42 protein-coding genes and 3 pseudogenes are annotated in these 49,258 nt (G+C 61.5%); 20 read left to right on the top strand and 25 right to left on the bottom strand.

Features of this window, described 5'->3' with window-relative positions:
- Positions 1-72: 72 nt before the first annotated feature.
- From PG896_RS10550 to pspA, 10 genes and pseudogenes are all read right to left on the bottom strand, one after another.
- Positions 73-956: pseudogene (locus PG896_RS10550) on the bottom strand (CHASE sensor domain-containing protein); the annotation flags it as partial.
- Positions 953-1,494 (bottom strand): annotated as a pseudogene (locus PG896_RS10545) (YfiR family protein). The pseudogenes PG896_RS10550 and PG896_RS10545, both read right to left, overlap by 4 nt.
- Before the next feature lie 198 nt (positions 1,495-1,692).
- Positions 1,693-3,240, bottom strand: a complete 1,548-nt coding sequence (gene tyrR / locus PG896_RS10540) for a transcriptional regulator TyrR (protein ID WP_010674540.1) — start codon at positions 3,238-3,240, stop codon at positions 1,693-1,695.
- Between the two features lie 142 nt (positions 3,241-3,382).
- The gene (locus PG896_RS10535; protein ID WP_010674539.1) at positions 3,383-3,721 is read right to left on the bottom strand and encodes a 4a-hydroxytetrahydrobiopterin dehydratase; all 339 of its coding nucleotides are present in this window, start codon (positions 3,719-3,721) and stop codon (positions 3,383-3,385) included.
- Positions 3,722-3,762: 41 nt separating this feature from the next.
- Positions 3,763-4,557 carry a phenylalanine 4-monooxygenase gene (gene phhA / locus PG896_RS10530; RefSeq protein WP_201872073.1) on the bottom strand — a complete coding sequence of 265 codons (795 nt, stop codon included), beginning with the start codon at positions 4,555-4,557 and terminating at the stop codon, positions 3,763-3,765.
- 166 nt (positions 4,558-4,723) lie between these two features.
- Complete coding sequence (locus tag PG896_RS10525) at positions 4,724-5,767, bottom strand: YcjF family protein (protein WP_201872075.1); 1,044 nt, start codon at positions 5,765-5,767, stop codon at positions 4,724-4,726.
- Between the two features lie 49 nt (positions 5,768-5,816).
- Positions 5,817-7,223 carry a YcjX family protein gene (locus tag PG896_RS10520; protein ID WP_103858955.1) on the bottom strand — a complete coding sequence of 469 codons (1,407 nt, stop codon included), beginning with the start codon at positions 7,221-7,223 and terminating at the stop codon, positions 5,817-5,819.
- A gap of 72 nt (positions 7,224-7,295) precedes the next feature.
- Positions 7,296-7,700: an envelope stress response membrane protein PspC gene (gene pspC, locus PG896_RS10515; protein WP_010674535.1), complete on the bottom strand. Its 405-nt coding sequence runs from the start codon at positions 7,698-7,700 to the stop codon at positions 7,296-7,298.
- Positions 7,701-7,806: 106 nt separating this feature from the next.
- Positions 7,807-8,043 (bottom strand): envelope stress response membrane protein PspB, encoded by a 237-nt coding sequence (gene pspB, locus PG896_RS10510; protein WP_210538510.1) that lies wholly within the window; start codon positions 8,041-8,043, stop codon positions 7,807-7,809.
- Positions 8,044-8,046: 3 nt separating this feature from the next.
- Positions 8,047-8,727, bottom strand: a complete 681-nt coding sequence (pspA, locus tag PG896_RS10505) for a phage shock protein PspA (protein ID WP_010674534.1) — start codon at positions 8,725-8,727, stop codon at positions 8,047-8,049.
- A gap of 196 nt (positions 8,728-8,923) precedes the next feature.
- On the opposite strand from pspA, the gene pspF reads away from it, so the two are divergent.
- The 6 genes from pspF to PG896_RS10475 all read left to right on the top strand — a co-directional run bounded on the left by pspF (position 8,924) and on the right by PG896_RS10475 (position 15,652).
- Positions 8,924-9,970, top strand: coding sequence for a phage shock protein operon transcriptional activator (pspF, locus tag PG896_RS10500; protein WP_161469905.1), 1,047 nt, complete (start codon positions 8,924-8,926; stop codon positions 9,968-9,970).
- Between the two features lie 136 nt (positions 9,971-10,106).
- A complete protein-coding gene (sapA, locus tag PG896_RS10495; RefSeq protein ID WP_200164922.1) occupies positions 10,107-11,702 on the top strand; it encodes an ABC transporter substrate-binding protein SapA in 1,596 nt (531 codons plus the stop codon).
- Between the two features lie 61 nt (positions 11,703-11,763).
- Positions 11,764-12,723: an ABC transporter permease gene (locus PG896_RS10490; RefSeq protein WP_201872077.1), complete on the top strand. Its 960-nt coding sequence runs from the start codon at positions 11,764-11,766 to the stop codon at positions 12,721-12,723.
- 89 nt (positions 12,724-12,812) lie between these two features.
- Complete coding sequence (locus tag PG896_RS10485; RefSeq protein ID WP_010674530.1) at positions 12,813-13,706, top strand: ABC transporter permease subunit; 894 nt, start codon at positions 12,813-12,815, stop codon at positions 13,704-13,706.
- Between the two features lie 79 nt (positions 13,707-13,785).
- A complete protein-coding gene (locus PG896_RS10480) occupies positions 13,786-14,784 on the top strand; it encodes a peptide ABC transporter ATP-binding protein (RefSeq protein WP_010674529.1) in 999 nt (332 codons plus the stop codon).
- Between the two features lie 82 nt (positions 14,785-14,866).
- A complete protein-coding gene (locus PG896_RS10475) occupies positions 14,867-15,652 on the top strand; it encodes a peptide ABC transporter ATP-binding protein (protein ID WP_039039015.1) in 786 nt (261 codons plus the stop codon).
- 138 nt (positions 15,653-15,790) lie between these two features.
- Here PG896_RS10475 and miaE read toward each other — a convergent pair whose 3' ends face one another.
- Positions 15,791-16,549, bottom strand: a complete 759-nt coding sequence (gene miaE / locus PG896_RS10470) for a tRNA isopentenyl-2-thiomethyl-A-37 hydroxylase MiaE (RefSeq protein WP_270835684.1) — start codon at positions 16,547-16,549, stop codon at positions 15,791-15,793.
- A 93-nt stretch (positions 16,550-16,642) separates the two neighbouring features.
- Positions 16,643-17,653: a LacI family DNA-binding transcriptional regulator gene (locus tag PG896_RS10465; RefSeq protein WP_042863778.1), complete on the bottom strand. Its 1,011-nt coding sequence runs from the start codon at positions 17,651-17,653 to the stop codon at positions 16,643-16,645.
- Between the two features lie 253 nt (positions 17,654-17,906).
- Between PG896_RS10465 and ascF the strand changes: the two genes are divergently transcribed.
- Positions 17,907-19,361 (top strand): PTS cellobiose/arbutin/salicin transporter subunit IIBC, encoded by a 1,455-nt coding sequence (ascF, locus tag PG896_RS10460; protein ID WP_201872079.1) that lies wholly within the window; start codon positions 17,907-17,909, stop codon positions 19,359-19,361.
- Positions 19,362-19,392: 31 nt separating this feature from the next.
- Entirely contained in the window at positions 19,393-20,823 is a 1,431-nt protein-coding gene (locus PG896_RS10455; protein WP_201872081.1) for a 6-phospho-beta-glucosidase, read from the top strand.
- An 89-nt stretch (positions 20,824-20,912) separates the two neighbouring features.
- Here PG896_RS10455 and purF read toward each other — a convergent pair whose 3' ends face one another.
- The 7 genes from purF to lrp all read right to left on the bottom strand — a co-directional run bounded on the left by purF (position 20,913) and on the right by lrp (position 29,965).
- Positions 20,913-22,433: an amidophosphoribosyltransferase gene (purF, locus tag PG896_RS10450; RefSeq protein ID WP_041215287.1), complete on the bottom strand. Its 1,521-nt coding sequence runs from the start codon at positions 22,431-22,433 to the stop codon at positions 20,913-20,915.
- A gap of 18 nt (positions 22,434-22,451) precedes the next feature.
- Positions 22,452-22,943 (bottom strand): CvpA family protein, encoded by a 492-nt coding sequence (locus PG896_RS10445; RefSeq protein WP_048207538.1) that lies wholly within the window; start codon positions 22,941-22,943, stop codon positions 22,452-22,454.
- 175 nt (positions 22,944-23,118) lie between these two features.
- Entirely contained in the window at positions 23,119-24,414 is a 1,296-nt protein-coding gene (gene serS, locus PG896_RS10440; protein ID WP_010674521.1) for a serine--tRNA ligase, read from the bottom strand.
- A 280-nt stretch (positions 24,415-24,694) separates the two neighbouring features.
- Positions 24,695-26,032 (bottom strand): replication-associated recombination protein A, encoded by a 1,338-nt coding sequence (locus PG896_RS10435; RefSeq protein WP_124813929.1) that lies wholly within the window; start codon positions 26,030-26,032, stop codon positions 24,695-24,697.
- Positions 26,033-26,099: 67 nt separating this feature from the next.
- A complete protein-coding gene (gene lolA / locus PG896_RS10430; protein ID WP_039039163.1) occupies positions 26,100-26,708 on the bottom strand; it encodes an outer membrane lipoprotein chaperone LolA in 609 nt (202 codons plus the stop codon).
- Between the two features lie 71 nt (positions 26,709-26,779).
- Positions 26,780-29,284 (bottom strand): DNA translocase FtsK, encoded by a 2,505-nt coding sequence (locus PG896_RS10425; RefSeq protein ID WP_201872084.1) that lies wholly within the window; start codon positions 29,282-29,284, stop codon positions 26,780-26,782.
- 189 nt (positions 29,285-29,473) lie between these two features.
- Positions 29,474-29,965 (bottom strand): leucine-responsive transcriptional regulator Lrp, encoded by a 492-nt coding sequence (gene lrp / locus PG896_RS10420; RefSeq protein WP_005300047.1) that lies wholly within the window; start codon positions 29,963-29,965, stop codon positions 29,474-29,476.
- A 150-nt stretch (positions 29,966-30,115) separates the two neighbouring features.
- On the opposite strand from lrp, the gene ald reads away from it, so the two are divergent.
- The 3 genes from ald (at position 30,116) to PG896_RS10405 (ending at position 33,665) form a co-directional block, all read left to right on the top strand.
- Entirely contained in the window at positions 30,116-31,231 is a 1,116-nt protein-coding gene (gene ald, locus PG896_RS10415; protein WP_010674517.1) for an alanine dehydrogenase, read from the top strand.
- A gap of 183 nt (positions 31,232-31,414) precedes the next feature.
- Positions 31,415-32,365 carry a thioredoxin-disulfide reductase gene (trxB, locus tag PG896_RS10410; RefSeq protein WP_270835683.1) on the top strand — a complete coding sequence of 317 codons (951 nt, stop codon included), beginning with the start codon at positions 31,415-31,417 and terminating at the stop codon, positions 32,363-32,365.
- A gap of 58 nt (positions 32,366-32,423) precedes the next feature.
- On the top strand, positions 32,424-33,665 hold the full coding sequence (locus PG896_RS10405; protein WP_029314438.1) for a diguanylate cyclase: 1,242 nt from the start codon (positions 32,424-32,426) through the stop codon (positions 33,663-33,665).
- A gap of 82 nt (positions 33,666-33,747) precedes the next feature.
- Here the strand turns inward: PG896_RS10405 and PG896_RS10400 are convergent, their stop codons facing one another.
- Entirely contained in the window at positions 33,748-34,218 is a 471-nt protein-coding gene (locus PG896_RS10400; RefSeq protein WP_010674514.1) for a glycine zipper 2TM domain-containing protein, read from the bottom strand.
- Positions 34,219-34,235: 17 nt separating this feature from the next.
- On the opposite strand from PG896_RS10400, the gene aat reads away from it, so the two are divergent.
- From aat to infA, 3 genes are all read left to right on the top strand, one after another.
- Positions 34,236-34,943, top strand: coding sequence for a leucyl/phenylalanyl-tRNA--protein transferase (gene aat / locus PG896_RS10395; RefSeq protein ID WP_210539046.1), 708 nt, complete (start codon positions 34,236-34,238; stop codon positions 34,941-34,943).
- Positions 34,940-35,656 carry an arginyltransferase gene (locus tag PG896_RS10390; RefSeq protein ID WP_010674512.1) on the top strand — a complete coding sequence of 239 codons (717 nt, stop codon included), beginning with the start codon at positions 34,940-34,942 and terminating at the stop codon, positions 35,654-35,656. Before aat ends, PG896_RS10390 begins: the two co-directional genes overlap by 4 nt.
- Positions 35,657-35,724: 68 nt before the next feature.
- On the top strand, positions 35,725-35,943 hold the full coding sequence (infA, locus tag PG896_RS10385) for a translation initiation factor IF-1 (protein WP_005300033.1): 219 nt from the start codon (positions 35,725-35,727) through the stop codon (positions 35,941-35,943).
- 69 nt (positions 35,944-36,012) lie between these two features.
- Here the strand turns inward: infA and clpA are convergent, their stop codons facing one another.
- Entirely contained in the window at positions 36,013-38,265 is a 2,253-nt protein-coding gene (gene clpA, locus PG896_RS10380; protein ID WP_128273140.1) for an ATP-dependent Clp protease ATP-binding subunit ClpA, read from the bottom strand.
- A gap of 60 nt (positions 38,266-38,325) precedes the next feature.
- Positions 38,326-38,643: an ATP-dependent Clp protease adapter ClpS gene (gene clpS, locus PG896_RS10375; RefSeq protein WP_124245184.1), complete on the bottom strand. Its 318-nt coding sequence runs from the start codon at positions 38,641-38,643 to the stop codon at positions 38,326-38,328.
- A gap of 228 nt (positions 38,644-38,871) precedes the next feature.
- On the opposite strand from clpS, the gene cspD reads away from it, so the two are divergent.
- Entirely contained in the window at positions 38,872-39,090 is a 219-nt protein-coding gene (cspD, locus tag PG896_RS10370; protein WP_010674510.1) for a cold shock-like protein CspD, read from the top strand.
- A gap of 116 nt (positions 39,091-39,206) precedes the next feature.
- Here cspD and asd read toward each other — a convergent pair whose 3' ends face one another.
- The gene (gene asd, locus PG896_RS10365; RefSeq protein ID WP_103243235.1) at positions 39,207-40,319 is read right to left on the bottom strand and encodes an aspartate-semialdehyde dehydrogenase; all 1,113 of its coding nucleotides are present in this window, start codon (positions 40,317-40,319) and stop codon (positions 39,207-39,209) included.
- Between the two features lie 339 nt (positions 40,320-40,658).
- Here asd and sugE point away from each other — a divergent pair, with 339 nt between their 5' ends.
- Positions 40,659-40,973 carry a quaternary ammonium compound efflux SMR transporter SugE gene (sugE, locus tag PG896_RS10360; protein ID WP_041211362.1) on the top strand — a complete coding sequence of 105 codons (315 nt, stop codon included), beginning with the start codon at positions 40,659-40,661 and terminating at the stop codon, positions 40,971-40,973.
- 216 nt (positions 40,974-41,189) lie between these two features.
- Here sugE and PG896_RS10355 read toward each other — a convergent pair whose 3' ends face one another.
- Positions 41,190-41,873 (bottom strand): B3/B4 domain-containing protein, encoded by a 684-nt coding sequence (locus tag PG896_RS10355; RefSeq protein WP_039039002.1) that lies wholly within the window; start codon positions 41,871-41,873, stop codon positions 41,190-41,192.
- Positions 41,874-42,208: 335 nt separating this feature from the next.
- Between PG896_RS10355 and ycaO the strand changes: the two genes are divergently transcribed.
- The 3 genes from ycaO (at position 42,209) to pflB (ending at position 47,524) form a co-directional block, all read left to right on the top strand.
- Complete coding sequence (gene ycaO, locus PG896_RS10350) at positions 42,209-43,969, top strand: 30S ribosomal protein S12 methylthiotransferase accessory factor YcaO (protein WP_010674506.1); 1,761 nt, start codon at positions 42,209-42,211, stop codon at positions 43,967-43,969.
- Between the two features lie 382 nt (positions 43,970-44,351).
- Positions 44,352-45,200 carry a formate transporter FocA gene (focA, locus tag PG896_RS10345; protein ID WP_010674505.1) on the top strand — a complete coding sequence of 283 codons (849 nt, stop codon included), beginning with the start codon at positions 44,352-44,354 and terminating at the stop codon, positions 45,198-45,200.
- Between the two features lie 41 nt (positions 45,201-45,241).
- Positions 45,242-47,524 carry a formate C-acetyltransferase gene (gene pflB, locus PG896_RS10340; protein WP_010674504.1) on the top strand — a complete coding sequence of 761 codons (2,283 nt, stop codon included), beginning with the start codon at positions 45,242-45,244 and terminating at the stop codon, positions 47,522-47,524.
- A 665-nt stretch (positions 47,525-48,189) separates the two neighbouring features.
- On the opposite strand, the gene PG896_RS10335 is transcribed toward pflB, so the two are convergent.
- The gene (locus PG896_RS10335) at positions 48,190-48,645 is read right to left on the bottom strand and encodes a YcgN family cysteine cluster protein (protein WP_203762095.1); all 456 of its coding nucleotides are present in this window, start codon (positions 48,643-48,645) and stop codon (positions 48,190-48,192) included.
- Positions 48,646-48,870: 225 nt separating this feature from the next.
- Here PG896_RS10335 and PG896_RS10330 point away from each other — a divergent pair.
- Positions 48,871-49,258 (top strand): annotated as a pseudogene (locus tag PG896_RS10330) (IS1595-like element ISKpn3 family transposase); the annotation flags it as partial.

The following is a 49,258-nucleotide window of genomic DNA, read 5'->3' as shown; positions in this document are numbered from 1 at the left end:
TGCCGATGTGGAGCGGGTGATGTCACTTTGTAGCCGAGATTGGATAAAACTGACCTAATGTTTAATCCGATTGGTATCATTGATCTGCTTGAAACGATCGCAATCCAGATAGAGCAGGGCAAAACCTTCATGCCCCTTGTTGCCTGCCAGGATGGCCTGCTCCATGCGAGCCTCGAACAGAGCGCGGTTGGGCAGACCGGTCAGGGGATCATGGGTTGCCTGATGCAGCAGGCTGGCGTTCTCCCGCTTCTAGTGGGCCTGCCAGGCTTCCAGCTCGTCGAGCAGCGAATTGAAATCCTCACCCAGCTCGTGCAGCTCGGCGATATTGGCCGCCGGCACCCGCTCCTTGAGGGCCCGCTGGCGGCTGACGTTGTAAGCCACCTCGGTCAGGGCCTTGAGGGGGGCCGTGATGGAGCGCTGCATCCGGCGCGCCACATGGAGTGCCCCGAGAATACTGATGAGCAGGCACACCAGGGTAGCCAGCAAGGTCTGCAACAGGAATCGCAGCAGGTACTGGCCGTGACCGACCAGATGCACCCTGGCTATCTCCTTGTGCTCGCGCACCATGGGGAGCGCCACGGGCCCCGGCAGGATCAGGCGGGCCAGGTGCTGCTCCAGGGTGGTCCAGGGGGTGGTGATGTCCCGGCGCCAGCTCGCCAGTACCTGGCCGTCCGGCAGCACTATGCTGGCGCTGGCTATGTCTTCCCGGGAGGTGATGGTCTCCAGGGCATCCAGTGCCGCCTCCTTGTCATGGAAGACCACGGCCGCCTCAGTGGTGTAGCTGATGGCCCGCGCCACCAGCTTGAGGTTGTGATCCGCATAAAGGCGCAGCGCCAGCAGCGCCGTGACGGTCAGAAACAGCCCGGCCATGCAGACGGCAGTCAGGGAGACATCATGTGGGTGCGCCCCAGACTCTGTCGCAGGGTAAGCCTGGGAGTGGCGTGATGGACCGTCATCGCACCTCCTCATCGGCTCGCGCCAGCTTGAGCACGGCCGGGTGCACTCGCACACCGCTGCGGGCCAGCGCATCCAGATTGACCCGAAAACGCACCCTCTCCTCCCCGGCCTGCAGACAGAAGACCGCATCGGCGATGCATTCGCGGCTCTGCTCACTGATGCTGAGGATGGCGTGACCGCGCAGGCGTTCGAACAGGGAGAGGCGCTGCGCCGGTGCCAGCACCCCCAGATAGATGACATCGCAGCGCTGGATCAGCGCCTCATCGTCCATGTCGTAGCGATGGACCTCCACCGGTCGGCCATTGGCCTGCCGTTCGATGGTCAGAAGGGATGACGCATATTCCGTCGGCGCCGTGATGCAGAGCCGAAGTCTGGCGGGCTCGCTGGGCCAGCGGGTGTAACTGAGGATATCGAGCACGGTCTGGCGACCATGTCGCTGCGCGCCTCGGCGGAGGTTGCCGCCATGGCCTGGTTTGCCAGCATCAGCATGCAGCACAGTGGCGCCAGCCACATCAGTAACCGGAGGTAACAAAACATCTACATGGTGCCCGCGAGAGTGTCAAGGTCGGCGCCGGGATCACCCGACGCCCATGATGAGAGTGCCTGCATGGCACCGCACCGAGCTTACCAGCCGGGTGGCCAGCCCCCAGAGGCAAGTGGCACGGTTGCGTCACCGGGTGTCGCAGCCGCGCCTGCAAGGCACTCAATGCCCCAGGCAGACACCGTCCATCGACACTACTTCTTGCCAATCCCATATTCGCGCAGCTTGTTGGCGATGGCGGTATGGGAGACACCGAGCCGCTTGGCCAGTTGGCGGGTGGAGGGGAACGCCGGGTAGAGCCGCTCCAGCAGGCGGCTCTCGAAACGCTTCACCGCCTCGTCGAGCCCCCCTTCGAACCACTCGTCGATGAGCGGCATGGCATCGGCCGCCACCGGCAAGTCCACGTGCTCGGGTCCAATCTCGTCCCCTTCCAGCAGGGTCATGGCCCGATAGAGGCAGTTGCGCAACTGGCGCACGTTGCCGGGCCAGCGGTAGGCGGTGAGGTACTCGGCCATGTTGCGGGTAAAGCGCGGACGCGGGCGCTGCAGTTCGCTCGCAAAGCGCGACACGAACTGCTGGGCCAGGGCCATGATGTCCGCCTTGCGCTCGCGCAGCGGCGGCAGATTGAGGCTAAGCACATTGAGGCGGTAGTAGAGATCTTCGCGAAACTTCCCTTCATGGACCAGATCCAGCAACTGCTTCTGGGTGGTGCAGATGAAGCGCACGTTGACCCTCACTTCCTGCTCGTCACCGACCCGGCGAAACACGCCATCTTGCAGCACCCGCAGGAACTTGGTCTGCAGATGGGGGGACATGTCGCCGATCTCGTCCAGCATCAGGGTGCCGCCGCTGGCCAGCTCCAGCACCCCGCGCTTGCCCTCGGTGTTGTTGCCAAAGGCGCCGGGGGCATAGCCGAACAGCTCGCTCTCGGCCACGTTGTCCGGCATGGCCGCGCAGTTGAGCGCCATGAAGGGGTGGCTGGAGCGCAGGCTGGCGCCGTGGCAGGCCCGGGCCAGCAATTCTTTGCCGGTGCCGGTCTCCCCCACGATGAGCAAGGGGGCGTCCTGCATCGCGAGCTTGGCAGCCTGGGCCAGCACCTCTTTCATCTTCTGGCTCTCGGCCTGGAGGTGCTCAAAGCCCCCCACTTCCACCGCGTGCAGGGCACTGAAGTGCATGCCGACCCGGCGGGCGGATTTGAGCACCACCACGGCGCCGGCCAGAGCCTGCTTGCCCTTCTCTTCGGCCACGAACAGCGGCATCAGATCGCCCAGGTACTCTTCGCCACCGAGGCTCAGCTTGCAGGTCTGGGGCTTGATCTCCCCCGACTCCAGCCAGCGGCCAAACGAGAAGCCCTTGACCAGGGAGGCGATCGCCACGCCGCGCACCTCGTCCGGTGGCAACGCCAGGGTGGTGAGGGCGGCCTGGTTGGCCTGGGTCACCCGCCCCTTGCTGTCGAGGGAGAAGACCAGGTCCGGCAGCGCCTTGAGCAGGGCCTCTATCTCGTGGTGCTCCCGCTCGGAGGGCATGTAGGGGATGGTCTTGACGTCATAGACGCCGGGAATGCGGCGAATTTCCGGCATCAGATGCTGAAAGTCACGGAACTCCAGCTCGGGAAAATTGAGATAGATGATGCCTGAGGTATCGATTTCGATGCCGCGCAGATCGATGTTGTGCTCCACCAGTCGGTCGAGCAATTCCCGGGTCAGGCCCAGACGGTCTTCACAGCTGACTTCAAGACGCATTCGGCACACACTTCCTAGCTAACATTCTGAATAACGGGATAATACAGACTCGATCCCGCCAGTGCGAGCGCTCCCCCACAAAAATGCGGGCCTGCCCCGCTTTCACGGGGCAGGCCCTGTCTGCGTTGGCGCCAGACGGCGGTTACTTCATCAGACCGTCGGTGCGGGCTGCCATGATGAAGTCGTTGCGATGCAAGCCGCCTATCTTGTGGGTCCACCAGCTCACGGTCACCTTGCCCCATTCGAGCAAGATCGCCGGATGATGGAACTCCGCCTCCGCCAGTTCTCCGAGGCGGTTGGTGAACGCCAGCCCCTCCTTGAAGTTGCGAAACACAAATTCACGACGCAGTTGCAGCTCGCCGTTGACCACCAGGGGCTGCCAGTCGGGGATAAGGTGCATCAGCTCCCCCAGCTCCTGATCGCTCACCCTGGGGGCATCGGCGCGGCACGCCTCGCATCGTTGACTCGCCAGTTCAGTCATTCGGGACTCCTTTCATGAAACATCGTGGGAATGAATACGGGTCAGCTCGCCTGCTGGCCGGCAACAGGGGCAAAGCGGGGTGGACGCAGGCCAAGACGACGGGCCTCGGCCACGGCCGCCATGATCCCCTGCCCCTCCAGACCATAGAGGGTATCGAGACGAGGCAGCACGAAGTAGGTCGGCTGCATGATGTCGATGCGATAGGGGGTACGCAGGATCTCCAGCAGATCGAAGGGTTGCAGCTCGGGCTTGCCCGAGAGGGCATAGGCGGTCTCGCCGATGGAGGAGAGAATGCCGCCGCCGTAGATGCGCAGCCCCTCCTCCCCCTGCAGGAGACCGAACTCCACCGTGAACCAGTAGAGCCGCGCCAGATAGACCCGCTCCTCCTTGCTGGCATGGCGTCCGAGCCGACCATACAGGTGGGTGAAGTGGGCAAAGGCCGGGTTGGTCAGCATGGCGCAGTGGCCGAAGATCTCGTGGAAGATGTCGGGCTCTTGCAGGTAGTCGAGCTCATCCCGGCGGCGAATGAAGGTGGCGACGGGAAAACGGCGATCAGCGAGCAGCGCGAAGAAGTGATCAAAGGAGATGAGGGCCGGCACCGCCGCCACCGACCAGCCGGTGGCGGGCATCAGGGCAGCGTTGATCTCGCCCAGCTGGGGGATGCGGTCCAGAGGCAGGTCGAGGCGTGCCAACCCGGCCTGGTATTCGTCGCAGGCCTTGCCATCGAGCGCCGCAAGCTGGCGTGCAATCAGGATCCGCCAAGTGCCGTGCTCCTCGTCCGTGTAGTGGATCCGGCCCTGCCCATCCGGTTGGCGGGCCGTGTAGAGACTTGCCATGAGTGCTCCCATCCTTCGGGTGCCAGCCGCCATCCGGGCGGTCACTGGCCGTTGAGTCATGGGATCACTGTAACGGTTTGCCCCTCAAAAAAGCAGCCGACCCCGGGGTCGGCTGCTTTTGACAATTGTAAATTATTTGTGACATCCCTATCGAATCCCAGCCACCTCACGACTTGTTGAGATAACCCGCCAACTGGCCGATCAGCCGCTTGCGCAACTCGCCCAGTTTCGGCTTCTCGTCGGCACACCAGGGGAGCGGACGACAGGCTTCCATGGTACGCATCCCGAGGCGCGCGGTGAGCAACCCGGCCCCGACCCCTTGGGCAGCGCGGGCGGAGAGCTTGGCGGTCAGCTCGGCGCCCAGCAGATCCATCCCTACCTCGGTCACCAGCTCGGTGGCCCCCGCATAGAGCATGTTGCGAAACACCTGGCGAATGAGGCGGATGCGGCTCCAGTAGCCGAGCTCGATGGCATAGACATCGGCGATGTCCTCGATCATCCGCAGGTTGCGCCAGAGCATCAGCATCATGTCGACCGTGGCGAGCGGGCTCAGGGCCACCAGCACGGCGGCCTCCCCCGACCATTTGGCGACGCGGGCCTGGGCCAGCTTGTCCCGCTCGGTGAGCACCAGCTGGCTGTAGAGGGTCAGCACTTCCCGATCGCTGTGGCTCTCGTCAAGCTGGGATAGCCAGGTGCGATACCCTTCCCGCCCCTTGTCACCGCTCTTCTCGGCCAGGGCCTCGCAGAAGGCCTGCCCCTGACCCACCCCCTGGTGGGCCAGCAGATCTTCGGCTCTTGAGCGCACATCCTGGCGCCGCTTCAAAGTGCGCAGCCGCAGCCATTCGCGCCCCGCCACCCCGGCGGTACCCACCGCCACCAGGCCGGAGGCGAGCAGCCAGGCGCCGCCCCAGAAGGGGGAGGCGGCAAACTGATCCACCAGAAAAGCGCCAAACTGGCCAAGGGACAGCAGCCCCACCCCGCCCAGCCCCCAGGCCAGCAGACGATGACGGCGCCGAGGCCTGACGTGAAGCGCGGGTTCCACCTCGGTGAGCTCGTCCAGCGCGTCCAGAGGCTCGAAGCTCTCCTCTTCCAACCGCCGGGCCGGGGCGGGTGGCTTCGCTTCGCTTGCCATCGAAGGCGCGGGCTCCAGCGTCACCTTGCCTTGCAGAGGAGCGGCGTCATCGGTGCGCCATCTTGTCTGATCGTTCATCGCATTCTCTCCTGTGGGCGCCCCTCGAGCACAGCGGGCCACCCACCCGTTATTCGAGGTGATCCCCGAGCAGGAATTCCAGCGCCGCATCGAGCCGGATATGGGGGAGCGCCTGATGAGCGCTCATGGGCAGCGGGCGAAAGGCCTGAAAATCAAACCCTTGAGTTTTCCACCACTGCGCAGGCGGGATCTGGGCAGGCACCTCCCCCGGGAAGAGCAGCAAGGGCTCGCCCGAGAGGGTAGTGCCACGAATGGCGGGAAATTCCCGTCCGTCTGCCACCCCCTTGCCCACCTCGGTGGCCTTGATGGCGGCCAGCGCCAGGCATTCGGTCTCTATCCCCTCGAAGCGGGCCTGACCCCGGCCACGGCTCACCAGATGCTGCAGGAGCGACACCAGAGGCCCGTGCTGCTCCGGCGTGACGTGATCGGCCTTGCTCGCCACAAACAGCAGCTTGTCGATGCGCGGGGCGAACAGACGGCGCCACCAGTTGCTCTTGCCGTAGGCGAAGCTTTCCATGATGCGGGCGATGGCCTGCTGCATGTCACCAAAGCTCGCGGCACCGGCATTGAGGGGCGCCAGGCAGTCCACCAGCACGATCTGGCGATCAAAGCCTGCAAAGTGCTGCTCATAGAAGCCCTGTACCAGATGCTGCTTGTACTGCTCGAAGCGCTGCTTGAAGGTGGCGTAGAGAGTGCCGTCTTCGGGGGAGTGCGTGGGCATCTCCCACACCCAGGGCACGAATTGCAACAGCGGCGCACCGGCATACTCGCCGGGCAACACGAAACGCCCGGGCTGGATGAGGTGAAGCCCGAGATCCTGCTTGCAGGCGTGCAGATAATCGGTGTAGCGGGCGGCCAGTTCGCTGGCGGCCCGCTCCTCGAAGGCTTGATCTGCCTGCCAGAGCGGCGTCAACCAGCCTGCCGCCAGGGCTTGCAGCTCGGGGCGGCACAGTTGCTCCCGCACCTGCTCGCTCCACTGCTTGTAGTTCAGATCCAGCAGCGGCAAATCCAGCAGCCACTCCCCGGGATAATCCACCAGATCCACATAGAGGGTGGAGATCTCCCCCAGGTGCCGACGCAGCGGATGGCGGGTGCGATAACGGATCTCGAGGCGTACCTCGGCCACCCCCCGGGTCGGCGCGGGCCAGGCGGGCGGATCGCCAAACAGGGCATCGAGGCCCCGTTCATAGGGAAAGGTGGGAATGTGGGCGTTTTGCTGGGGCACCCGGCGAGCACCGAGGATGCGTCCCTGACGCTGGGCGTCCCAGAGTGGCAGACGACCGTCGATGGCCGCGTGCTCCAGTTGATTGACCAGCGCCGTGATAAACGCGGTCTTGCCACTGCGAGAGAGGCCGGTGACCGCCAGCCGGATGTGGCGATCCCGGGCCCGGTTCACCGCGTCAACGGCCTTGTGCTGGAGCACAGACCAGGAGTGTTCAAGTTTGTTGCGTATCAAGGCGGGTCTTCTTCTCCTTGTGATCACATCAGAGAGACGGCCGCGAGGCAGTATCCTCGCGGCCCGGCACGATTAGAGCTTGCTGAACTCCCGTTGCAGGGTGAACTCCTTGGAGGTCACCAGCTTCTCGATGCGCTGCACCCTGGGCTCCAGTGCATCCAGCTCCTGGCCGATGCGGGCAAGGGCCTGATGAGGTGTGACGCCAGCCTGCCAGCTGCGCGCCTTCATCCGCACCTCGGCGAATTCGGCATCCTCCTGGGAGTAGAGGGTGACCGGCTTCTTGTCGAGCAGGAACCAGGCGGCAATATAGGCGGTGAAGGTGATGAAACCGGCGAAGATGAGACCACTGATGGCCAGCAGCCGCACGATCCAGGTCTCCACCCCGAAGTACTCTGCCAGACCGGCACAGACCCCGGCAATCTTGCCTCGCTGGGGATCCCGGTACAGGTTGCGCCCTTCACGACTGACACTGTTCATACCTTGTTCCTCCAACCGGGGACTTCCGCATCCAGAATCGACGCCAATACGGTTCCGGCACGCTCCGGCTTTTTGCCACGGTCATGACATCTCTCATTGAAAACCGTCATACCTTGTTTCTCCAACCAGGAACCTCGGCATCCAGAATCGACTCCAGGGCGCCGACCCGTTCCTGCATCTTCTCGGCACGCACCAGCAAGCCCTGCAGCTGTTCACGCTCACCATCGGCAAGACCGGCGCCAATGCGTCCCTTGGCGCGGTAGTGCAGCACCAGCCAGATGGGGGCCACCACCACCATGAAGACCACCATGGGAACCATCAATACACCCAGCAGATCTGCCATCTGTTACTCTCCCTGTTTCGGTGCCGGATTGTGCTGGCCCAGCTTCTGGCGCATGGCTTCCAGCTCGCGGCTGATCTGGTCGTCCGCTTCCAGCTCGGCAAACTGCTGGGCGAGCGCCTTGTCGGACTGCCCCAGATCGGCGCGGGCTTCCATCTCATCGATGCGGCGCTCCATGCGCTCGAACTTGCTCACCACGGCCTGACTGTCGCCACGGGCCACCTGGCTTTGCACATTGAGACGGCTGCTGGCGGCTTCGCTGCGAATGGCCATCGCCTTCTGGCGGGCACGGGCGTCTTCCAGCTTGGCTTCCAACTGGCGGATCTCCTCCCCCAGCTTCTCGATGCCGCTGTCCACCGCCTGCTGTTCACGAGACAGGGCGTCGGCAAGCTCCGCCTGCTTGCTCTTCTCGATGAGGGCGGCACGGGCCAGATCTTCGCGCCCCTTGGTCAGGGCCAGCTCGGCCTTGCCCTGCCACTCGGCGACCCGCTCCTGATGGCGGCTCACCTGACGGCCGATCTCTTTTTGATTCGCGAGGAAGCGGGCCAGGTTGGAGCGCTCCTTCACCAGTTCATCTTCCATCTCCTGGATGATCAGACGCACCATCTTCTGGGGATCTTCCGCCTTGTCGAGCAGGGCCGTCAGATTGGAATTGATGATGTCGGCCAGGCGAGAAAAAATGCTCATGATTGTACTCCTGTGATAGGCATCGGGTTGTGTCTCCATTGACAATGGCAACTTGTGTGCCAATCTGGAACAATATTTAACTTGTTGATTTATATGGGCACTCAGAATGCAGTTCAAGTCCCGGGGAAACAAGTGATGATTAAAATAACCAACTTTTGGTAAGATTAACCAGATTTTTCAACTCACAGGGGCAGGGATGACCACGGCCACGGAAAGTCTGTTGGGTGAATCCAACGCATTTCTAGAAATCATCGAGCAGGCATCGCGCCTCGCGCCGCTGCGCAAGCCCGTGCTCATCATCGGCGAGCGTGGGACCGGCAAGGAGCTCATCGCCCACCGCCTACATTATCTCTCGGATCGCTGGGATCAAAGCTTTGTCACCATCAACTGCGCCACCTTGAGCGAGAGCCTGCTGGAGACCGAGCTGTTTGGCCACGAGGCGGGCTCCTTCACTGGCGCCGCCAAGCGCCATCAGGGGCGCTTCGAGCGGGCCGACGGCGGCACCCTGTTCCTCGACGAACTGGCCACCACCAGCGCCCGGGTGCAGGAAAAACTGCTGCGGGTCATCGAGTACGGGGAGTTCGAGCGGGTGGGCGGCGCCAAGCCCCTCAAGGTGGATGTGCGGCTGGTGTGCGCCACCAACGAGGATCTGCCAGCACTGGCGGAAAAAGGACGGTTTCGTCACGACCTGCTGGACCGGCTCGCCTTCGACGTCATCACCCTGCCCCCCCTGCGGGAGCGGCGCGAGGACATCCTGATGCTGGCGGAGCACTTCGCCCACGGCATGACCCGGGAGCTGGGGTATCCGCTCTTTGCCGGCTTCTCGCGCAAGGCGACCCAGCTGCTGCAAGATTACCCCTGGCCGGGCAACGTTCGGGAGCTCAAGAACGTGGTGGAGCGCAGCCTCTATCGCCAGGGCAACCCCCAGCTGCCGCTGGCGGATCTGGTGCTCAATCCCTTTGACTCCCCCTGGCGCCCCCGTGCCCGAGGTGACGCCGCCCCTTCCACGGACGCGCCGACCTCGGCAGAGACGGCCCCGATCCCGACCCTGCCGCTGGATCTCAAAGGGGCGGTAGCGGAGTACGAGATTAATTTACTCAAGCAAGCGATGCAGCAATCCCAGTATAATCAGCGCAAAGCAGCCCAGTTGCTGGCCCTGAGCTATCACCAGTTCCGGGGGATGCTGCGCAAATATCAATTGCTGGACGGGGATGACAACAGTGGCAACCAGGAGGCGGGCTGATGCCTTGCACCGGGTCTGTGCGCGCGGATAACGCGGCGCACGTCACCCCCGACGGGAGCGCCTGCCCGGCCGCCCCCCGCAACGCGCCCGCCCCCTGGCGGGCAACTTTGTCTGAAAACATGGTTCCAACATGAGAATGCTCACCCCCCTGCTGCTTGGTCTCCTGGTCCTGGTCAGCGGCTGTCAGAAACGCGATGAAGCCTCCAAAACCGGGCTCATCTATTGTGCCGAAGGGGCACCCCGAACCTTCAACCCGCAGCTTGCCAATTCGGATGCGACCCTGGATGCCAGTGCCCGTCCCATCTACGATCGCCTGCTCGAGGTCAATGCCAACACCCTCGGCATCGAAGGGGGGCTCGCCACCCGCTGGCAAAGCAGCGAGGACGGCCTCTCCTATACCCTGACCCTGCGCAAGGGAGTGACCTTCCACCGTACCCCCTGGTTCAGCCCGACCCGTCACTTCAATGCCGACGACGTCCTGTTCACCTGGCAGCGTCTGCTGGACGAACACCACCCCTTCCACGCCGTCTCCGGCGGCGAGTACCCCTATTTTTACAGCCTGGGGCTCGGCAACCTCATCAAGCGGGTCTACAAGAAGGGGTCCTATGAGGTGGTGTTCGAGCTGAACCGCCCCGATGCCTCCTTCCTCGCCACCCTGGCCAGCGACTACGCCATCGTGCTCTCCGCCGAGTACGGGGAGCAGATGCTAAAGGCCGGCACCCCGGCGCTGCTGGACAGCCGCCCCATCGGCACCGGCCCCTTCAGCTTCAAGGAGTATCGCCACAACGAGTTCGTGCGATACCTGCGTCACCCCGGCTACTGGGGCGGCGAGGCCAGAATGGAGCAGCTCATCTACGACATCACCCCCAAATCCTCCAAGCGCCTTGCCAAGCTGCTGACCGGCGAGTGCGACGTGATGAGCACCCCCTCTGCCAGCCAGTTGTCGGTGATAGACAAGGACTCCCACCTGGATCTGTCGGTGCAGTCGGGGATGAACGTCGCCTTCCTCGCCCTCAATACCCGCAAGGCCCCGTTCAACAAGGTGCAGGTGCGCCAGGCTCTCGCCAGCGCCATCAATGTGCAGAATCTGCTGCAGGCAGTCTATTTCGAGACCGGCCAGAGCGCCGCCAGCCTGCTGCCGCCCCTCTCATGGGGCTACAACCCCTCCCTGCCCCAGCGCAAGCCGGATCTCAAGCTCGCTCGCCAGTTGCTCAAGGACGCGGGCTACCCCAACGGCTTCGAGATGCAGGTGCTGGTGCAACCCGGCGCCCGTCCCTACAACCCGGACGGCCTCAAAACGGCGCAACTGATGCGCAGCGATTTCGCCAAGATTGGGGTGAGCCTCAAGATAGTGCAGCAGGCCTGGCCGGTCATTGAGACCCGGCTCGCCCATGGACAATATGACAGCCTGCTCTCGGGCTGGATCGCCGACAACGCGGATCCGGACAACTTCTTCCGCCAGTTGCTGAGCTGCGCCGCCGTCGAGCGGGGCAACAACTACAGCCGCTGGTGCAGCCCGGCGTTTGATCAGCTGCTGGACGATGCGGTGACCACCCCGCAGCTCGCCTTCCGCCTGCGCAACTATTACTATGCCCAGTCCCTGCTCAACGAGCAGTTGCCGCTCATCCCCCTGGCCCATGCCCTGAGAACCCAGGTGAGTCGCAGCGACATTCAGGGGCTGACCCTGATGCCCTTTGGCGGCACCACCTTCAACCAGGCCCATCGGGAGTGACCATGACAGATAACCACTCCATCGTCGGGCCATCGGCGCACCGCCCTCAGGAGGCATAAGCATGTTTTTCTATATCCTGCGCCGCATCACCCTGCTGGTGATCACCCTTCTGGTGCTGACTCTGGGGGCCTACCTCCTGGAGTTTCGCCTCATCACCCAGGTGCTGGATTTCTGGCACGGCTATCCTGACTTCCTCCAGCGCATCGCCGCCGGGGATTTCGGGCTCTCCAGCGTCTCCGGCCAGCCGGTCCTCGACGAGATCCGTCACTACTTCCCGGCGACCCTGACCCTCTGCCTCGCCGCCTTCGCCATCTCGCTGCTGGTGGGCATCCCCCTGGGCACCCTGGCGGCCCTCTATCAGGGGCGCAGCCTGGACCTCTCCATCATGGCCGCCGGCCTCGTCGGCTATGCCATCCCGGTCTTCTGGCTGGGGCTGCTGATGGTGATGTTCTTCTCCCTGGATCTTGGCTGGCTCCCCTCTTCTGGCCAGCTCAGCCTGCTCTACGACGTGCCCTCCATCACCGGGATCGCCATCGTCGATGTGCTGATGAGCCAGGAGCCCTGGCGGGAGGCGGCCCTGCACGACGCCCTGCGCCATCTGGTACTGCCTTCCCTGGTGCTGGCCGTGGTGCCCACCACCGAGGTGATCCGCCACGTGCGCAGCGCCCTCATCGACGTGATGAAACAGAACTACATCAAGGCCGCCGCCAGCCGCGGACTCTCCCGCCGCCAGATCGTCTGGCGTCACGGGCTCAAGAACGCCCTGCCCCCGGTGTTGCCGCTGCTGGGGCTGCAACTTGGCAGCGTGCTCACCTCCGCCATGATCACCGAGGTGGTGTTCGACTGGCCCGGCATCGGCCGCTGGCTGGTGAGCAGCATAGCGCTGCAGGACTACGCCGCCATCCGCGGCGCCTTCCTGGTGGTGGCGAGCTTCGTCATCTTCATCAGCGTCAGCACCGATCTGCTGACCACCATCATGTATCCGGCACGGCGTAAAGAACTCTATGCAAGACAAGATTGATTGCGGTCTGTGGATAAACCACGGCGGCCCATGGGCCACCGGTGCACAGACGTGCCCATCCCCTTGCGACCAGCACGGGAGCCTGCACCATGCACGATAAATCGAACATCTATCCGGAGCTCAAGATCCTCTCCCCCCTGGAGCAGACCTGGGCCTCCTACCGGCGCAACCCGCTGGCCATGGCGGGGCTCTGGTGCTTCGGGCTGCTGCTGCTGGTGACCCTCATCGGTCCCCTGGTGATCCCCTACGGCATCGACGATCAGCACAGCAACCACCTGTTGCTCGCCCCCTCCTGGGCCAACAGCGGCAACATCGATTACTTCCTGGGGACCGACGATCTGGGGCGCGACATCCTCTCCCGTCTGGTGGCCGGGGCCAGGCTCACCTTCGGCAACGCCCTGCTGGTGGTGCTCATCGCGCTGGTCATCGGCTCGGCCATCGGCATCCTCGGCGGCATGAGCAAGGGGGTGAAGTCGAGCGTGCTCCATCACCTGCTCGATACCCTGCTCTCCATCCCGTCCCTGCTGCTGGCCATCATCGTCGTGGCCATCCTGGGGCCGGGTCTGTTCAACACCCTGATCGCCATCACGCTCGCGTTGATACCGCCCTTCATCCGGGCCACCTACAACGCGGTTCACGCCGAGATGCAGAAGGAGTACATCATCGCCAGCCGCCTCGACGGCTCTCCGCCCCAGCGGATCATGCGTCTGGCCATCTTGCCGAACATCGTCGAGACCCTGGTGACCCAGACCACCCGCACCCTCTCCGCCGCCATCCTGGACATCTCGGCGGTGGGCTTCCTCGGTCTCGGGGCCCAGTCTCCCCAGCCGGAGTGGGGTGCCATGCTGGCCGACTCGAGCGATCTTATCTATCTGGCCCCCTGGACGGTGACCCTGCCCGGGATGGCCATCCTGTTCAGCGTGCTGGTGACCAACCTGGTGGGCGAAGGCATTCGCGAAGCACTCAAAGAGGGGAACGACTGATGTTGCCAGCCTTGTTATCTATCCCCGCCCCCGGACGCCCTGAGCGACCCGGCTGCGCCCTGAACGGGGGACGTTGCTGATGCCCCTGCTCGACATACGCAACCTCACCATCGAAATCGACACCCCCCAGGGCAAGGTCAAGGCGGTGGACAGAGTCAGCCTGACCCTGAACGAGGGGGAGATCCGCGGGCTGGTGGGGGAATCCGGCTCGGGCAAGAGCCTGGTGGCCAAGGTGATCGTCGGCATCCAGAAGGACAACTGGACGGTGCGCGCCGACCGGATGCGCTTCAACGACATGGACCTGCTGACCATGGCGCCCAAGGAGCGGCGCCGCATCATGGGGCGGGAGATAGCGATGATCTTCCAGGACCCCATCAGCTGCCTCGACCCCTCCGAGGAGATAGGCACCCAGCTCGAAGAGGCCATCCCCACCAGCGCCTTCACCGGCAAGTTCTGGCAGCGTTTCCAGTGGCGCAAGAAGCGGGCCATCGCCCTGCTGCACCGGGTTGGGGTCAAGGATCACCGCAAGGTAATGCGGGCCTATCCCCACGAACTGTCGGACGGCATGTGCCAGAAGGTGATGATCGCCATGGCCATCGCCAACCAGCCGCGCCTGCTGGTGGCGGACGAGCCCACCAGCGCCATGGAGTCCACCACCCACTCCCAGATCCTGCGGTTGCTGGACAAGATGAACAAGCTGGGCAATACCACCATCCTCATCATCAGCAACGACATCGCCGCCATCGCGAACCTGACCGACACCCTCAACATCATGTATTGCGGCCAGATGGTGGAAGTGGGGACCCGGGACCAGATCCTGGAATCCCCTCACCACCCCTATACGGATGCCCTGCTCAAATCCATCCCCGACTTTGACAAACTGGTGCGCCACAAGTCCCGGCTCGAGACCCTGCCCGGGGTGATACCGCCGCTGCAGCATCTGCCCATCGGCTGCCGCCTCGGCCCACGCTGCCCCTACGCCCAGAAGCAGTGCGTGCAGACGCCGCTGATGAGCAAGGTCAAGGGGCATCAGTTCAGTTGCCACTTCCCGCTCAACATGGAAGAACCGAAGAAATGAACCGGCACCAGACCCTGATCCGGGGCACCTGCCCGCCCCGTCAGCCCCTCTATCCGGCGAGCACACCCAAGGAGACCACGTCGTGACCGAACCTTCCCTGTTGCAGGTCAGGGGCCTGTGCAAGACCTACCAGAACCGCACCGGCCTGTTCAGGCGCCGCGCGGTGGAGGCGATAAAGCCCCTCTCGTTCGATCTCGAGGTGGGCCAGACCCTGGCCATCGTCGGGGAGGCGGGCTCGGGCAAGAGCACCCTGGCCCGCATTCTGGCGGGCATGATTGAACCGAGCGGCGGGGAGATCGCCATCGAGGGGCAACCCATGGTCCACGGCGATTACCAGACCCGCTGCAAGCTGCTGCGGATGATCTTCCAGGACCCCAACACCTCCCTTAACCGGAAAATCCGGGTCGGCCAGATCCTGGAGACCCCCCTTCGCCTCAACACGGCCCTGAGCGAGGAGGAGCGCCGGGAGAAGGTGATCCAGACCCTGCGCATGGTGGGCATGCTGCCCGACCACGCCCTCTTCTATCCCCAGATGCTCTCCGCCGGCCAGCAGCAGCGAGTGGGGCTGGCACGGGCGCTCATCCTCAATCCCAAGATAGTGGTAGCTGACGAGGCACTCTCGACCCTGGATATTTCGGTACGCTCCCAGATCATCAACCTGCTGCTGGAGATGCAGGAGACCATGGGGCTGAGCTATGTGCTGGTGGCCAACGATCTGGGGATCGTCAGCCACATCAGCGACGAGGTGCTGGTGATGCACGAAGGCCGTGTGGTGGAGCGCGGCAAGACCTTGCGGGTCTTCGCCGATCCCCAGCACGACGTCACCCGCCGCCTCATTCAGAACTACAACAACGAATACCGCCGCTGATCCCGCGGCGCGTTTCCCCTTGTGCCAGACATAAAAAAACCCGGCCTGATGTCTCATCAGCCGCCGGGGGATTGCGCTCAAAAAGTGATTGCGTCGCTCGTAGTAGGAACAGGGGAATGGTAGGCAGCCCCCGTCACCTCAACAACTGTCAGATCTGACAGGCAGTCCGCTATGGAACCGGAATTGCGGATCCGGCGAACAGATGAGCTCGGCCTCCAGGCGACCGAAGAAGGCCACCCGCTCGCTGATGTCTTCGTCTGCGAACGTCTGTGCCAGGGCCAGGTAGTCCTGATAGTGACGCGCCTCCGAGCGCAGCAGGGAGACATAGAAGCGGCCAAGCTCCTCGTCCAGATGAGGGGCCAGCCTGGCAAAACGCTCGCAGGATCGCGCTTCGATATAGGCACCGATGATCATCTTGTCCACCACGGCCGCCGGCTCATAGGTGCGCACATGGGTCAGCAGGCTGCGGGCATAGCGGGAGGCGGTGACGGGACCATAGGGTATGCCCCGTGCGGCCATGATCTCCAGCACCTGCTCGAAGTGGTGCAGCTCCTCCTGGATGAGGCGCACCATGGGGAGCAGCAGGGGATTGCGCTCCAGCTCGGCAAACACGCTCCTGTCTGATTCGCCCATGGTGCGCTTGCCGAGGATCTCCGCCTTCTCCGGCAAGGCATCGAGCTCCCGGTAGAAGGTCAGCTTGGGCAGCAGGTGACGCTTCTCCTTGGGCAGGCAGTAGCGGCGCACCAGGCTGTGGGCGGTGAGTGCCGCCTTGTTCTCGCAGTTGGCGTGATCGATAAGCAGGGTCGGCAACTGGGCGGGATCCCGCGCCATTTCCACCCACTCATCCGGGGTCTCGCAATGCAGGAACTGGCGAACGGGGGCTAACAGGTCATCCATCTGAACTCTCATCTGTTGATACGACACGCGGCGCCTGGCGCCGGGGGGCCTATGCTAACGGATCCCGCCCGGCCTGCCCACCGCCATCATGGCTCAGCCCGTCAGACGCCTGAGGGAGTCGCGGCGGATCAGGGTGCCGCTGAAGGCGGGCAGTGCGTCCCGGCTCCCCTCCTCCACCATGGTGATCAGGCGGTTGATGGTCTCCTGGATCATCCCGTTCACCGGCATCTTGACGCTCGACAGCGCGGGAATGACGTAAGGGGCCAGGGGGATGTCGTCGAACCCCACCACCGAGACCTCGTCAGGCACCATCACACCGGCTTCGTGCAGCCGTTTGATGGCCCCGATCGCCATGTCATCGTTGCTGGCCACCAGGGCGCTGAAGCGAGCGCCTCGCGCCAGCAAGGTCGAGACGGCGGCCGCGCCACAGGCGGGGGTCCATTTGCCGGGAGCGATCAAGGTCTCCTGCACGGGGATGCCGTGCCGGATCAGCGCCTGCCGGTAACCGGCCAGGCGCTCGGCGCCGGTGGGGGAATCCGCAGAGCCTGCGATGAAGGCGATCTCCCTGTGCCCCATGGCCACCAGCTTGTCCACCACCGCCTCCGCCGCCGCCTGCTGATCCGCATAGACGCAGTGGGCCGGATGGCGGCTCAGACGCCGGTTGAGCACCATGATGGGCTGCTCATGCTGCTCGATGATCTCGTCCATCTCCTCCACCCCAAGAAAGCGCGGATAGATGATGACGCCATCGCAACGGGAATCGAGCAGATACTGGATGGCCTGGCGCTCCTCGTCGGCGCTGTGCTTGCCGTCCGCCAGTATGAGCTGGCGCCCGCGATCCTCGGTCATCCGCGCCACCTGGGAGAGCAGCTCGCCGAAGTAGACGCCGTGGTAGAGGGTGTTGGTAACCACCAGTCCCAGGGTCCGGGTATGCCTGGTCGCCAGCTGCCTCGCCACCAGGTTGGGGCGATAGCCGCACTCCTCGATGGCCTGCTGCACCCGGTCCCGGGTCTCCTGGCTGGTGTAACCATTGCCCGACAACACCCGGGAGACCGTCGCCTTCGACACCCCTGCCCGCCTTGCCACCTCCAGCATCGTCGTCATTGTGTTCTCCCTTGCTCGTAACGGGGCGCAGTGTACTGCACCGCCCCCGGCTTGTCGTCGCACGAATGGCGTGCAGGCCCGGGTTCAGTGATCCCATTCACGGATCCGGACGCTCGCTGCACAAGATGCTTGTCTCCCGCGCTCAGGCCGCGCACTCTATGTGGAACCGGTTCCACATTCAGTTTCATGCGCGTTCCCGCCCTTCGCGGCGGCGGGGGCGAGCAGGCCCACTTGGTTAAAAGGATCTACCTCGATGTCAAAAAACTATGCGGCTCTGGCCGGTACCGTCATCACCGCACTCGGCGGCGCCGACAACGTCGTCGCCGTGACCCACTGCATGACGCGGCTGCGCTTTGTGCTCGGCGATCCCGCCCGGGTCAATGGCCCTGCCCTCAAGGCGATCACCGGCGTGCTCGGGGTGGTGCAGGCGGACAACCAGTGTCAGGTGATCATCGGCAACACCGTCTCCCACGCCTATCGCGAGGTGCTGGCCCTGCTGCCCCAGGGTGGCGGGCAGACCCCGCTTCCGGAAGTTTCCGCTGGCTGGAGCCTGCGCCGCATGGGCGCCGCCATCCTCGACGCCCTGATCGGCACCATGTCCCCCCTCATCCCGGCCATCATCGGCGGCTCCATGCTCAAGCTGCTGGCCATGGTGCTGGAGATGACCGGCGTGCTGGAGAAAGGCTCCTCGACCCTCACCATCCTCACGGTGGCCGGGGATGGGGCCTTCTTCTTCCTGCCCCTGATGGTGGCCGCCTCCGCCGCCGTCAAGTTCAAGACCAACATGTCCCTGGCCATCGCCATCGCAGGCGTGCTGGTGCACCCCAGCTTCATCGAGCTGATGGCCAGAGCCGCCGAAGGAGAGCAGGTGACCTTCGCCCTGGTCCCGGTGACCGCGGTCAAATACACCTACACCGTCATTCCGGCCCTGGTGATGACCTGGTGCCTCTCCTACATCGAGGGCTGGGTCGACCGCATCACTCCGGCGGTCACCAAGAACTTCCTCAAACCCATGCTGATCGTGCTGATCGCGGCGCCGCTGGCCATCCTCTTCATCGGCCCCGTCGGCATCTGGATTGGCACCGCCATCTCCGGCCTGGTCTACACGGTCCACGACTACCTGGGCTGGCTGTCGGTGGCCATCATGGGGGCTTTGTGGCCCCTGCTGGTGATGACCGGCATGCACCGCGTCTTCACCCCGACCATCATCCAGACCATCGCCGAGACCGGCAAGGAAGGCATGGTGATGCCCTCCGAAATCGGCGCCAATCTCTCTCTTGGCGGCTCGTCCCTGGCGGTGGCCTGGCGCACCCGTAACCCGGAACTGCGCCAGACGGCGCTCGCGGCGGCCGCCTCCGCCATCATGGCGGGGATCTCCGAACCCGCACTCTACGGTGTGGCCCTGCGCCTCAAGCGTCCGCTCATCGCGAGCCTCATCAGCGGCTTTGTCTGCGGTGCCGTCGCCGGCATGGCGGGGCTCGCCAGCCACTCCATGGCCGTCCCCGGGCTCTTTACCAGCGTGCAGTTCTTCGATCCGGCCAACCCCATGACCATCGCCTGGGTGTTCGGCGTGATGGCCCTCTCCGTGGTGCTCTCCTTCGTGCTGACCCTGGTGATGGGGTTCGAGGACATCCCGGTCGAGAGCCCGGCCCCCCGCGCCGAGCCCGTGCAACCCGTCGCCACGAGCCAGGCGCAGGCCGGACTGTGACACCCCATTCAGACATGACAAGAGGTAACCAATGTCGTTAACAAGATTTCCCGAGGGCTTTCTCTGGGGCGGTGCCCTGGCCGCCAATCAGGCGGAGGGCGGCTATCTCGAGGGGGGCAAGGGGCTGACCACGGTGGACATGATCCCCCATGGCCCGCGCCGCATGGCGGTCAAACTCGGCCAGGAGAAGCGCATCACCCTGCAAGATGACGAGTTCTACCCAAGCCACGGAGCCATCGACTTCTATCACCGCTATCGGGAGGACATCGCCCTGATGGCCGAGATGGGCTTCACCGTGTTTCGCACCTCCATCGCCTGGGCCCGTCTCTACCCCAGGGGGGACGAGCGCGAGCCCAATGCCGAGGGCATCGCCTTCTACCGGGCGGTGTTCGAGGAGTGCAGAAAGTACAACATCGAGCCCCTGGTGACCCTGTGCCACTTCGATGTGCCCATGCACCTGGTGACCGAGTACGGCTCCTGGCGCAACCGCCAGATGGTGGAGTTTTTCACCCGCTACGCCCGCACCTGCTTCGAGCAGTTCGACGGCCTGGTGAAGTACTGGCTCACCTTCAACGAGATCAACATCCTGCTGCACAGCCCCTTCTCCGGGGCGGGGCTGGTGTTCGAGGAAGGGGAGCACCAGGATCAGGTGAAGTATCAGGCCGCCCACCACGAGCTGGTGGCCAGCGCCCTGGCGACCCGGATCGCCCACGAGGTGAACCCGGCCAACCAGGTGGGCTGCATGCTGGCGGGGGGCAACTTCTACCCCTACTCCTGCAAGCCCGCCGACGTCTGGACCGCCCTCCAGAAAGATCGGGAGAACCTCCTCTTCATCGACGTGCAGGCCAGGGGCGCCTATCCGGCCTATGCGCAGAGGGTGTTTCGTGACAAGGGGGTCACCCTGGTGAAGGGGCCGGAAGATGACGAGATCCTCAGGCACACCGTGGATTTCGTCTCCTTCAGCTACTACGCCTCCCGCTGCGCCGCCGCCGACATGAATGCGGGCAACACCAGCGAGGCCAACGTGGTCAAGTCCCTGCGCAATCCCCACATCGAGGTGAGCGAGTGGGGCTGGGGCATCGATCCCCTGGGCCTTCGCATCACCCTCAACACCTTGCACGATCGCTACCAGAAGCCCCTCTTCCTGGTGGAAAACGGCCTGGGAGCGGTGGACGAAGTGAACGAGCAAGGGGAGATAGAGGACGACTACCGCATCGCCTACCTGCGCGCCCACATCGAGGCCATGGGGGACGCCATCGAGGACGGCGTGCCCCTGATGGGGTACACCAGCTGGGGCTGCATCGATCTCGTCTCCGCCTCCACCGGCGAGATGAGCAAGCGCTACGGCTTCGTCCACGTGGACAGGGACGACGCCGGCCATGGCACCCTGGCCCGCCGGCGCAAGAAGTCGTTCTGGTGGTACAAGAAGGTGATCGCGAGCAACGGGGAGGATCTGGCCTGAGGCCCCCTCAGTTTCGCCGCAAGGCGCATCCATGCAACAGGGGGGCCGAGGCCCCCCTGTTGTTCATCACGCTGGCAATCTGAAAACGTTTAACTGCCTTCGTTGAAGATCTCGAGGTTGCTGGTCCCTTCCTGCCACTCGCGCACGGCCTTGTTGTCGTCGCTGCGCAGGGCATTGAGGTGGTCCAGATAACCCTGATCCACGTCGGAGGTGACGTAGTGGCCGTTGAAGACCGAGGTCTCGAAGTGGCGCAGCTCGGGGTTGATCTCCCGCACCGCCTCTTCCAGATCTTCCAGATCCTGGAAGATGAGGCCGTCAGCACCGATAAGCTTGCACACCTCTTCCACTTCACGACCATGGGCAATGAGCTCGTTGGCGGTGGGCATGTCGATGCCGTAGACGTTGGGGAAGCGAATTTCCGGCGCGGCCGAGGCGAAGTAGACCTTGGCGGCCCCCGCTTCACGGGCCATCTGGATGATCTGCTCGGAGGTGGTGCCCCGCACGATGGAGTCGTCCACCAGCAACACCTTCTTGCCCTTGAATTCGGAGCTGATGGCGTTGAGCTTGCGGCGCACCGACTTCTTGCGCTGGGTCTGGCCCGGCATGATGAAGGTACGGCCGATGTAGCGGTTCTTCACGAAGCCCTGACGGTACGGCAGGCCCAGGGTGTGGGCGATTTCCAGCGCCACGTCGCAGGAGGTCTCGGGGATGGGGATGACCACGTCCACGTCGAGATCGTCCCACTCCCGTGCGATCTTCTGGCCCAGCTTGCGACCCATGTTGAGGCGGGCGGCATAGACGGAGACCTTGTCGATGAAGGAGTCGGGACGGGCGAAGTAGACGTATTCGAAGATGCAGGGGTTCATCTGCGGGCTTTCCGCACACTGCTCGGAGAAGAGCTGGCCCTGCTCGGTGATGTAGATGGCCTCGCCCGGAGCGACGTCACGCACCGTCTCGAAGCCGATGGCGTCGAGGGCCACGCTCTCGGAGGCGAGCATGTACTCCACCTGCCCCTGCTCGTCGACCCGGCGACCCAGGATCAGCGGGCGAATGCCGTTCGGGTCACGGAACCCGATGAGGCCGTGGCCGATCACCAGAGAGACCACGGCATAGGCGCCGCGGATCTGCTGGTGCACCTTGCGCACCGCCGAGAAGATATCTTCCGGGCGCAGCGCCATCTTGTCGCACAAGTCCAGCTCGTGGGCCAGCACGTTCAACAGCACTTCGGAGTCCGAGGTGGTGTTGATGTGACGGCGGGCCACCTTGAACTGCTGCTCCTTGAGCTCCTTGGCGTTGGTGAGGTTGCCGTTGTGGGCCAGCACCATGCCGTAGGGGGAGTTCACGTAAAACGGCTGCGCCTCTGCCGCACTGGAGCTGCCTGCGGTGGGATAACGGACGTGTCCGATGCCGATATTCCCTTTCAGGCGCTGCATGTGGCGCACTTCAAACACATCCTTCACCAGACCGTTGGCCTTGCGTTGCCGGAAGTTTCCACTGTCAATGGTCACGATCCCGGCGGCATCCTGTCCCCTGTGCTGCAACACCGTCAAGGCGTCGTAGAGGGCCTGATTGACGGGAGTGGTGCCAACTATACCGACAATACCGCACATGTCTTTGCTACCTCGAAGTCACTGTACCTGTTGAAGAAAACTGGACGAGTTCATCATGAACCCGAAAAACCACTGGATCACCGGCTTGAACTCCGGCACCAGCCTGGACGCCATCCACCAGTCGCTCTGGGAGAGGCTGGTGAAGGTGTCCATGAAAAACAGCAGGGCGCTGACGATCAGCACCCCGCGAATGGCGCCAAAACAGACCCCGAGCACCCTGTCTGTGCCGGAAAGCCCGGTCTTTTCCACCAGCAGGCCCACCACGTAGTTCACCACGCTCCCCAGGATCAGGGTCGCCACGAACAGGGCGGCGATGGCCAGACCGTTGCGAACCATGGCATCAGAGAAAGAGGTGAAATAGACGGCGAGATCGGGATAGAAATGGCTGGCAATGAAAAAGGCGACGAACCAGGTGACCAGAGACATGGCCTCCTTGAGAAAGCCGCGCACCAGGCTGATGAGGGCGGAGAAACCGACGATGCCGATGATGGCGTAATCAATCCAGACCATAGAAAAAGATGTCCTGCGAAATTGCGGCGCAGTCTAACAAAAACGATTGCGCAATGCTTGATAAAATTGTGTTACAGGCCCGAAGGGAGCTATCCCTTCCCCTTGCGGCGGGTTTCCCGGGCCCAGAATGCACAACGCCATGGCATGCCATGGCGTTGTCGTCTGCAACGAGCGCTTACCCGATGTGGGTCAGGCCGCCCATGTAGGATTGCAGCGCAGCCGGGATGGCGATGCGGCCATCTGCCTGCTGGTAGTTCTCGAGCACGGCCACCAGGGTACGACCCACCGCCAGACCGGAACCATTCAGGGTGTGAATGAGCTGCGGCTTGCCGTCGATGCGCACGCGAGCCTGCATGCGGCGCGCCTGGAAGTCGGTGCAGTTGGAAACGGAGGAGATCTCGCGATAGGTGTTCTGGGCCGGCAGCCACACTTCCAGATCGTAGGTCTTGGCGGCGCAGAAGCCCATGTCACCGGTGGAAAGCGCCATCACGCGATACGGCAGCTCCAGCAGTTGCAGCACCTTCTCGGCGTGACCCACCATCTCTTCCAGGGCATCCCAGGATTTTTCCGGGTGCACCAGTTGCACCATCTCGACCTTGTCGAACTGGTGCATACGGATGAGGCCACGGGTATCACGACCGTAGGAGCCCGCTTCGGAGCGGAAGCAGGGGCTGTGGGCGGTCATCTTGATGGGCAGCTCCTGCTCGTCGAAGATCTCGTCACGGGCCATGTTGGTGAGCGGCACTTCGGAGGTCGGGATGAGGGAGAACTTGCGCACCTTGCCTTCGTCTTCCCCTTCCCCTTCGATGCCGGTATTGAAGAGATCCTGGGAGAACTTGGGCAGCTGGCCGGTGCCGTACAGGCTGTCCGGGTTGACCAGATAGGGCACGTAGCACTCGGTGTAGCCGTGCTGCAGGGTGTGCAGGTCCAGCATGAACTGGGCCAGGGCGCGGTGCAGACGGGCAATCTGGCCCTTCATGACCACGAAACGGGCGCCGGAGAGCTTGACGCCGTTCTTGAAGTCGACCCCCTTGGCCGCCTCACCCAGATCGATGTGATCGCGTACCGGGAAATCGAACTCACGCGGGGTACCCCAGCGGCGGACCTCCACGTTGTCGTTCTCGTCACGGCCCACCGGGGCGGTCTCGCTCGGCAGGTTGGGGATGGCGTCGGCGATCCCCTTGAGCTGGGCCAGCAGGGCCTCCAGCTCGACCTTGCTGGTCTCGAGCTCGTCGTTGATCTTGGTCACCTCGGCCTTGAGGGGGGCAACATCTTCACCACGACGGGCAGCCTCACCGATGGACTTGGAGCGGGCGTTGCGCTCGGCCTGCAGCTCCTGGGTGCGGGACTGCAGATCCTTGCGTTTCTCTTCCAGAACATTGACCGCCGCTACGTCCAGAACGTAGCCACGTGTCGCCAGACGAGCGGCAGCTTCGGTGATGTCGCTGCGCAGATATTTGGGATCCAGCATGGTTTACCTACTTTTTTTAATGGGATCTGGGCCCGGGTCATCGTGACCGGGTTGGGAAACAGATCCGGAAGTTAACATCGGTTGGCGCACCCCTTTGCCTTCGGAATCGGGCCTTCGAAATCAAGAAGATGGTGCAAGGCCAAGACAACCGGGGTCAGACGGGCAGTGTAGCAGACCGCCCCCCCGCCCGAACAGGGACTATTACGCCCGTTTTTGCCGGGCCCCCCTCCCCTGATGCCTTTGCCGTGCGCTTTCCGGGCAAGGGGCTTGAAGGTCTTTCCTATCGCTTGCGCGGGCTCTGCTTGTCCAGCTCGTGCAGATAGTCGAGCTTCTGGGCTATCTGCTTCTCAAGCCCCCGCTCGGTGGGTTGATAGTACTGCTTGCCGGCAAGCTCCGGGGGGAAGTACTGCTCGCCGGCGGCATAGGCCCCCGGCTCGTCGTGGGCGTAGCGATATTCGGCGCCGTAGCCCAGCTCGCTCATCAGCTTGGTCGGTGCATTGCGAAGGTGCGGTGGCACCTCGAAGTCCGGCAGGTTCTTGGCGTCGTGAAGCGCCGCCTTCCAGGCGGTGTAGACCGCATTGCTCTTGGGGGCGCAGGCGAGGTAGACGATGGCCTGGGCGATGGCCCGCTCCCCTTCCGCCGGGCCGATGCGATGGAAGCAGTCCCAGGCCGAGAGCGCCACCTGCATGGCACGGGGATCGGCGTTGCCCACGTCTTCCGAGGCAATCGCCAGCAAGCGGCGGGCGATGTAGAGGGGATCGCAGCCGGCGCTCACCATGCGGGCATACCAGTAGAGGGCCGCATCCGGTGCCGAGCCGCGAATGGACTTGTGCACCGCCGAGATGAGGTCGTAAAAGTGATCGCCGCCCTTGTCGAAACGGGCCACGTGCTCCCCCACCACGGCGGCGAGCAGGGTACTGTCGATCACTCGCGCCCCTGAGCTGTCGGCCTCGGCCATGTCGGCCAGGAGCTCCAGATAGTTCAGAGACTTGCGCCCGTCCCCATCCACCGCCTTGGCCAGCGCCTCCTTCACCCCGGGGGCGAAGGTCAGCGCCGGATCATTGAGCCCGCGAGCATCCTGCATCGCCTGATCGATCATGGCGAGGATGTCCTGCTCCTCCAGCCTCTTGAGCAGATAGACCCGGGCTCGGGAGAGCAGCGCATTGTTGAGCTCGAACGAGGGGTTCTCGGTGGTAGCGCCGATGAAGGTGATGGTGCCGTCTTCGATGTGGGGCAGGAAGACATCCTGCTGGCTCTTGTTGAAGCGGTGGACTTCATCCACGAACAGGATGGTACGCACCCCGCGCCAGCCGTTCTCCTTCGCCTTGTCGAGGGCCGCGCGGATCTCCTTGATGCCGGAGGTGACCGCCGAGAGCCGCTCCACCTCCGCCTGGCAGTAGTGGGCAACCAGTTCTGCCAGCGTGGTCTTGCCGGTGCCGGGGGGCCCCCAGAGGATCATGGAGTGGCAGTGCCCCGCCAGGATCGCTTTTCGCAGGGGCTTGTCCGGCCCCAGAATATGCTGCTGGCCGATGTACTGCTCGAGGGTTTGCGGCCGCATCCGGGCCGCCAGCGGACGAAAGTCCGAGGAGAAATCCAGGGATAAATTGCTCATCTGCATTGACCTTGCATCTGACCGGTCATAAACAACGCCCGGTCAGACGATAACGCCGGTAACGGCTGGCTCATCAGCGCTGGTCGTCCAGCTCGACCCCCTTCGGGATCTTGAAGACAAATTCGTTGCCCTTGAGCACCGGTTTGCGGTTGAAGCTGCTCAGGGTGAACTCGCTCCACTGGCCCTGGGCCTCTTTCACATCGAAGCGACTGATGTTGTTCTGACGGTCGAAGGTGATGCGAAAGGAGGCGATCAGCTCGTCCTTGTTGCGGCTGGTGACGGTATAGACATCCCCTTCCTGGGTCACGTCATAGTTCTTCCAGAGGCTGTTGTCGTTGCCCGCGATGAGCACGAAGGGGGTGTTGAGCACCGCATCCTTCATCTTGAGGGCGGTGACCTGCTCGACGAAGGGATCATACACCCACACATCCTTGCCATCGGCCACGATCAGGCTCTCGTCCGGGGAGGTAGTGTGCCAGTTGAAGCGGTTGGGCCGCTGCACCAGCAGGGAGCCGCTCGCCTTTTGCAGCTCCTTGCCCTTGCTGTCATAGACGGTCTGGGCAAACGTCGCGGAGAAGACATTGACAGAGGAGAGCTTCTCCTTGAGATCGCTGGCCGCATCGGCCCACACCTGGCTGCTGGCGACCAGCAGAATGGAACCCATCAACAGTTGTTTTTTCATCAGGCTCTTCATAGGGAGGTTCTCGATAAAAGGCCACGCCCGCAGAGGGCATGGCCAGGATGATGTGAGGCTTAGTCACGGACCGGCGGCGGTGCCAGCACGTCGCGCTGGCCGTTGCCACCCGGGGCACTGACGATGCCCTGGTTTTCCATCTGCTCGATGAGACGGGCCGCCCGGTTGTAACCGATCTTGAACTTGCGCTGGACGCTGGAGGTGGAGCCACGACGGGATTCCACCACGAAGGCCACCGCCTCGTCGAACAGGGGATCGAGCTCTTCATCGCCGCCCCCGCCGAAGTCGCCACCGCCGCCCTCGCCGTCCGACTCACCGGAGAGGATCTCGTCGATGTAATCCGGCTCACCACGCAGTTTCCAGTCCGCCACCACCTTGTGTACCTCGTGGTCATCGACGAAGGCACCGTGGACACGGGTGGGGTTGGAGGTGCCGGCAGGCATGTAGAGCATGTCACCCATGCCGAGCAGGGATTCGGCGCCCCCCTGGTCCAGGATGGTGCGGGAATCAATCTTGCTCGACACCTGGAAGGAGATACGGGTCGGGATGTTGGCCTTGATGAGACCGGTAATGACATCCACCGACGGACGCTGGGTCGCGAGGATAAGGTGAATACCGGCCGCCCGCGCCTTCTGGGCGATACGGGCGATAAGCTCCTCCACCTTCTTGCCGACGATCATCATCATGTCGGCGAACTCGTCCACCACCACCACGATGTGGGGCAGTTTTTCCAGCTCCGGCGGCATCTGATCCATGGAGTCGCCCGGGCGCCACAGGGGGTCGACCAGGGGATCCCCCACCTCGATGGCGGCCAGCACCTTGTCGTTGTACCCCTTGAGGTTGCGCACCCCGACCGCGGACATCAGCTTGTAACGACGCTCCATCTCGCCTACGCACCAGCGCAGGGCGTTGGCGGCATCCTTCATGTCGGTGACCACCTCGGTCAGCAGATGCGGAATGCCTTCATAGACCGAGAGCTCCAGCATCTTGGGGTCGATCATGATGAAGCGCAGATCCTCGGGGGAGGATTTGTAGAGCATGGAGATGATCATGGTGTTCACCCCCACCGACTTGCCCGAGCCCGTGGTACCCGCCACCAGCAGGTGGGGCATCTTGGCGAGGTTCACCACCACGGGTTCCCCCGCGATGTCCTGACCCAGCCCCATGGTGAGCGGATTGCGGCTGGCCGCGAACGCCTCGCAGTCGAGGGTTTCCCGCAGGTAGACGGTCTGGCGTACCCGGTTGGGCAGCTCGATCCCGACGAACGTCTTGCCCGGGATCACTTCCACCACCCGCACGCTGCTGGCAGAGAGAGAACGGGCGAGATCCCGGGAAAGATTGGTGATCTTGCTCGCCTTCATGCCCGGCGCCAGGTCCAGCTCGAAGCGGGTAATGACGGGACCCGGATAGACGCCCACCACCTTGGCCTGCACGTTGTAATCGGCGAGCTTCGCCTCCACCAGCCGGCCCATGCGCTCCAGCTCGTCCTTGCTCATCATCTGGGTCTTGGCGGGCGGCCTGTCCAACAGATCGATGCTCGGCAAAGGGGCCAGACCGGGCTGGGGACGGCGCTTGGCTTTCACCGGCGCAGCGGCAACGGGAGCATCGGGTTCGTCATCCCCCTCCGCCCAGGGCAAGTCGAGGTCATCTTCTTCCTGGCGCACGGCAGGACGCGGACGGCCATTGGCCACGCGCTTGCCCTTGGCGGCAGGCGCCGGAGCCTCGTCCTCTTCGTCGTCAAACTGCGGATCGAACTGGAAGGTGTCTTCGTCAAGCTCCGGCAGCCATTCGTCAGCTTTTGTCTTTTGAGCGCGATTCTTCGCCTTGGGGTTGCGTGTCCAGCTGCCGTGGGGGTCTTCGTCATCCTCTTCCTGATCGAAGCTTCCCACGCCCCCTTCCAGCAGGGGATCCGGCCCCTCATAGCGGGGCTGACGCCAGCCACCGGTGAGCCAGCGGCCAAGAGTGGTGGGGAAATGGTAGATGGCGCTGACTGAGCCGGTGCAGGCGGCACCGATGCGCTCGACGATGGTGAGCCAGGACCAGCCGGTAAAGAGGGTGATGCCGGTCGCCACGAAGCAGAGCAGCATCAGGTTGGCCCCCACGCCGCCAAACAGCGGCACCACGGCGGAGGCGATCACATCCCCCACCAGGCCGCCGGCGGAAAAGTTCTGCAAGTCGTTGAAGTTCATGCTGGCGATGGCGGACATGCCAAGCACCGTCAGCACGAAGCCGATGATCCGTACCGACAGAGTGAGGTAATCCACTTCCAGCAGCTTGCTCGGGCGCCAGAACAGGCTCCAGCCAAGCAGCACCACCAGAGGGGGCACCAGATAGGAGAAGGCCCCGAAGGTAAACATGGTGATGTCGGCGAGCCAGGCACCGGCGCTGCCCGCGAGGTTTTTCACCTCCCCTTGCCAGGAGGTTTGCGACCAGCCGGGATCGGCGGGATGGTAGGTCAGCAGGGCAAGCAAAAGATAGGCAGCCATCAGGGTGATGGCGATCAAGACGGCCTCGAAGATCCGTTGTGTACCTGATAAAGGAGTAAACAGCTTTTTATCGGCCAAACTCCGGCTCCTTTGTGAAAACATGAATGCGGGGATAGGGGGCCTAGTATCCCTGAAAAGCCCACCGATTGTCAGCCAGTGCCTGAGGGCGGGCCTGAAACTCTCTATAAGAAGAAACGAGCGGACCGGCCGCTCGTTTCTGACTATCGTGACTCGTCATGGAACTTGCAAGTCACAGCACAACCCCGCTTATCGGGTGCTGATCACCAGACGACTGCTCTGTTTGACCTCTTCCATCACCACGTAGGTGCGGGTGTCGTTGACGCCCGGCAGACGCAGCAGGGTTTCACCCAGCAGGCGGCGGTAAGCGGACATGTCGCTGACGCGGGTCTTGAGCAGATAGTCGAAATCACCGGACACCAGATGGCACTCCTGGATCTCTTCGAGCACCTGAACAGCCTTGTTGAACTGCTCGAACACATCGGGGGCGCCACGATTGAGGGTAATTTCCACGAACACCAGCAGAGACGCGTCCAGATAATGAGGGTTCAGAATGGCGGCATATCCTTCGATATACCCTTGTCGCTCCAGGCGACGAACCCGTTCCAGACACGGTGTGGGACTCAGGCCAACTCGTTTGGACAACTCAACGTTCGAAATCCTGCCATCCTTTTGCAGTTCATTCAGAATGTTGCGGTCAATCCTGTCCAAATCCTTTAGCCGACTCTTAGCTTCCATCATTTAATTCCATCCTTTGGCTATTTTTTGGTAAGAATCACCAGTCATTTTATAATAATGGTCACAAATCCTGTCAATACCTGAATATACTAGGCGCAAATGTCGCTTAACATCTAGGCAACATAAACCACCAATCGATAGACGAGGGATAGCATGATTATCGGTGTACCTAAGGAAATAAAAAACCATGAATATCGCGTAGGCATGGTTCCGGCCAGTGTACGTGAACTGACAGCACGAAACCATACTGTTTTCGTCCAAAGCGGCGCAGGAAATGGCATTGGGTTCAGTGACGCAGATTATCTGGCTGCCGGAGCCGAGATCCTGGCCTCCGCTGCCGAAGTTTTCGCCAAGGCGGAGATGATCGTCAAGGTCAAGGAACCCCAGGCAGTGGAACGGGCCATGCTGCGTCCTGGCCAGACCCTCTTTACCTATCTGCACCTGGCGCCGGACCTGGCCCAGACCCAGGATCTCATCGACAGTGGTGCCGTCTGCATCGCCTATGAAACCGTCACGGACGGTCGTGGCGGTCTGCCCCTGCTGGCCCCCATGTCGGAAGTGGCTGGACGCATGTCTATTCAGGCCGGTGCCCAGGCACTGGAGAAATCCCGTGGCGGCAGCGGCGTGCTGCTCGGTGGTGTGCCCGGTGTAGAACCGGCCAAGGTGGTGATCATCGGTGGTGGTGTGGTGGGCTCCAACGCAGCCCGCATGGCCGTCGGCCTGCGTGCCGACGTCACCATCCTCGACAACAACGTCGATACCCTGCGCCGTCTCGACAGCGAGTTCCAAGGGGCTGCCAAGGTGGTCTACTCCAACCGCGAGACCCTGGAGCGCCATCTGCTGGCGGCGGACCTGGTCATCGGCGGCGTGCTGGTGCCTGGCGCCACTGCGCCAAAACTTGTCAGCCGTGACCACATTGCTCGCATGAAACCCGGTGCGGCCATCGTGGACGTGGCCATCGATCAGGGCGGCTGTGTCGAGACCTCCCATGCCACCACCCATGAAGATCCCACCTTCATCGTCGACGAGGTGGTGCACTACTGCGTGGCCAACATGCCGGGTGCCGTGGCGCGGACCTCCACCGTGGCCCTGAACAACGCCACCCTCCCCTTCATCATCAAGCTGGCCGAACAGGGCTATCGCAACGCTCTGCTCGCCGATCCCCACCTGTTGCACGGCCTGAACGTGATGGCGGGCAAAATCACCTGCAAGGAGGTTGCCGTGGCCCACAACCTGGCTTACACGGATCCCCTGACCCTGCTGAACTGATCGCGTCCCTGCAAAGGGAGGTAGATGAGTGAAAATCCGCCCGCGATGGGCGGTTTTTTTATGCCTGCCATCCCCGGCTCACCCCTCTTGTTGGCGATTGCCCCAATCGATGCGCTGGCCTTTGACCACGGATCACGAATTACCTACAATCGCGCAAACTCATCACGTCTCGGAAATCACATCATGAGCCAAGTCACTCACAGCAAACTGCTGATCCTGGGATCCGGTCCGGCAGGTTACACTGCGGCCGTCTATGCCGCTCGCGCCAACCTCAATCCCCTGCTCATCACCGGCATGCAGCAAGGTGGTCAGCTGACCACCACCACCGAAGTGGAAAACTGGCCAGGGGACGCGGAAGGGCTGACCGGCCCGGCCCTGATGGAGCGCATGAAAGAGCATGCAGAGAAGTTCGATACCCGCATCCTCTTTGATCACATCAATGAAGTGACGCTGACCGAGCGTCCCTTCCGCCTCAAGGGCGACAACAGTGAATACACCTGCGATGCGCTGATCCTCGCCACCGGCGCCTCCGCCAAATATCTGGGTCTGCCCTCCGAAGAGGCCTTCAAGGGCCGCGGCGTCTCCGCCTGCGCCACCTGTGACGGCTTCTTCTACCGCAATCAGGAAGTGGCCGTGGTCGGCGGCGGCAACACCGCCGTGGAAGAGGCACTCTATCTGGCCAACATCGCCAAGAAGGTGCACCTCATTCATCGCCGCGACGAGTTCCGCGCCGAGAAGATCCTGATCAAGCGCCTCAACGACAAGGTCGAGAGCGGCAATATCGTCCTGCACACCCATCAGACCCTGGACGAAGTACTGGGTGACGACATGGGCGTCACCGGCGTGCGCCTGCGCAGCACCCGGGATGACACCACCTCCGAGCTGCCGCTGATGGGGGTCTTCATCGCCATCGGTCACCAGCCCAACACCCAGATCTTCGAAGGGCAGCTGGCGATGGAAAACGGCTATCTGAAAGTGCGTGGCGGACTGGAAGGGTTCGCAACCCAGACCAGTATCCCGGGCGTGTTCGCCGCCGGCGACGTGGCCGATCACGTCTACCGCCAGGCGATCACCTCCGCAGGAACCGGCTGCATGGCCGCCCTCGATGCAGAGCGATATCTGGACGCACAATAATCGGAAGGATATAAAGGGCATGCCAGTTGGCATGCCCTTTTTTATTGCAAGGAGCAGGATGAAACGAAAAATAATGATAGTGGAAGACAGCCTGACGGTACGCCGCATGCTGACCCAGGCCATTGCGCAACAGACCGGACTGGAAATCGACGCCTTCGATACCCTTGAAGGGGCTCGCGATTGCCATGGGGAAGATTATGTGGTCGCCCTGGTGGATCTCACCCTGCCGGACGCCCCCGGCGGAGAGGCTGTCAATGTGCTGAGGGAGCGTGGGCTGCCGGTGGTGATCCTGACGGCCGACATCAGTGAAGAGAAGCGGGAAGCCTGGCTGGAGGCCGGGGTGCTGGACTATGTGATGAAGGATTCACGTCACTCCCTGCAATATGCCGTCGGTCTGGTGCACCGCCTCTACCTCAACCAGGCCATCGAAGTATTGGTGGTCGACGATTCACGCACCTCCCGTCACCGTACCGCGGCCCAGTTGCGCAAGCAGTTATTGCAGGTGCACGAGGCCAATTCAGCCCGCGATGCGCTGGCGCAGCTCGAGCAGCACCCCGCCATTCGCCTGATGCTGGTGGACTACTACATGCCGGAGATCGACGGCATCAGCTTGGTGCGAATGCTGCGCGAGCGCTACAGCAAGCAGCAGCTCGCCATCATCGGCATCTCGGTGTCGGACAAACACGGCCTCTCGGCACGCTACCTCAAGCAAGGGGCGAATGATTTTCTCAATCAGCCCTTTGAACCCGAGGAGCTGCAGTGCCGAGTCAGCCACAACCTGGAGGCCCTTGAGCAGTTCAACAATATCCAGGAATCGGCCAACCGAGACTACCTGACCGGGCTTTACAACAGACGCTACTGGTTCAACGAGGGTCAAAAGTGGTTCGAGGAGCATCAGCGCCATCAGGCGCAGCTCTCCCTGTGCGTGCTCGATGTGGATCACTTCAAGCAGGTCAATGATCACTGGGGGCACGCCATCGGCGATCAGCTGCTCTGTCATCTGGCCAGGCTGCTCACCCAGTTCTTCCCGGATGCCATGATAGCCCGATTCGGTGGTGAAGAATTTGCCCTGATGGTGCCCCACTGCCCCGTTCCCGTGCTGCTCAAGCGACTGGAAGGGCTTCGTCTGCAAATGCGTCAGCAACCGCTGTCGCGGGAGATATCGCTCTTTGTACGCGCCAGTTTCGGCGTCATCAATGTCGGGCGGCTCTCCATGGACGAGGCGCTGAGCGAGGCAGATCGCCAGTTGTATCAGGCAAAGAATACCGGGCGAGACAAGATAGTCTGTCAGGACGTCTGAGCAAGCATCAGCAGAGGCACTCCGTGTAGTACCGCCCGGCGCCCCTGTGTGGCGGCCGCCGGGTCAATCCCTTCTTCACCGTTCAATAGGTCTTGTCGACCCGCACTCCATCGTTGAAATAGAGGATGCGTACCTTGTCGCCCTGCGCAAAGACCATGGCCGGATCGTAATCCTGGATCACGTTGATGAGCCCATTCTGCTCGTTGCGGATCAGCAGCTCCACCAGCTTGTTCTCCACCACGCTGCCCCCTGACTGAAACTGCTGCACCGCCGCCGCTCCCGCCAGTGCCCCGACCGCAGTGGCAATCTCCCGCCCGTGCCCACCGCCAAACTGGTTGCCGAGCAGCCCGCCAAGCACGGCCCCTCCCAGCGTTTTCCAGCCGGAATGCTCTGATTCCACCATCTGGCGCTGGGTGATGTTGCGCACCGCATCCACCTGGCCGAAGACCACCTGCTCCACCGGACGCGCCGTGTTGCGTTCATACACCGCACTCCAGGCCGGTGCCGTGACAAAGCCAAGCAAGCTGGATACTATCAGGATAATGGCCTTCATCTATGAACCTCTGCCTTATGTCTCGCTATCTTACCGAACTGGATGATGAGCTGTGCTGGTTTCCCTCCCCCAGCCATGCGCTGGAAGAGCCCAACGGGCTGCTCGCGATTGGGGGAGATCTCTCCCCCACTCGATTGCTGGCAGCTTACCACAGCGGGATCTTTCCGTGGAATGAACCCCATCAGCCACTGCTGTGGTGGTCACCGGATCCCAGGGGAGTCATCGTGCCCGAGGAACTCCACATCGGCCGCAGCCTGCAGAAGTGTTTGCGCCGCACCCCCTTCGAGATTTACATCAATCGCGCCTTTGATGACGTCATTGCAGCCTGCGCCGCCCCCCGTCGCACCGCCAGCGGCACCTGGATAAGTGCCCCCATGATCGACGCCTATCGGCGCCTTCATCGCCTCGGTCATGCCCACTCCATCGAGGTCTGGCAGGATGATCAGTTGCAGGCAGGCCTCTATGGTCTCTCCCTGGGTCGACTCTTTTGTGGTGAATCCATGTTCAGCCGCATCGACAATGGCGCCAAACTGGCCATGGTGGCCCTCTGTCGCCACTTTGCAGGGCACGGCGGTGCCCTCATCGACTGCCAGATGCAAAACGACTTTCTGGCCACGCTGGGCGTCCAGGAGTGGCCAAGGCAGCGCTTTCTGACCACCCTGGCCACCCTGACCCGGCAACCGTTGCAAGAGGGATGCTGGCAACCGAGGAGAATCAGCCTATGAGTGAAGAAGTGATCCTCAAGGTCGGGCTGACCCCCAGGCACCCGTGCAGCTACCTCGGTCACGAGCAGGAGCAGTTGCTGGTCCTGATGGACCATGAATTGCTCAACGCCGCCGGGTACGAACGGCTGCTGACGGCAGGATTCCGGCGCAGTGGCAACGACATCTATCGTCCTCACTGCCCCGCCTGCAGCGCCTGCCAATCCTTGCGCATACACAGTGAACGCTTCACCCCGAGCCGTGGGCAGAAACGCATCCGCCAGTTGAACCGAGATCTCGAACTCGTGCTGAGCTATGACGACAAGCCCGAGTATTACCAGCTCTATGAACGCTATATCCGTGAGCGCCATAGGGATGGCAGCATGTATCCACCGAGCCGGACCCAATACAAGGGGTTCCTGCACTGCGACTGGATGCCCCCCCTCTATCTGGAGATGCGCAAGGAGGGACGCCTCATCGGCGTGGCCACCACGGACCTGCTTCCCCACTCTCTGAGCGCCATGTACACCTTCTTCGACCCCGACTATGCCGACCGGTCGCTCGGCACCTTCGCCATCCTGAGCCAGTTGGAACTGGCCAGACGTACCGGTCGTCAGTGGCTCTATCTGGGGTATCTGGTGGAGGAGTGCCGCAAGATGAATTACAAGCGCCAATACCTGCCCCATGAGCTGCTGGTACAGGGCGAATGGAAAAAAATCGACACCAAGCCCGAGTAAACTTTACACATAGCCTTAAATCCGGCATGATCCAGCGGTTTTTTGTTGTGGCTTATCAAGAGGATTCAATGGCTAAAGAAGACAGTATTGAGATGCAGGGTACCATTCTCGAAACCTTGCCCAATACCATGTTCCGTGTGGAACTGGAAAATGGTCACGTGGTTATCGCTCATATTTCCGGCAAGATGCGCAAAAACTACATCCGTATCCTGACTGGGGACAAAGTAACGGTGGCTCTGACTCCGTACGATCTCTCCAAGGGACGTATTGTTTTCCGCTCTCGCTAAGCCAGGAATTCAGCAAAAAACCCCAGCCTCTCGGTTGGGGTTTTTTGTCATTTCCGGCCTTGCTCACAGTCAGTGAGAGACAGCTTCAACGTTGACCTGAAAATCAAAGCTGAGGCTGTTGTTCACCAGCTCGACCTTCACGATGCCGCCATCGACCAGGGAACCGAACAGGATCTCGTTGGCCAGGGGCTTCTTGAGGTGCTCCTGAATGACCCGGCCCATGGGTCTTGCCCCCATTGCCCTGTCATACCCTTTCTCTGCCAACCAGTGGCGCGCCTCTTCAGACACCTCCAGTGAAACGCCCTTGGCATCCAGCTGAACCTGCAACTCGACGATGAACTTGTCGACCACCTGATGGATCACTCTCATGTCGAGATGGTTGAACCAGATGGTGTGATCGAGCCGGTTGCGGAACTCCGGACTGAACGTCTTGTTGATCACCGCCATGGCATCGTGGCTCATGTCCTGCTGCTGGAAACCGATGGACTTGCGCTGGGTCTCCTGAACCCCTGCGTTGGTGGTCATCACCAGGATCACATTGCGAAAATCTGCCTTGCGCCCGTTGTTGTCCGTCAGGGTACCGTTGTCCATCACCTGCAGCAGCAGGTTGAAGACATCCGGGTGCGCCTTCTCGATCTCGTCAAGCAGCACGACGGAGTGCGGATGCTTGAGGACGGAGTCGGTCAACAGCCCTCCCTGCTCGAATCCCACGTAACCGGGAGGAGCCCCGATCAACCGGGACACGGTATGGCGTTCCATGTATTCCGACATGTCAAATCGCAATACCTCGACCCCGAGCGCCTTGCCCAGTTGCTGGGTCACTTCGGTCTTGCCCACCCCGGTCGGGCCGGCAAACAGGAAGCAGCCCACAGGTCGACGTTCGTTGCCAAGCCCTGAACGTGACAACCGAATGGCATCGGTCAGCACCTCGATGGCCTTGTCCTGCCCGAACACCACCATCTTGAGATTACGCTCCAGGTTCTTCAGCACTTCCTTGTCGGAGGAGGAGACAGATTTCTCGGGAATACGGGCAATCTTGGCAACAATGGCTTCGATTTCCGGCACATTGATCACCTTCTTGCGCTTGCTGACGGGCAAGAGGCGTTGCCCTGCCCCCGCTTCGTCGATGACGTCGATGGCCTTGTCAGGCAGATGGCGATCATTGATGTACTTGGCGGAGAGCTCCACCGCCGCCCGGATCGCCTTGACGGTGTAACGCACGCCATGGTGAGACTCATAACGGCTCTTGAGTCCCATCAGAATGCGAGTGGTGTCGTCTACTGTGGGTTCGACGATGTCGATCTTCTGGAAGCGGCGAGCAAGGGCCCTGTCCTTCTCGAAGATCTGGGCATATTCCTGGTAGGTGGTGGAGCCCACGCAGCGCAGCAAACCATTGGAGAGCAGCGGCTTGATGAGGTTGGCCGCATCCAGCTGGCCACCGGAAGCCGCACCAGCGCCAATGATGGTGTGGATCTCGTCGATGAAGAGGATGGCCCCCTCCTGACGTTCAATCTGCTTGAGCAGCACCTTGAGGCGCTTCTCGAAGTCACCACGATACTTGGTGCCCGCCAGCAGGGAGCCCATGTCCAGGGAGTAGATGGTGCTACCCGCAATCACCTCGGGCACATCCCCCTTGACGATACGGTAGGCAAGCCCTTCGGCGATGGCGGTCTTGCCCACGCCGGCTTCCCCGACCAGCAAGGGGTTGTTCTTGCGGCGGCGGCACAATACCTGAATGGTGCGATTGAGCTCCTGATCACGGCCGATGAGCGGATCGATGCGCCCCTCCAGCACCAGCTGGTTGAGGTTGGTGGCAAAGCTTTCTATCTGGGCAGAGGATACCTCGTCATCAGATTCCGCATTGTTGCCACCACTCTCGGGCTTGTTGTCCTTGCGCACCCCGTGGGACAGGAAGTTCACCACATCCAGGCGGCTTATTTCGGCTTTTTTCAGGAAGTAGGCGGCCTGGGACTCTTGTTCGCTGAAGATGGCGACCAGGACATTGGCACCGCTCACCTCGGTATTGCCGGACGACTGGACATGGAAGACGGCACGTTGCAGCACGCGCTGGAAGCCCAGCGTCGGCTGGGTTTCCCTGTCTTCGTCGTCACGGGGGATGAGCGGGGTCGTTTGATTGATGAAGGCGCGGATCTCTTTGCGCATCTGTTCCACATCCGCACCACATGAACTCAGCGCCTCATGGGCTGAGCTGTTATCCAGCAGGGCCAACAACAGGTGCTCGACGGTCATGAATTCGTGGCGCTCGTCACGGGCCAGCTTGAAAGCCTCGTTCAGCGTCTTTTCTAGATCTTTGTTCAACATAGGCACCTCCCCTCAGTACAACAACAATGCGGTGTCGTTATCGCCATCAAGTCATCAGATTCAAGCCTTTTCCATGGTACATAGCAGTGGATGTTCGTTGTTACGTGAATAGGTGTTGACCTGGACCACTTTGGTCTCGGCAATCTCGGCGGTAAATGTGCCGCAGACTCCCTTACCACTATAATGCACGCTCAGCATCACCTGAGTGGCCTTCTCCAGATCCATACCAAAGAACCTTTGCAGCACCTCCACCACGAACTCCATCGGTGTGTAGTCGTCGTTGTTCAGGACGACCTTGTACATGGGTGGCGGTTGCAGCGTCGTTTTCTCTGCCTCTGCAATCTCTTCGTTAGCAAAGAGTTCTTTCTGCTTGCTCATAGTTGCGCTTTGGTACCTCTAGATTACTACCGTGTCGCTCAAGATTGTCAATAGACTTGTTAACCAGATCACATCGGTTGTTAACAACTTCTTGACTCGCTTAAAAGTTGGACTAGATTGGTTACTTGCTAATCGGCGCCCGTCTGCTACGGGGTCATGCCCTAGTTATATAAGGCTGGCGCAGGTTACTCAACGACTTCAGGGTAATCAATAAAAGGATGTAGATGTATGGCAACCGGAACAGTCAAGTGGTTCAACAACGCAAAAGGATTTGGGTTTATCTGTCCGGAAGGCGGTGGTGAAGACATCTTCGCTCACTACTCCACGATTCAAATGGAAGGTTACAAGACCTTGAAAGCAGGTCAGGCAGTCAACTTTGAACTGCAGCAGGGGCCGAAAGGAAATCATGCCTCTGTCATCGTGCCAAACGAAGCACAGAACATCTAAGAGTCAAACTGGATAAATTAAAAAGCGGCATCCCAAGGGATGCCGCTTTTTTATGGACAGGCACGAAGAGGGGAACAAGAAAGGCCAAGCCTTCCCTGTTCCCTGCTGCCGCTACCTCAGCGGGCCAGCAGGATGTTGAGCATACGGCGCAGCGGCTCGGCGGCGCCCCACAGCAGCTGGTCACCCACGGTGAAGGCGGCCAGGTACTCCGGGCCCATGTTGAGCTTGCGCAGACGACCCACCGGGATGCTGAGGGTGCCGGTGACGGCGGCCGGGGTCAGCTCGCGGGCGGTGATGTCTCGATCGTTGGGGATCACCTTGACCCAGTCGTTGTGGGCAGCCAGCAGGGATTCGATTTCGGCCAGCGGCACGTCTTTTTTCAGCTTGATGGTGAAGGCCTGGCTGTGGCAGCGCAGGGCGCCGATGCGCACGCACAGACCATCCACCGGAATGGCGGCGTTTTCGATACCCAGGATCTTGTTGGTCTCGGCCTGGCCTTTCCACTCTTCACGGCTCTGGCCGTTGTCGAGCTTGGTGTCGATCCAGGGGATGAGGCCACCGGCCAGCGGCACACCGAAGTTGTCCACCGGCAGGGTGCCGGAGCGGGTCTTCTCGGTGATCTTGCGCTCGATGTCGAGGATGGCGGAGGCGGGATCCGCCAGCTCCACCGCCACTTCATCCCGCAGCATGCCCATCTGGGTGACCAGCTCGCGCATGTGGCGGGCACCACCACCGGAGGCCGCCTGATAGGTGGCCACGCTCACCCACTCCACCAGATCGGCCTTGAACAGGCCACCCAGGGCCAGCAGCATCAGGCTGACGGTGCAGTTGCCGCCAACGAAGGTCTTGATGCCGTTGTTCAGGGCATCCTCGATGACGTCGCCGTTGACCGGATCCAGGATGATAACCGCGTCCTTCTCCATGCGCAGGGAGGAGGCGGCGTCAATCCAGTAGCCCTGCCAGCCGGCGGCTTTCAGGCGCGGATAGACATCCTTGGTGTAGTCGCCGCCCTGGGCGGTGATGATGACGTCCTGTGCGGCCAGCGCCTCGAGATCGAAGGCGTCCTGCAAGGTGCCGGCATCGACACCAAAATTGGGGGCGGCCTCACCGGCCTGGGAGGTGGTGAAGAAGGTGGGTTGAATGCGGGCAAAATCCTTCTCTTCCTGCATCCGGCTCATCAAGACCGAACCCACCATGCCACGCCAACCGACCAAACCTACTTTTTTCATAATGTCCTACCCTGGATAGCTGCTTATAGAAATCGTGTGTGGTACCCGTGACCCCTGCCTTGGCGCCAGCCGTTTACAAGGGATTCACAATATATGAGTTGCAAAAAATGCGTCTGTCCACATTACGGATTGTGACGGCGGGCGCAAGTCGAATTGCGCAATATTCTGTGCCATTCGCTGCAATATCCGTCGGCCTGGCCGACCTGCGGGCAGCCGGTTGGCATCCTGCCTCCAGTTGGGGCATCATTGAGACCGACCGGCAGCCCCGCTGCCCCTCGGGGACGGCCCCGAGGCCTCCTGATACGCAGGGACGACCCTGCTTCCTGCGGAATCTGCTTTATGTCGTGGTTGCTATTGCTGTTGGCCGGCCTGTTCGAGGTCGCCTGGGCCATCGGCCTCAAGTACACCGACGGTTTCAGCCGTCCCCTCCCCACCCTGCTGACCCTGATCGCCATGGCCGTGAGCGTGCTGCTGCTCGCCATGGCGGTCAAACAGTTGCCCCTTGGTACCGCCTACGCAGTCTGGACCGGCATCGGCGCGGTCGGCACCGTGCTGATGGGGATCTGGCTGTTCAACGAACCGGCCACCCTGGCCCGGGTGCTCTGCCTGCTGCTGATCATCGGCGGGATCCTGGGTCTGAAATTCATCGGTTAGGCGCGCTGAAAGGGCCGGGTACACCGGCCCCGACGTGGCAAGCTCCAGGGGACGATGTCAGCCCGGCGTGTTGCCGTGTTCCTCTGCTTGCTGATGTGTTCGCAGGCGGTGGGTAAAGGCGGGCGGCACAGACGTGGCATGGCGAGCAAGATCCTCCCCATGACCGCCCGGGCGAGCATGAGGCGCCTCCTTTTATCTTTTCGTCTGCTCCTTCAATCACTCCACCAGCGTCTGCTCGATGCGGGCCCCAGGCATCATCTGCGTAAGACCGGCAATCAGCCTGTCGCCGGCCTCCCACAAGGCCGTGCGCGGCATCGGCGGCAGACACTCCAGAATGAACCACATCCGGGGGGAAGAGAGGCTCAGGCGAGTGCGGATCCCCTGGCGCCAGTTCCAGCGGCGACAGGTGACGCCGAGATCGTCCCGCCACACCACCTCTCCGGGAGCCGGTGCCTCCTGGGTTGGCAGCCCTTCTTTGAGGGTGTCAAAGCATTCGCTGCCATCGGCAATCACCAGGCGCGGCGCTCCCACATAGGCCGCCAGATCCTCCCCGCCCACGGGAATGGCATACTCGATGCTGATGGCGTTGTAGAGATCGACCACGGGATCGATGGCGGGCAAGACGCCATCGCGCAGCACCCGCTTGCGCAGTGCCTGGGCCGAGCAGGGCGTGCGGGCAGGCTTGGCGCCAAACCCCTTGAATACCTGATCCCAGGCGGCCAGATGTTCAAGGGCCCAGGGGGCCTCGTCGGTGCCAAGGGCCGCACATGCCCGGGCCAGGGCCCGCTCCCCCACCAGAGTGTCAATCACGGGGGCGGCTTCCACCACGATGCTGAGGGCACAAAAGCCCGGCGCCAACCTGGCTATCTCGGGGTCGATACGGGGGATCATCGGGAACATTCAGCACTCCTGGTCAAGGTTCATCAAGACGGGGGGGCGGAACGGGCACGGGCGTTCCCCTCTTTTCCTCCCCCCACCAACGGTTGACGCCATGATGAAGGGCACAGGGTCATAATAAAATTTACTTTATCTTAATTGTGTTAAGTAAAACTGATGACCCAACCCTCTTTCCCATGAAAAATCGCCGCCCCGCAGCGCACCACCCGACCCCACTGCCACACCCCGCCCCTCCAATGCAGACCTGGGCAAACCCACACCATTGCCCTGGCCGCTTTCCCCGTCACTCATGCTATTATCTGCGTCCAAACATGAGCCCATAAAATCAGGACATTGTGATGACCGACCACACTTTTATTCCCGGCAAGGACGCAGCGCTGGAAGATTCCATTGAACGCTTCCAGACCAAGCTGCAAGCCCTGGGGTTTGATATCGAAGAGGCCTCCTGGCTCAACCCCGTGCCCAACGTCTGGTCCGTGCACATCCGGGACAAGGAGTGCGCTCTCTGCTTCACCAACGGCAAGGGTGCCAGCAAGAAGGCGGCGCTCGCCTCCGCCCTTGGCGAATATTTCGAGCGTCTCTCCACCAACTACTTCTTCGCCGACTTCTACCTGGGCGAGCAGGTAGCCAATGGCGACTTCGTCCACTACCCGAACGAGAAGTGGTTCCCCATCGAGGGGGATCAGCTGCCCGCCGGGCTGCTCGACTCCTTCACCCGCAAGTTCTACAACCCGGACGGGGAAGTGACCGCCGACATGCTGGTGGACCTGCAATCCGGCAACGAGGAGCGCGGCATCGTCGCCCTGCCCTTCGAGCGCCAGTCTGATCACCAGACCGTCTACATCCCGATGAACATCGTCGGCAACCTGTATGTTTCCAACGGCATGAGCGCCGGCAACACCCGCACCGAAGCCCGCACCCAGGGGCTGTCGGAGGTGTTCGAGCGCCACGTGAAGAACAAGATCATCGCCGAGGCCATCAGCCTGCCCCAGATCCCGGGCGAGGTCATCGCCCGTTACCCCGGCATCAAGGCGTCCATCGATGCGCTGGAGGCCGAAGGCTTCCCCATCTACAGCTTCGATGCCTCCCTCGGCGGCCGTTATCCGGTCATCTGCGTGGTGCTGCTCAACCCGAGCAACGGCACCTGCTTTGCCTCCTTCGGCGCCCACCCGCGCTTCGAGGTCGCCTTCGAACGCACCGTCACCGAACTGCTGCAAGGGCGCAGCCTCAAGGATCTGGACGTCTTCGTGCCGCCGTCGTTCGACAACGAGCAGGTGGCGGATCACCACAACCTGGAGACCCACTTCATCGACTCCTCCGGCCTCATCAGCTGGGATCTGTTCAAGGAAGAGTCCGACTTCGAGTTTGCCGACTGGGACTTCCGTGGCACCTCGCAAGAGGAGTTCGACCACCTGATCGGCATCTTCCACGAGCTGGAGCAGCCGGTCTACATCGCCGACTACGAGCACCTGGGGGTCTACGCCTGCCGTATTCTGGTGCCCGGCATGTCCGACATCTATCCGGTGGAAGATCTGCTACTGGCCAACAACACCATGGGGGCCCACCTGCGGGAGACCATCCTGGCGCTGCCGGCGCTCGAGTGGGACGCAGAGCAGTACATGGCCCTGTTCGACCAGCTGGATGAAGAGGGTCACGACGAGCGGACCCGGGTGCGCGAGCTGCTCGGCATCGCCGCCGCCAAGGGCACTGCCCTGCACACCCTGCGCGTCGGTGAGCTCAAAGCCATGCTGGCGCTGGCCGCAGGCGACCTGGAGAGCGCCCTCGACCTCATCGACTGGACCATGGAGTTCAACCAGTCGGTGTTCCCGGCGGATCGGGCCGCTTACTACCGCGCCCTGCGCGCCTGCGTCGAGCTTTTCCTCGACGAGGAACGCGACCCCGAGCAGTACCGCCCGGTGTTCGCCCGCATGTTCGGGGAAGAGACCCTGGCACAGGCGTGGGCCAACGCCCGCGGCGAGGCGCGCTTCCACGGGTTGGAAGCCGCCGATCTCTCCCTCTCCCAGTTCCCGCTGCACCAGAAACTGCTGGCCGCTTACGAGAAATTGCAAAAAGCCAAACGAATCCACACCTGGAACTGATATGCTGATATGACGAAGGGGCCCTGAGGGCCCCTTCTGTTTTATGGTCTACGCTTTGGCTGGCCGTGCCACAAAGATGAAATAAAAGACAAAAAATACCTCTTAGGGGGTTGTTAATTTGGCACTCATGGTGCAGTGCGGCCGCAAAGGTGCCTGGCCGGTACTTTTTTAAGGGTGTCCTTTATAAGTTCTTAAAAATCATAAAATTAATAACAGACTCATTTCTGTTTCACCTGAAACCTGGTGTAAAGAAACGCTTCCGGATGGCGAAAAACCCTGTAGTAAAATTACATTCACAATCTGTAATTCTTGATCGGAGTCAATTTTGGGGATCAGCCCCTTTGTTATGATTTCCACAGGCAAAATATGCAGGTACTGAGAATTGAAAGCAGAATCTCCCTTTGATTGTCTGAAGCCCGAAGCCATCGCCGCCCTGGCCGAAGACATTACCTATGCCAAGGCCACCAAGCCCGCATACAAGGTCATTCCCCTGGCCATCACCGCTGGCGCCTTCATCGCCATCGCCTTCGTCTTCTATATCACCGTCACCACGGGCTCAAGCGGCATGGCCTGGGGCATGTCCAAGCTGGTGGGCGGCATCTGCTTCTCCCTCGGTCTCATCCTCTGCGTCCTGCTCGGCGCCGAACTGTTCACCTCCACTACCCTCACCCTGGTAGCCAAGGCGGCGAATCGCATCAGCTGGGCCCAGTTGCTCAAGAACTGGGGACTGGTCTACTTCGGCAACCTCATCGGCGGTCTCATCATCGTCGGCCTCATCATCATGTCGGCGGAATACACGGCAGCGGATGGTCAGTGGGGGCTGAACGCCATGAAAGTGGCCCAGCACAAGATCCATCACACCTTCTTCGAGGCCGTGGCCCTTGGCATCCTCTGCAACCTCATGGTGTGTCTCGCCGTGTGGATGGCCTTCGGCGCCCGCAGCGCCACCGACAAGGTGATGGTGATGCTGCTTCCCGTCGCCATGTTCGTGGCCTCCGGTTTTGAGCACAGCATTGCAAACATGTTTATGATCCCGGTCGGTATCGCCATCCACAGCGTCGCGAGCCCGGAATTCTGGCAGGCCATCGGTCAGGATCCGGCGACCTTTGCCGACCTGACCGTGTCCAACTTCGTCCTGCACAACCTCATCCCTGTCACCATAGGTAATATCATTGGTGGTGGCGTCATGGTTGGGCTGACTTACTGGTTTATCTTCCGTCGCCATCATTAAGGATGGCGGCAGACACATAAATACCTTGAGAGGTAATGAAAATGGCAGAACTTAACGAACAGTTCCAAAAAGCATGGGAAGGCTTCGCAGCCGGTGAATGGCAGACCTCTGTCAACACCCGTGACTTCATCCAGAAGAACTACACCCCGTATGAAGGTGACGAGTCCTTCCTGGCTGGCGCGACCGAAGCCACCACCAAGCTGTGGGACAAGGTCATGGAAGGCATCAAGATCGAGAACCGCACTCACGCGCCGGTCGATTTTGATACCGACCTGCCCTCCACCATTACCGCTCACGATGCCGGCTATATCGACCAGAGCCTGGAGCAAATCGTTGGTCTGCAGACCGACAAGCCGCTCAAGCGCGCCATCATCGCCAACGGCGGTATCAAGATGGTCAAGACCTCTTGCGAAGTGTACGGTCGTCAGCTTGACCCCATGGTCGAGAAGATCTTCACCGAGTACCGCAAGACTCACAACCAGGGCGTGTTCGACGTCTACACCAAAGACATCCTGAACTGCCGCAAGTCCGGCGTCATCACCGGTCTGCCGGATGCCTACGGCCGTGGCCGTATCATCGGTGACTACCGTCGTGTTGCCCTGTACGGTATCGACTTCCTGATGGCCGACAAACTGGCTCAGTTCAAGTCCCTGCAGGCTGACCTGGAAAACGGTGTCAACCTGGAAGCCACCATCCGTCTACGCGAAGAGATCTCCGAGCAGCACCGTGCCCTGGCCCAGATGAAGGTGATGGCTGCCAAATATGGCTGCGACATCTCCGTACCGGCCAAGACCGCCAAAGAAGCAGTACAGTGGACCTACTTCGCCTACCTGGCGGCGGTCAAGTCCCAGAACGGCGCGGCCATGTCCTTCGGTCGTACCTCCAGCTTCCTGGACATCTACATCGAGCGTGACCTGCAAAAAGGCCTGATCACCGAGCAAGAAGCCCAGGAGCTGATGGACCACATGGTCATGAAGCTGCGTATGGTTCGCTTCCTGCGTACCCCGGAATACGATTCACTGTTCTCCGGCGACCCGATGTGGGCCACCGAGACCCTGGCCGGTATGGGCGTTGATGGCCGTACCCTGGTCACCAAGAACAGCTTCCGTATGCTGAACACCCTGTACACCATGGGCCCGTCCCCTGAGCCGAACCTGACCATCCTGTGGTCCGAGAAGCTGCCGGTCGGTTTCAAGAAGTACTGCGCCAAGGTATCCATCGAGACCTCTTCCGTTCAGTACGAGAACGACGACCTGATGCGTCCGGACTTCAACAACGATGACTACGCCATCGCTTGCTGTGTGTCCCCGATGATCGTCGGCAAACAGATGCAGTTCTTCGGTGCCCGTGCCAACCTGGCCAAGACCATGCTGTATGCAATCAACGGCGGTATGGACGAGAAGCTCAAGATCCAGGTCGGTCCGAAGACCGAAATGGTCACCTCCGAGTACCTCGATTACAACGACGTGATGGACAGACTGGATCACTTCATGGACTGGCTGGCCAAGCAGTATGTCGCCGCCCTGAACATCATCCACTACATGCACGACAAGTACAGCTACGAAGCCTCCCTGATGGCGCTGCACGACCGTGACGTCTATCGCACCATGGCCTGTGGTATCGCCGGTCTGTCCGTAGCCGCTGACTCCCTGTCTGCCATCAAGTACGCCAAGGTCAAGCCGGTACGTGATGCCGATGGCGTCTCCATCGACTTCGAAATCGAAGGCGAGTACCCGCAGTTCGGCAACAACGACGCTCGCGTCGATGACATCGCCTGCGACCTGGTCGAGCGCTTCATGAAGAAGATTCAGAAGCTGAACACCTACCGTGGTGCCGTGGCTACCCAGTCCGTGCTGACCATCACCTCCAACGTGGTGTACGGCAAGAAGACCGGTAACACCCCGGATGGCCGTCGTGCCGGTGCGCCGTTCGGCCCGGGTGCCAACCCGATGCACGGTCGTGACCAGAAGGGTGCCGTTGCTTCCCTGACTTCCGTTGCCAAGCTGCCGTTCGCTTACGCCAAAGATGGTATCTCCTATACCTTCTCCATCGTGCCGAACGCGCTGGGTAAAGACATGGAAGCCCAGAAAGCCAACCTGGCCGGCCTGATGGATGGTTACTTCCACCACGAAGCCAACCTGGAAGGTGGTCAGCACCTGAACGTCAACGTGATGAACCGTGAAATGCTGCTGGACGCCATGGAAAACCCGGAGAAATATCCGCAGTTGACCATCCGCGTATCCGGTTATGCCGTTCGCTTCAACTCCTTGACCAAGGAGCAACAGCAAGACGTCATCACCCGTACCTTCACCGCTTCTTTGTAATAGAGTCTCGGAGAACAAAAACCGGCGCCCAGGCGCCGGTTTTTTTATGGCTGTTTGGCAGTGTGCAAGCCGCTTCCCACCTCCCAGGCCGGCTGGCTCGTGGGCTCTGAGCCGCAGGCTCGGCCAGACGTTAGCCTCCTAACGCCCCTCTCTATGATGCCCCTCTCCACTCCTCTCCTGCGCTTGATGCACGGATGTGCCCACCGGCACTCAGGCACTCAGGCACTCAGGCACTCAGGTACTCAGAACAGCAGAACAGCAGAACAGCAGAACAGCAGAACAGCAGAACAGCAGAACAGCAGAACAGCAGAACAGCAGAACAGAGAAACGTTATCGTCGCGGACGCTGTAAAACATCCCCCGCCCCCTTCCCTCTCCCCTTGGGAGAGGGCCAGGCTGAGGAGAACAACACTACATCGCCAGAAGACGCCAGAAAGCAACAAGGGCAGCGGAGTGTGGACTCTGCTGCCCTTGTGTCTAAAAGCGATTGAACGAATACAGACGGCGTTAGAGACGGCTTCTCATCCCCCTCACTACGTTCATCTCACAGCAGAACTTTACACTACCTTTATCACAAAAACGCATCCCTTATATCCCAAAAACAACAGGGGCAGCGAAGTCTCACTCCCCTGCCCCTGTAGTAAGCAATAAACGGCGGATTAAGGCTTAGCTCGCCCAGGTAATGATATGGTCGGCCCAGTCACCAGCCTGCGCCTCGTGCACTACCTTGCCGCGCACCGACTGGCCGGCCTGGTGCATGGCGCTGCGGCTGCCGGTGATCAGCGGATGCCACTCTGGCAGGCTCTGCCCCTCCGCCAGCAGGCGGTAGGCGCAAGTCGACGGCAGCCAGTCATATTCGGCAATCTTGTCGTGGGTGATCTGCAGGCAGTCCGGCTCTTTTTTAAAGCGGTTGCCGTAGTCGGAGCACTGGCAGGTCTTGGTATTGAGCAGGTTGCAGGCCACGTTGGTGAACACCAGCTCCTCGGTGTCCTCGTCGATCAGCTTGTTCAGGCAGCACTTGCCGCAGCCGTCGCACAGGGACTCCCACTCGGTCATAGTCATCTGCTGCAGGCTCTTCACCTGCCAAAAGGGGGCGTTCTGCACGGGTTCACTCTGCTGCATAAAAATTGGCTCACTCAATACACTGACAAGCGCGTGGTTATACGCCCTATGGCCTGATTTTTCAAGGTTGGCAGAAGAACCTTGCTCGCCTACTCACTAGTAGCTGTCGGTAAAACAAGGGGAGACAAATAGATACAAGACAATAAATTTCCTAATTACCCATGATTAGCAGTCAGTTACCACGAACTATACTGATCTTACGTACAGTTATCGAGGTGCGAGATCATGGCCAAAAGCAAAATCCAATTCCAGAAAGGCTACAGCCTGTTTGAGTTTCTCAAGGACTATGGCACTGAGGCTCAGTGCGAAAACGCGCTGTTCACTTGGCGTTTTCCTAACGGCTTTGTCTGCCCTGAATGTGCCAACAAGACCTGTTGTCGCCTGAGAAGGCGGCCACGTGTGTGGCAATGCAATCACTGCCGTCACCAGATGTCATTGACTGGAAACACGATTTTCGCAAACACCAAGCTCCCACTGACCAAGTGGTTTCTGGCAATGCACCTGTTGTCACAAACCAAAACAGGCTTGTCAGCGATGGAGCTAAAGCGCCAGTTGGGCGTCAAATATGACACCGCCTGGATGCTCAAGCACAAGCTGCTGCAAGCCATGAAAG

Origin of the sequence: Aeromonas sp. QDB30 (assembly GCF_027707645.1) — a bacterium.
GTDB lineage: Bacteria > Pseudomonadota > Gammaproteobacteria > Enterobacterales > Aeromonadaceae > Aeromonas > Aeromonas caviae.
This window is presented reverse-complemented; position numbering and strand designations above follow the sequence as displayed.

Coding starts and splice junctions, on each gene's coding strand:
- PG896_RS10455 (WP_201872081.1), top strand. CDS start 19,393: ATGTCGTTAACAAGATTTCCCGAGGGCTTTCTCTGGGGCGGTGCCCTG.
- sugE (WP_041211362.1), top strand. CDS start 40,659: ATGTCGTGGTTGCTATTGCTGTTGGCCGGCCTGTTCGAGGTCGCCTGG.
- PG896_RS10390 (WP_010674512.1), top strand. CDS start 34,940: ATGAGTGAAGAAGTGATCCTCAAGGTCGGGCTGACCCCCAGGCACCCG.
- pflB (WP_010674504.1), top strand. CDS start 45,242: ATGGCAGAACTTAACGAACAGTTCCAAAAAGCATGGGAAGGCTTCGCA.
- cspD (WP_010674510.1), top strand. CDS start 38,872: ATGGCAACCGGAACAGTCAAGTGGTTCAACAACGCAAAAGGATTTGGG.
- PG896_RS10485 (WP_010674530.1), top strand. CDS start 12,813: ATGCACGATAAATCGAACATCTATCCGGAGCTCAAGATCCTCTCCCCC.
- ascF (WP_201872079.1), top strand. CDS start 17,907: ATGTCAAAAAACTATGCGGCTCTGGCCGGTACCGTCATCACCGCACTC.
- pspA (WP_010674534.1), bottom strand. CDS start 8,727: ATGAGCATTTTTTCTCGCCTGGCCGACATCATCAATTCCAATCTGACG.
- tyrR (WP_010674540.1), bottom strand. CDS start 3,240: ATGCGTCTTGAAGTCAGCTGTGAAGACCGTCTGGGCCTGACCCGGGAA.
- clpS (WP_124245184.1), bottom strand. CDS start 38,643: ATGAGCAAGCAGAAAGAACTCTTTGCTAACGAAGAGATTGCAGAGGCA.
- pspF (WP_161469905.1), top strand. CDS start 8,924: ATGACCACGGCCACGGAAAGTCTGTTGGGTGAATCCAACGCATTTCTA.
- clpA (WP_128273140.1), bottom strand. CDS start 38,265: ATGTTGAACAAAGATCTAGAAAAGACGCTGAACGAGGCTTTCAAGCTG.
- phhA (WP_201872073.1), bottom strand. CDS start 4,557: ATGGCAAGTCTCTACACGGCCCGCCAACCGGATGGGCAGGGCCGGATC.
- asd (WP_103243235.1), bottom strand. CDS start 40,319: ATGAAAAAAGTAGGTTTGGTCGGTTGGCGTGGCATGGTGGGTTCGGTC.
- serS (WP_010674521.1), bottom strand. CDS start 24,414: ATGCTGGATCCCAAATATCTGCGCAGCGACATCACCGAAGCTGCCGCT.
- pspC (WP_010674535.1), bottom strand. CDS start 7,700: ATGAACAGTGTCAGTCGTGAAGGGCGCAACCTGTACCGGGATCCCCAG.
- PG896_RS10400 (WP_010674514.1), bottom strand. CDS start 34,218: ATGAAGGCCATTATCCTGATAGTATCCAGCTTGCTTGGCTTTGTCACG.
- trxB (WP_270835683.1), top strand. CDS start 31,415: ATGAGCCAAGTCACTCACAGCAAACTGCTGATCCTGGGATCCGGTCCG.
- miaE (WP_270835684.1), bottom strand. CDS start 16,549: ATGGATGACCTGTTAGCCCCCGTTCGCCAGTTCCTGCATTGCGAGACC.
- infA (WP_005300033.1), top strand. CDS start 35,725: ATGGCTAAAGAAGACAGTATTGAGATGCAGGGTACCATTCTCGAAACC.
- PG896_RS10355 (WP_039039002.1), bottom strand. CDS start 41,873: ATGTTCCCGATGATCCCCCGTATCGACCCCGAGATAGCCAGGTTGGCG.
- pspB (WP_210538510.1), bottom strand. CDS start 8,043: ATGGCAGATCTGCTGGGTGTATTGATGGTTCCCATGGTGGTCTTCATG.
- lrp (WP_005300047.1), bottom strand. CDS start 29,965: ATGATGGAAGCTAAGAGTCGGCTAAAGGATTTGGACAGGATTGACCGC.
- purF (WP_041215287.1), bottom strand. CDS start 22,433: ATGTGCGGTATTGTCGGTATAGTTGGCACCACTCCCGTCAATCAGGCC.
- PG896_RS10490 (WP_201872077.1), top strand. CDS start 11,764: ATGTTTTTCTATATCCTGCGCCGCATCACCCTGCTGGTGATCACCCTT.
- PG896_RS10465 (WP_042863778.1), bottom strand. CDS start 17,653: ATGACGACGATGCTGGAGGTGGCAAGGCGGGCAGGGGTGTCGAAGGCG.
- PG896_RS10405 (WP_029314438.1), top strand. CDS start 32,424: ATGAAACGAAAAATAATGATAGTGGAAGACAGCCTGACGGTACGCCGC.
- PG896_RS10435 (WP_124813929.1), bottom strand. CDS start 26,032: ATGCAGATGAGCAATTTATCCCTGGATTTCTCCTCGGACTTTCGTCCG.
- ycaO (WP_010674506.1), top strand. CDS start 42,209: ATGACCGACCACACTTTTATTCCCGGCAAGGACGCAGCGCTGGAAGAT.
- lolA (WP_039039163.1), bottom strand. CDS start 26,708: ATGAAAAAACAACTGTTGATGGGTTCCATTCTGCTGGTCGCCAGCAGC.
- PG896_RS10525 (WP_201872075.1), bottom strand. CDS start 5,767: ATGAACGATCAGACAAGATGGCGCACCGATGACGCCGCTCCTCTGCAA.
- aat (WP_210539046.1), top strand. CDS start 34,236: ATGTCTCGCTATCTTACCGAACTGGATGATGAGCTGTGCTGGTTTCCC.
- PG896_RS10535 (WP_010674539.1), bottom strand. CDS start 3,721: ATGACTGAACTGGCGAGTCAACGATGCGAGGCGTGCCGCGCCGATGCC.
- ald (WP_010674517.1), top strand. CDS start 30,116: ATGATTATCGGTGTACCTAAGGAAATAAAAAACCATGAATATCGCGTA.
- PG896_RS10480 (WP_010674529.1), top strand. CDS start 13,786: ATGCCCCTGCTCGACATACGCAACCTCACCATCGAAATCGACACCCCC.
- PG896_RS10335 (WP_203762095.1), bottom strand. CDS start 48,645: ATGCAGCAGAGTGAACCCGTGCAGAACGCCCCCTTTTGGCAGGTGAAG.
- sapA (WP_200164922.1), top strand. CDS start 10,107: ATGCTCACCCCCCTGCTGCTTGGTCTCCTGGTCCTGGTCAGCGGCTGT.
- PG896_RS10445 (WP_048207538.1), bottom strand. CDS start 22,943: ATGGTCTGGATTGATTACGCCATCATCGGCATCGTCGGTTTCTCCGCC.